We start from the raw sequence: 57671 nt of genomic DNA, 5'->3' as shown, positions 1-57671 counted from the left end.
TGCTCTTAAAGGAAGGCCAGCGCATAAATTACCCACAGAATATTGACGATATCTCGGTTAATTTTGATGAAAAAATCCTTGAGCTATCGCTTACCAATCTTATAAACAACGCCATAAAATATTCGCCTGCGCATACCTTGATTGATGTGGAGGTTATAAAGGAAAAGGAGGCGCTCACCATAAAGATTATAGATGAGGGCATGGGCATTCCCGAAAAGGAGCAGAAATATATTTTCAACAGATATTTTAGGGCTGAAAATGCGCTGCTGGACCAAGGCACCGGCATTGGCCTGAACATTGTGAAAAGCCACTTGGAAAGTCTCGGCGGCACCATTATCTTTGAAAGCGAGGAGGGCAAGGGCAGCACGTTTACCATTACTTTCCCCAACAAAAACACTACCGAATAGTATGAAGACAATACTTCTTATTGAAGACGATACCGCATTAAGAGAAAACACCGCCGAACTTTTGGAGCTTTCCGGATACAAGGTTTTTACGGCGCCAAACGGCAAAATTGGCATTCAAAAGGCTAAAAGCGAAAACCCGAACATTATTATTTGCGACATAATGATGCCGGAAATTGATGGCTACGGCGTACTTGAGAGTGTTGCTTTGGAAGAAAAAACGAAACATATTCCCTTTATCTTTCTATCCGCAAAAACGGAGCATAAGGAAATACGCAAGGGCATGGACATGGGCGCGGACGATTACCTCACCAAACCCTTTGACGAGCAGGAATTGCTGAGCGCCATTGAAAGCAGGTTGGCCAAGGCAAGTATTCTGGCCATGCGCGAAAGCAATAAGCAAAGGGACAATGCCGAGGACGACGAAAACCCCCAAAACCTGAATCAGCTAAAGAACTTTTTTTGTGATGAAGGCGAAGTGTCCAACTATAAAAAAGGCGAAACAATTTACCGAAAAGGCGACCACTCAAACAGTATGTTCCTAATTTTGAAAGGCGTAGTAAAAACACATACGATGGATGCCAATGCAAAGGAACTTATTACGGGACTCTACAAAGCCGATGACTTTTTAGGCTTCACTTCCTTTGACGATAACATTCCCTATAACGAGACCGCCACAGCCGTGGAAGAAACGGAGGTTGTGGGAATTTCAAAAACCTATGTGCGCGATATTCTCAAGAAAAGTCAAGATGTTTCCTTGGAATTGATGAACCTTTTAACCGATAACCTTTCCGAGATAAAGCAGCAATTGGTTAAAATGGCCTACAGTTCAGTCCGGAAAAAGACGGCGAGCACCATTCTTCAATTTGTGGAGATTATGGATAAAAAGCCCGAGGCGCCGCTCCGAATTTCAAGGAACGACCTCGCTACTACTGCCGGGATTGCTACGGAAAGCCTTATCAGGACCCTTTCAGATTTTAAGAAAGATGGCATCATTGAAATTGAGGGCCGCGACATCCGCATTGTAGATTTGGAAAGTCTGCGCGATATAGATTGAGACTCCGAGCTCTTTTTTCCCAAAGCTGATTTTTATCATTTTCTGTCCCGACCCATAAAGATATTTTTGTCGGTAAGATTATGATGCTATGATAAATATACTAATCCCGACGGATTTTTCAGAAAATGCACAGAACGCCATTGCGTATGCACTTGCATATTTTTCCGATGTTGCGGTGAATTTTTATATCCTTCATGTTTCGCACACACATACAAGTACTAAGGAAGAGGAACAGGAGCTCTTTTCTGACTTTGATGCTGAAATGCAGACGGTTCAAAGCACTTCTGCCACGTTGCGGGAAGAAATAAGGAAATTCCAAATCCGTTCCCAAAATCCAGCCCATAGCTTTTTCCCCCTTCACGAAAGCCTTAACTTGGTAGAGGCCATTAGAAAAAATGTAATTGAAAAGGAAATCGATTATATTTTGATGGGCACCAAGGGAACTACTAAAATTAATGGCGGGGAAATGGGCAGCAATACCTGCGATGTGATTACCAAAGTGAAATGTCCCATTCTCGTTATTCCCGAAAACGCCAAGTTTAACGGCGTTAAGAACATCGCCTTTTTAACCGATTACAACTGCATTTATCGCAACAAAATAATCACCAGACTTTCGGAGACGTTGGACCTGCATCGTTCGCCGCTTAGGGTGCTTCATATAAAAGCCCAAAATACGGGGCTTACCGCCGCACAGACCGACAACAAGGGGTTTTTACATTATTTTTTTAAGGATAAAAAGCACAGTTTCCATTTTGTGGAAAATAAAGACTTGGAAATAGGCATACAGGATTTTGTGGAGACTTGGGACATCAGTCTTGTTTCCATCGTGGCAAAAAACTTAAACCTTATCCAGCGGTTACTATTGCGGCCTGCCGTAAAATCGATGAACTATTCGGTGAATGTGCCTTTTTTGGTGCTCCATGAGTGAGTTGAAATTCAAAATTCAAAATACTGAATACCAAATCATTCCTCTTGGCCAATAGGATGGTCTTCATAAAAATCCTTAAAGGTCTTATCGGTGGTATAGCTGTCTCTTAAAACCTTAAAGACCGAGAATATTAAAAGCGCTTGGCCCAAAACGGTCAAATAAAATACCCACCCGAACGGAAAATCCATAGCCGCAAAAATTGCGACCGTAACGAGCACGAATGTGGTTAGTACGAGATATGTGATAGCGGAAAGTTTCATAGCCTTTTAGTTTTAAATTACGAAATAAATGGCTTGCGCCCTCTTAAGGATTCCTTAAAAATCAGGCTGTTGATTGATATTTATCATAGTTTTACTGTACTGTAATGGTTATATTTACGTAATCATTCAAAAACAGACCACCATGCGAAAAATATTGATTCCCACAGACTTTTCGGACAATGCAATGAACGCCATTAAATACGCTACTGAGCTATTTAAGCACGGCCCCACCGAGATATATTTGCTCCACGCTTTTTCCGATTCGGTGTATGAGGACAAAGCCCGCTTGGCCGATGCTGTTTTTGAGGAATTGCAGGAAAAGGCGCTTCAAAAAGCAAAGGAAAATCTTGAGGAAACCCGAAAACAGATTCTCAGCTTTTCCCCAAATCCAAAACATACCTTGCATACCATAGCCGAATTTGGCCTGTTGGTGGATTCGGTAAACGATTGGGTAGAAAAGGAGAATATAGACGTGGTGGTTATGGGCACCAAAGGTGAAACCGCCGATAAAAAAATAACCTTCGGTAGCAACACGCTGCAGGTAATAAAATATGTGAAATGCCCCGTGCTCGCCATTCCTGCCGTTTATGGCGATGTGCATCCTAAAAACTTGTTGTTTCCCACAGATTATTTGTTGCCCTACAAACGCCGCGAACTGAAACTGGTGAGCACCATTGCCAAATGCTTCGCTACCAAAGTAGATTTTCTCTACGTTTCAAAATTTCCAACCCTTTCCTTGCGACAGCAGGATAACAGGAATTTTTTGGAAGCGGCTTTCTGCGACAACCAAATAAATTTCCATCAAAAAGGCGGGACAAATGTTACCAAGGCCATTAACACTTTCATAATTGAAAACCCCATAGATATGCTGGTGATGGTCAATACGCGCCATTCCTATCTGGAAAACATACTCTACCAGTCAACCATTGAAAAGATTGGGTTGAAAATTGACATTCCCTTTTTAGTACTTCAAAATTTACCGAGATAAACCTTTTAATTACATATTGAAAATGAAAAAAATCCTCGTTCCAACCGATTTCTCCAAAAACGCCTATGCGGCCTTGTTTTATGCCACAAAACTTTTTAGCGATGAAGCACTGCAAATAACCATTCTCCATTCTTTTGGGGAAGAAGTGGGGAAGCTAACGAGCCGTGTGGATATTGGCCGTTCAGAAAATATAATTGAAAAATTGTACCGACAATCTGATGAGGACGGCCAGCAATTGGTGCATCAAATAACACTGGATTCTTCCAAGGTTGCACACAAATTTGAAGTGATTTCCACGCCGGCAACCCTGTCAAAAACCATCAATAAATTGGTTGCCACCGAAGGAATAGACCTCGTGGTTATGGGCAGCAAGGGCCGCACGGGTGCCGAGGACGTACTTGTGGGGAGCACGACGGTTAAAATCACTAAATCGTTGGAAGGTTGCCCGTTGCTCATTGTTCCGCGCGAAGTTGATTACGTAATTCCCACAAACATTGCGTTTGCAACGGATTTTAACGATTTCTACCAACTTTCAAAACTGCGGCCCATCGTTCGGTTGGTGCGACAGTACAATTCAAATTTGCACGTGGTCCACGTAGGTGCGGAAGGCGATTTGGACGTGCTGCAACAGCAAAATCTGGAACATTATAAAAATGACCTTACGGAATATGATACCGAGTTCCATTTTATTCCGAAAAAGGAAAATATCTCAAAAACCCTTCATAACTTTATTGATGGACGAAATATGGATTTACTGGCCCTTGTGTACCACAAGCATGCTTTCCTTAAGCAACTTTTTAGGGAGCCCGTGGTAAGTAGGGTAGGGAAGCATACCCATACGCCTACTTTGGTAATTCCTATTAAGAATTAAAATTTCAGAAGATGAAAAAGCGAATATTGATTCCCACAGATTTTTCAAGAAACGCCTGGAACGCCATAAAATATGCCATGGAGCTCTATAAAAGGGAACCTACGGAATTTTTTCTGCTGCACACCTATTATCTTTCCGGGTATTCAAAAGAGAACCTTTTGAGCCCAGAGCCTACGGAAGAAGCCCTGCAAAAAGTTCGGGAAGCTTCGGAGAAAAACATGGAGAAACTAAAGGTGCAAATGGGTTTTTACGAAGAAAATGACAGCCATAGCTTTCATTATTTAAGTGAATTCGGTTCCTTTTTCGACGTAATGAAGAAAACGGTTGAAAAGCAGGATATAGAACTTGTAATTATGGGAACCCAGGGCGAAACGGACAATAAAACCGTGATTTTGGGCAGCAATGCAGTAAATGCGATGGAAAAAATCAGGAATTGCCCGGTGCTCGCCATTCCTTCAAATGTTTTGTTCAAGGACCCGAATGAAATTGTTTTCCCCACAAGTTTCAGAACGCACTATAAAGAAAGGGAACTGACCACTTTGGTAGATATTTCGCGCTGTACCAATTCCCCAATCCGTATCTTACATATTCAGAACAATAAAGGCTTGACCAGAGCACAGCAGGAAAATAAGGCGTTGCTGGAGAAAATTTTGGAAGCCGCCAGTTTTACCCACCATACGCTCTACGACGTTGACATAAATGACGGGGTGCGCTGTTTTGTACAGAGCCGACAGAGCGAGATGATTGCCATTGTGAACAAAAAGCACAATTTCTTTGGGAGTGTTTTTTCCAACCCCATGGTCAAAGAACTCGGAAAGCACGCCAATGTACCGTTGCTGGCGATGCACGATTTGAGAAATTGAGTCCTTATAAAAATTTTATGTGAATCAAAACAAAAAAGTTGGTTATGCAAAAGCAAGTTTTAATCCCTACCGATTATTCAAAAAGTGCCTTCAATGCCATTGTTTATGCGTTCGAGCTTTTTGCGGAGGAAGATTGTACGTTTCACATTTTCCATTCCTATTTTTTAGCGCGTTCGGCCAAGGGCAACGTGTTGTTTCCTGAACCCGAACCGGCTGATTATGATAGGGCGGCAAGGCTTTCGGGCGAAAGAATGGAATGGTTGAAAAAGAAGGTGGGCTTACTGGCAGACAATCCGAAACATACCGTTTATTTCGACCACAAATTTGGAACCCTTATCGAGTTGTTGGAAGAAAAGGTAATGCGCGATAAAATAGACCTTATAGTTATGGGAACCCGCGGTATAACAGACGATACGAAGGTAGCCTACGGCCGAAACTCCGTAAACGTAATGGAAAACATCAGAGGCTGTGCCGTACTTGCCGTGCCCGCCAATGTTTCCTATAAAAAGATAGGCAGCATCGTTTTCCCTACCAACTTTAAGACCCATTTTAACGAGCGGGAAATGAAAACCTTTGTGAAGATTGCGCAGCTCGGAAATTCACAAATCCAAATCCTGCACATTGGCAAGGAGAAGGACCTTTCGGAAAGGCAAAGGAACAATCGGAAGGAATTGGAAAACCATTTCAGCGAAGTAAAATATACCTACCACTGGCTTGAACATAAGGGCGTAAAGGAGGGCGTGCTGTCCTTCGCAGACCAGCAAGATAGCGGGATGATAGCTTTTGTGAACAGAAAGCATTGGTTCTTTGGCAGTGTTTTTTCAAATCCGTTGGTTAAAAGTCTCGGCGTCCACTCCAAAGTACCCATCCTAGCACTCCACGATACCAGAAACTAACCCCAATTATGAAGAACAATGCCATTGAAGTATTAAAGCATTCGGGTGAACGGGCCATATTTTCAATTGAAAAACTGAAAAATTCCCTTCGGAAAAGCGGCGCAGAGGAAGCCTTAGTCAACGAAATAGCCAATAACGTCCGCGATGAGCTTTACCAGGGTATTTCAACCAAGGAAATCTACAATCGCGCCTTTGCACTTCTGAAGAAAAAGAAAAAAGGCTATGCTTCAAAATACAAGTTGAAGAAAGCAATTTATGAGTTGGGTCCCACGGGATTTCCATTTGAGAAGTTTGTGGGCGCCATCCTATATTACAGCGGTTATGATGTAAAGACGGGCCAATTTTTGAACGGTAAGTGCGTAACCCACGAGGTAGATGTGGTAGCGCACAAAAACGGCCAATATATAGTAGCCGAATGTAAGTTCCACAGTGATGAAGGGCGAAATTGCAATGTAAAGGTGCCGCTCTATATACATTCCCGTTATGGTGATATCCTCAACAATTACGGTGACGGCAACAAGGAGGAAAAGCCAAATGAAGGCTGGGTGGTCACCAATACCCGATTCACCGAAGACGCTTTGACCTACGGCAAATGTGTGGGCCTTTACCTTTTAAGTTGGGATTTCCCGAAAGATAACGGCATCAAGGACCGCATAGACCGTTTGGGGCTTTATCCAGTAACCGTTTCTACCTTGCTCAGTCAGCGCGAAAAGCAATTTCTCCTCAGTCGCGATGTGGTGCTTTGCAAACAGTTGATAGACGACCAATTTTATCTCGACCATTTGGGAGTTTCGGAAAAGCGGAAAGCACGGATTTTGGAGGAAATAAACATTTTGTGCCAAAAGAGTTGATTATGCAAAAAGTAAAAATACATTTCCTCGGAGCTGCGGGAACCGTAACAGGTTCAAAGTTTCTAATTAAAACTTCGGAAAAGAATTTATTGATAGACTGCGGTATGTTCCAAGGTCTAAAAGAGCTGCGTGAAAAAAACTGGGAACAACTGCCAATTGATGTTTCAGAAATAGATGTAGTACTGCTCACCCACGGCCATTTGGACCATACGGGTTATTTGCCGCGATTGGTAAAGCATGGTTTCCGTGGAAAAATTATAGGGACTGCGCCAACGCTTGCAATTACAAAAATAATCCTGTTGGACAGTGCTAAAATCCACGAGGAGGAAGCCGAAAAAGCCAATGAGGAAGGATATTCAAAGCACAAACCCGCCGAACCGTTTTATAGCGTGCAGGAAGCCGAAGCGACTCTGGGATTTTTTCAAACTAACGCAAGAGATGAATGGTTTGAACTTTCGGAAAACATCAAATATCGTTTCAAGTATAACGGGCATATTATCGGAGCAACTTTTATCGAGCTGGAAATTTTTGGCAAAACTTTCGTCTTTTCCGGAGATATTGGCAGGGAGCACGATTTACTGCTTTATCCACCCGAAAAACCGGAGTGGGCGGATTATCTTTTTATGGAAAGTACCTACGGAAACAAAAATCATCCGCAGGAAAGCGTTTCAGATAAATTGGTGGAGCTCATCACCAAAACCATTCACAACCGTGGCAATTTGATAATTCCTTCTTTTGCCGTGGAACGCTTACAGACGCTTATGTTTTTGCTTTGGAAGCTGTACGATGAAAACCGTATTCCGAACATCCCCATATTTATTGATAGTCCGATGGGCAACAACGTGCTTTCGGTATTTCAAAATTTTCCGGATTGGCACAAACTGCCGATGAAAGATTTCAACGCAATGAACAATCGGATGAACATAATTACTTCCTATAAAGAAACTTGGGAAACCATTGACAATCCGCAGCCAAAAGTGGTGATCGCGGGGAGCGGAATGGTTACTGGCGGAAGGGTTTTAACCTATTTAAAGCAGCTGATTGACAAACCGAACACAACCGTTTTACTGGTAGGCTACCAAGCCGAAGGAACGCGCGGCAGAAAACTTTTGGAAGGTGCCCATGAATTGAAATTCTTTGGAAAATATTATCCGGTAAATGCCGAAATACATCACATAGAAAGCCTTTCCGCACATGCAGACCAGCAGGGTCTTTTGGATTGGGCGAGCAATATAAAGAACATACCCGAGGAAACATTCCTTATTCACGGGGAACCCACGGCCCAGGATGCCCTGCGGGTTAAATTGCGGGATAGTTATGGTTGGAAAGTAACTATTCCGAAGTTGTATGAAATAAGGGAAATTTTGGTTTAAGGCTTTTTAATTCACCTTTCTATAACTCCAAACCGCCAATACGTTCATAAGTATTGCAAAAAGCAGCGTCTTCAACAGTTGTGGCAAAATGTCGCCCAAGCCGGATCCTTTCAGCAGAACCATCCGCACGATCTCGACAAAATATTTTATAGGGTTGAATTCGGTAACGATCTGTGCCCATTTCGGCATGCTTTCTATTGGCGTAAACAAACCACTCATCAAAATAAAGATCACGACAAAAAACCAAGCGATGAACATTGCCTGTTGCTGGGTGTCTGTGAAATTTGAAATGAGCAAGCCCATTCCAAGGATCACTAAAATATATATGGAAGTGTATGCGTAGAGCAAAACAATACTTCCTTCCATTGGGATATTGAAAATTGTCTTTGCAAGTATCAAGCCTATGGTCAGCAGCCCCATTCCAATAATCCAAAACGGAAAAAGTTTACCGATAATAAACTGACTTTTGCGAATGGGCGTTACATTTATTTGCTCCAAAGTGCCTATCTCCTTTTCGCGAACGATGTTCATTCCGGAGAGAAACAGGGTTATCATCGTTACCAACAAAACCAAAATCCCCGGTACCATAAAAGTTTTATAATTCAAAGTGGTATTATACCAAAAGGAAGGGATACTCTCAATGGTGACGGGCTGTGCAATTTTTTTTGATGTATTCCTAAAATTCATTTTTACATCTTTATTAAAACTTTGCACAATTTGGTTTACATAAGCACTTTCCACACCGGCCGCCGCGCCATCGATGGCGTTTATGGTTATAGAGAGATTGGCGTTTTTTTCCTTTAACAGATTTCTTTCAAAATGGTTCGGAATTACCATTACCACATCCACTTCGCCCGAAAGCATTGCGGCACTGGCTTTTTCCTGCGAGGGAAAATCGGTCAGAACGTTGAAAAAGGTAGAGGCGTTAAATTTCTCAATCAGCGCGCGGGAGGTTGAGGTGCGGTCGTAATCTATGTACGCAAACTTGATGTTTTTCACCTCGTAGGTGGCCGCATTGGAGAGAATAACGAGCTGCAAAATCGGAAGGATAAATATGATAGGCAACATCCCTTTATTTCTAAAAATCTGCTTGAATTCCTTTTGTATTATGTAGCCGATGGTCTTCATTATTCCAGCCGTATTTTATATTTCTTTACACTCAAGCCAATAAAGAAAAGCGTCATCCCCATCAAGATCAGCGTTTCCTTCCAAATAAAGGCCATTCCCACCCCTTTTAGCATAATGCCTTTAATGATGATGATAAACCATTTAGCGGGAATGATGTTGCTGATTACCTGAAGGGCCACCGGCATGCTCGAAATGGGGAAAATAAACCCGGAAAGTAATATCACGGGCAGCATCAAGCCCATCAGCGAAATCATCATGGCCGATTGCTGCGTTTCCGCGATGGTGGAGATTAATATTCCCAAAGCAAGGGAAGTGATAATAAACAGCACACTCTCCAGGCCGAGTAAAATCAAACTGCCCTGCAATGGCATCTTAAAGATGAAAATGCTCAAAAGCACGATGACCGCTGCATTTATAACCGATAGGAAAATGTACGGCACCACTTTCCCGATAATAACCTGAAAAGGTTTTAAGGGTGAAACCAAAAGAATCTCCATGGTGCCCAATTCCTTTTCACGGGTGATGGAGATGGAGGTCATCATAGCCGAAACCAACATCAAAATAATTGTCATCACGCCGGGGACGAACATAAACACACTTTTGAGTTCCGGGTTGTAAACCATCCGTGTCTGCGGAATTATCTGATACTCCACAACTATCGCCCCATTTTTTTCCTGCTGATAATTTTGAAGTATCGCATTGATGTAATTGGTGATGGAATTGGCCGTATTAGGGTCGGTGGCGTCAGTTATTATTTGAATGGTAGCTTTCTGTTCTTTGATTAAATTTTTACTGAAATTTTTTTCAAAATTCAATACCGCTTTTATTTTTCCTTTTTTGAAAGCGGTCTCTATATCGGCTTCCCGGGTCAGGATCTGTTTTACGGTGAAATATTTTGAAGCTGAAATCTTATTGATGATCTCTTCGGTTGAAGCATCTTTTGAATGGTCCAAAATGGCGATATCCACATTGTTTATTTCATTGGTAATGGCGAAGCCAAAAAGCAAAATCTGCGCAATGGGCATCCCGAAAAGTATAAACAACGACCGCCTATCCCGAAAGATGTGGTAAAATTCCTTTTTTATAAAACCTATAAATCGTTTCATTTTCCCCTCTAACTCCCCAAAGGGGAGAACTTATTTCGTTGTTAATTTTTAATTGCAATCGGCATTTTCTCCCTTCCCTTTGGGAAGGGTCGGGGATGGGATTCTCGCTAATTTCAAAAACACATCGTTCATCGAATCAACTTTAAATTGTTCCTTTAGTTTCTTCGGCGTGTCCAGGGCTTCAATTTTTCCTTCCACCATTATTGAAACGCGGTCGCAGTATTCGGCCTCGTCCATGTAATGCGTGGTTACGAAAATGGTCGTGCCTTGGTCGGCGGCTTTATAGATCATTTCCCAAAACTGTCTTCGGGTAATGGGGTCCACACCGCCCGTGGGCTCATCCAAAAAAACAATCTTGGGGTCGTGCAAAAGCGAAACCGAAAACGACAGCTTTTGTTTCCAACCCAAGGGTAGGGAGCCCACCAATTTGTTGCTGATGTTTTCCAAGCCCAATTCCGAAATCAAATGCTCCCTTTTCTCCCTTATTTTTTTTCTCGGCAACCCATAGATGCCTCCAAAGAATGTGATGTTTTCCTTTACGGTTAAATCGTCGTAAAGAGCAAATTTCTGGCTCATGTAGCCAATGTTCTTCTTGATGGATTCCGGCTGGGAATACACATCAAAACCCGCAACAGTAGCTTCACCCGAGCAAGGCTTTGAGATTCCTATAAGCATTTTCATAGCCGTGGTTTTTCCTGCGCCGTTCGCTCCCAAAAACCCAAAGATTTCACCTTTTTTGACTTCAAAACTGATTGTGTTTACAGCTGTGAAATCACCAAATGTTTTGGTTAATTGATTGACTTCTATTACATTTTCTTCTTTCATTACCGCGCTAACTCCATAAAGGCATCCTCTATATTTGCTTTGGTAGATTCTATGTGAATAGCTGTTAGGCCTTCTTTTTCCAGATAGGATTGCAAATCGGCCATTTCAAATGAATCCCTCTTGTCGGTGTAGTGTACAAATTCGCCAAACGGAAAGACGCTATATACGTGCTCGTATTGTTGCAGCGACTGTATCAATTTGTACATATTATCTGCGCCAACATTGTAAATGGTTTTTGGGAATTGGCTTACAATGGCTTCGGGGGTGTCGATTTCCAAAATCTCGCCGTCCTGTATCAAGGCAATTCTATCGCATAATGCCGCTTCGTCCATATATGGGGTTGAAACCAATATGGTAATTCCCTTTTTTTGCAAGCGTTTCAACATTTCCCAAAATTCCTTTCGCGAAACCGGGTCAACGCCGGTCGTGGGTTCGTCCAAAAAAAGCACCGTCGGTTTGTGGATCAAGGCGCAGGAAAGGGCGAGTTTTTGCTTCATCCCGCCGGAGAGTTTTCCTGCGCGCCTATCTTTAAATGGTTCTATTTGAACGTAAATATCCTCGATTAGATCGTAGTTCTCCTCAATCGTCGTCCCGAAAATAGTGGCGAAAAACGTCAGGTTTTCCTCCACCGTCAAATCTTGGTACAATGAAAAGCGCCCGGGCATATAGCCTACGGCCTTGCGAATAGCCTTAAAATCTTTTACAACATCAAATCCAGCAACTGTGGCAGTACCTTTATCGGGAATCAACAGCGTGGTCAAAATCCTGAAAATGGTGGTTTTCCCGGCGCCATCGGGCCCGATTAGGCCAAAGAGTTCGCCGGGATTCACATCAAACGAAATGTCCTGAACCGCTTTTACCTTTTTATAGGATTTGCTGATATTGCTGAGGGAAATACCCATTTTTTTGTGTTATTTAGTTATTAGGTTATTGAGTTACTGAGTTACTGAGTAACTGAGTAACTGAGTAACTGAGTTAATGGGTTATTTTGAATATTCACTAACTTAGTAAACTAATAACTCAGTAACTTTTCCCTCTTAACCTTCAAATTTGATGGTCACTTCCATCGTAACCTTCGACTTTATTGAATTTGAAATCAAACAGGCTGCCTCCGATTTTTGGAGGATACGCTCCGCGCGTTCGCGGTCCTTTTACTCTTTAATGGTTACGGTGGGTTCAAGAATTACTTCCGTCATTAAATACTTGCCGTCTACGCGTTCCAAGATACCTTTCGATTTGCAACTAAAGCCCGAAAATTCGAGTTTTGAGTTTTCGGCAATTGCCAAGAAAGTGGTCATCAAGCAACTGCTTACAGAGGCCGTATAAAGATGTTCGGGCGACCAGATATTGGGCATTCCCTTTGGGAATTCGGGTGGAGTGGCCACCTCGATGCAATTGTCCGGGTGCGAATTGCCCTCGGCCAATTCGGGCGAGCACATCATTCCTTTCCGGTCCTCGCGCCAGGTAATATCTACGTTATAATGATGTTTTTCCATTGTTTATAAATTTTATTTATTGAAAATAATTGTAATAACCTTCCAGGTTTTCTTTGATGCTTGCTGTAACTTCAGCCCCTTCATCTGTGCTTGAAACCTTTCCTAAAGCCTCAATTTTTTCGATAAGTGGATGCAGAAAAACGTGCAGGTTGTCGTGCGACGGACCTTCCATGGTACATTTTTTTACCACATAATTTTTATCCTCGTTCAGTTTTGACGCAAGTGTATGGTAATCTTCCACGGTTTTTGGATCGCTGGTTTTAACCAAATTGAGCATTTTGTCCACCCCTTCAGTTGTTTCCAGATTGGCTTCCCATTTGTTGCCATTGTCCAATTTTATTTCGTTAACCCAAGAATTGTGCATGGTGTGGGTTTCGGCAGCCATTTCTTCCATTTCATGTTCGTGGACTCCTTCAGTGGTTTCAACGGTGTCAGTACTTTCGTGCTTGTGTTTTGTTTCGTTACAGCTTACTAATAAAGCTGAAAGAATTGCTAATGATAAGATTGTTTTTTTCATAATGTAAATGTTTAGTGTTTATAGTTTAGAATTTATTGTTGTTTTGGCGAAAGCAATTATATGACCATCCAAATCGGCTAAATATCCTACGGTGTCGCCCCAATCGCGCGCCTGCAGGCCACTGATGTTTTTTCCGCCCAATTGGATGGCCCGTTGTATATATTCAGCGGGGTTTTTAACCTTTAAATACAATTCGCACCGCGGGATGCCGTTGGCGGTTTTGGGATGCGGCATTGCCGGGCAAATAATATTCGAAATACCGCTCTCCGGCATCAACCCCAGTTTCACGGTTTCCGAGAGGTTGAATTCCGTCATCCCCGGCACGTTCAAACTCGGACTTGTTTTGAGGAGTCCTTCGTAAAATTCCGCGCTCCGGGCCTGATCAGCGACATAAAGAATAAATTCAATTGTTTCCATAATTTTACATTTTACTACCGACTACCGACTACCGACTACCGACTATTAATCCACATCTCTGCCGGCATGCCGATTTTTAGACTACCGTCGTTTTTTACCGTTACCTTTACCGCATAAACCAAATTTACTCGTTCCTCTTTGGTTTGGATTATTTTGGGGGTGAACTCTGCCGAAGCCGAAATCCAACTTATGGTTCCTTGGTAATCTTTCATTTCTTCACCGGAATCAATTTTTACGGTTACTTCTTGTCCAATTTTAATGTTTGGGAGCTGCGTTTCGCTTACGTAAACACGCAGGGTCATTTCTTCCAAATCGGCGATTTTGTACAGTGGTTTTCCAAAGGAGACCATCTCTCCCGGCTCGGCATATTTGGTCAGGACCGTGCCCTTTATCGGGTTTGTGATTTTGCTTTTGGCAATCTGCTCTTCAATTTGCGCCACTTTGGCGTCTATTGATTTCACCTCGTTTACGATGGGCGCATTTTGGGTCTCCACGTTTTTTATCTGTTTTTTCAATACGTCCACCTGGCTGTTGGCCTGGTCCAATTGGCGCTGGGTGGCAGCGTTTTCGGCAAACATATTTTGGATGCGTTCCTGCTCGGTTTTTGCGGTCTGCAATTGCTCGTTCAAAACGCTTACTTGCGACCAAACGCCTCCCGATTTTGATGCCACCGTTTCTTTTTGGGCAAGCAGTTGTTGCTTGTTCAAATAAAGTTGAAGGGTATCAACAAGGCCTACCGCGGTTCCTTTTTCGAGAACCTGTCCTTCCTCCACGTTCAGATATTCCAGTTTTCCGTTTGCTTCGGAAGAGATTGTGATTTCAGTTGCTTCAAAATTGCCGTAGCCATCGGCTTTTTCACCGTTGGAGCAGGAGAGAAGCGTTCCTAAAAGGAATGTTGATAGTAGAAAATATTGCTTTTTCATTGTGTTTTATTTTTACCACGAACCTGCCTGTACTTCGACTACGCTCAGTAACCTCCGGGCAGGCAGGTTCACGAATATTTTTTTGTGTTTCGCATCAATCTATTTATTGTAATTTAACCTATCCGCAGGTTTATAAAATGATTTCATTTTCTTAGGAAGTCCTGTTTCCCTTCAGTCCTGTTTCCATAGAATATTCGTGAATTCGTGGTCATCTTATTATCCCCCTTTAATTACTTTATAATTTGCCTTCGCCAGCGCCAGTTGTAACTCGTGCAATTGTTGGTCAATTTTTGCTTCATAAAGATTGTTCAATTCTGTAATGTATTCTGAAGAAGTGATGGCGCCATTTTGTAATTGCGAAGTGGTGGCCTCCAATACTTTTTCGCGCAGCCCAATAATTTCGGAGTCTTTCAGCAGCATGGCCGCGTATTTATCGATATCGTTCTCAGCCTCTTTCTGCTGCATTTCGTTGTTCAGCAAAAAGGTTTCTTTTTCAGTGAAAACTATTTCCTTTGAAATATCGACGGCTTTTTTTTGTTCCTTGGTTTTTCCCCAATCAAAAATGTTCCAGTTCAGTTTCAACCCGATCATATAAAAATCCTGAAAGGAATTGTCCAACATATTCAGTCCCGGATTGCCGTAGCCAGCCTGTGCAAACCCCAACAATTTTGGGAAGTTGCTTTTAGAAATAACTTCTTTTGAAGTTTCCAGTTGCTTTTCCTGCAGATTGAAAAGCTCCAGTTCGGGTCGCTGCGACTCCATTTCGGGGGCAATGAAAATAGAGGGCTTGGCCAAAGTGGTGTTGCTGTCCAAATCCTGAAAGACCAATAACGATAGGTTTTTCAAGGCTTTTTGTTTATCGAAATTAATCTGCGAAAGTTGTTGCTCTAACTTGAGCTGTTCCGCTTTCAACAGTTGTTCGGAAGCGGGAAGGACCGCGCCGTATTTCACGCCGGCGCTTACTTCCTTTAACCGTGCATCAAGCTGTTCCATCTTTGAAAGGAGCAATTTTTCCTGTTCCTGAAAGAGCAAAACGCTGAAATAATTTTGGTTGATACGCGACTTTAAGGTATAAAGATTTACAACGACCTGCTGTTGCTGTGCCGCAAGTTCTGCGGTTTTTAATTTTGTGTTTGCCGCGATATTTCCGCCGTTATAAATTAATTGGTTGGCGTCCAGCGTGGCGCGATATTGGTCTTTGTTTGGAGGCTCAACGGTTGAATTTGGAATTTGAAAGGGAAATTCAATCACATCAGATTGATAGGTTGCCTGCGCGTTAAAATCCAATTTGGGAAGTTTTCCTTTCTCCAAGATTGCAATTTCAGACTGTGTTTTTTCTTCCAATAAAGCGGTTTGCCTGGCCAGAGGATAATTTTTTCTGGCAAGGGCGTAGCATTCCTCCAAAGTCAATACTTGCTGGGCCGAAACAAGTAGCGGGCCGAAACTGAGAAGTATGAACAAAAGCCTTTTCATTTTTACTTTTTTATTGAATTGATAATAAACCCAGCAACCTCGGTCTTGCGCCGTTCCATCAACTGTTTAAAGCCCTTGTCGTCAATTTTTAAAAACCCTTTTATTAAAGGAGTTGCCACGAAAGGAAAGATATTCAGGGAAATAATATTGATAAAAAGTTGCTCGCCATCGATGGGTTTCAGGATGCCTTTTTCAACTTCTTCATCAACCTGACTTTTGAATTTTTCAAGTGTAGGAAAGGCTGCACTTTTTTGGATTTTTTCAAAAAACTTGGGGTTGCGGTTCAGTTCCTGGATGATGAAATTGGGCAGGTAGGGATGCTTCGAAATAAACGAAATATAGTTGCTTGTGAAGTTTTTTACCTTCTCTTCAATCGAGGAATCATCGTTCAGAATTTTGTTGAGCTGTGGTGCCAAAAGGGAAAAGGCATTGCTGAAAACCGCTTCAAAAAGCAATTGTTTGCTTCGGTAATAATAGTGCAGCATTGCTTTATTGATGCCTGCCGCATCAGCAATTTCCTGCATACGGGCGCCGTCCATTCCCTTTTTCTGAAAAACGTTTTTGGCGGCATTTAAGATTTGCCCTTCGGTGTCCTGATTTTTATTTGTCTTTGCCATATTTCAACTTTATGGTTTAACCATTTGGTTAACAAAGATAGAAAATTTATCTTTATACCCATCTTTTTAGTTGGAATTCATAAATCCTTCCTCGAAAGAGTGACATTTATCATATTTGGCAGGATGGAATTGGGTAGTTTTATTTCATCTTTTAAAAACTGACGGAATTTGAAAAGTAGAAATGTATCTTTACATACGGTTTGCTTAAGTGCTAGCCTCGATTAATTAATATATATGACAAGACTATTTGCCTTTTTGGTTATCATCTTTTTATTTGCCAATTGCTCCAGTAGCCGTTTGGTGGATGAATATATTAATGCGGAAACTCCCAATTTTCAGGCAAACAAGGTTTTGGTTGTGGGATTGACCCCACATGGCGGGCTGCAGCGCCAGTTTGAGTACAGCTTGCAACAAGCGCTTGAGGCCGAAGATGTTATTGCCATAAAGAGTGTGGATTATTTTGAGGAACCTGTGCATGAAATTAACCAGTCTGAGGAAAACTTGGCCAATCTAGAGAAACAGCTTATAGATGCAGGCTTCGATGCGGTGCTTTTTTCAAAGGTTACGGGGCAGGAGAGCAAGGTTACTATGGCGCAATCGTACCGAAATATTGCAAGATCTTTTGAATCTTTCAGCGATTACTACAGCGAGAACAAACCGGTGTCGGCCAGCGAGCAACTAGAAGAATATCCTGTTTATAATACCGAAACTTCGTTGTATTGCCTTTGTCCGGGGAAAGAGCGCGATTTAATTTGGCGCGGAAAAATTGACATAGTTGATCCTCCAGCAGCCACTGCCTCCATTCGCGATTATGTTCGGACGTTGATACAAGCATTAAAAAGAAACAACCTTTTGATTATAAAATAGCCCAGAGGTTTTTTAATGATGAAGTACTAGTAGCGGAATGGGCGACCCATAACTGATTTTTGAGGTTTCGGAACCAAAGATAAACCGATCCAAAAAACTTTTGCGTTCCACGATCATAGCGTGCAGCTGCACTGGAATTAACTGTTCAAAGGCGTTGATGGCCACTGAGGCCGGAATATTCTTAATGCTATATTGTTCTAAGTTTAACCCTTTAAATGAGCGCTCTGGTTGGTTCGTTTGGGCGGCAAGTTGAATATCCTCCTCTTCAATTTCAAGGATTTTAAGTGAAGCTCCATTCTTTTTGACTATTTCCGTAATTAAAGAAACCGATTCTTTTGAAACTTCATTTTGATAATTTAATGACAGCAGGACAGCTTCAATATTTTCAAAAGTATAGTCTTCGGGAACTATAAGAACGGGACAATCTACGTTCCGGATAACTTTTAGCGTATTGCTTCCAAAGAGAACCTCTGCGGCGCCGGTAGCGCCGTTAGACCCCATGACAATTAATTCAATATTATTTAGCGCCACTGCCTGATTGATGGCATCCACAATATTGTCAAAATCCAGTTTTGGAATAAAAGTGAAATTTTCCTTTTCGGAATTTGATTCACAGAACTGAACCATATTTTCCAGCGCCTTTTTATTGTCGTTTAAAATACCTTCATAAATAGAAGTGCCCGGAGCGCCATAAAGCACATCGGCGGTTATATAACCGGTGGGTTTTTGAGAATTGAGAATGTGAAAGGTACAATTTTCACCTTCAAAAAATTTCAAGGCATACTGAATGGCATTTTTGGAATTACCAGAAAAATCCGTCGGTAGGAGTATATTTTTCATCTTATTGAATTTCATCAAAACTACTTATTATGAATTGAGAGTAAAATGATTTTCCTCATAATCTAAGGAATTAAAAGCGCGCATCTTTGTGCTCGGAAAGCGTTTATTTGACAAGCTATTTCAATTGAAAAAATAAGAGATAAAAACATCTCGTTTATGATAAAAGTCATATTCTATCTGTCATCTGAATGGTAATTTTGTCCCATAAATTAATTCAAACAACTATGAAAATTATAATGAAATCACTAGCCGCAATTGCAATCGTAACCTTGATAAGCTGTGGCGGAAAAGAAGAAAAGAAAAGCAATGATATCCAAATTGGACAGAAACCAGCGGCAACCGAAGCTTCTACTGAAACTACCAATGCCGCATCTGATGTAAAACCATCAGAAACGGTGGATCTTACCAACAAGGGAATTGGGCCTATTAAGAATTTAGAACTTCCCGCTGAAATTGATCAAGCGATGGCAGCAAAGGGAATGGAGGTTTACAAGACAAAATGTATGGCCTGCCATAAACCGGACAAAAAATTCATTGGTCCTGCCCCAACAGGCATTTTGGAAAGACGTACCCCAGAGTGGATTATGAACATGATCCTAAATCCTGAGGAAATGACCAAAAATGACCCACTGGCAAAAGCACTTTTGATAGAATTCAACGGATCCCCAATGGCCAACCAAAATTTGACGGAGGAAGAGGCAAGACAAGTATTGGAATATTTTAGAACTCTTTAATATATATACTTAAACAACCGACCCCCTTGCAGGGCTTACGGTCCTGCAAGGGTTAAAAACCAAGATCAAAATGAAAACAACAATTAAACTGCTATTTGTTTCAGCTGCAATGCTCGTGTTTTCAGCTTGCAAAAACGAAACTAAAACCGAAGGGGATGCAACCGTTGTAGAAAATTCCGCAACTGCCAATTCCACTTCTGAACGACAAGGTCAGGCCTTTATAGAAGATGATGAATCTACGCCCAATATTCTTCAGATAGCCATTGACTCTCCAGACCACACCACACTTGTGGCAGCGGTACAGGCAGCCAACTTGGAAAATGCTTTGGTAAACGCAGGTCCGTTAATGGTCTTTGCACCTACAAATGCTGCTTTTGAGGCACTTCCTGCGGGAACTGTTGAGAATTTGCTTAAGCCTGAAAATAAGGATCAACTTGCCGCTATCTTGAAAAATCACGTTACGCCAGGCAACTACTCCAAAGACTTTTTGAAAAAGTTTAAAAAATTGGGGCAAGCTGGAGGTCAGGACGTAACCGTGGAGACAAAAGGAGATGACGTATATGTGGGAGGCGCTAAGATTATAGCGAGCGTGCCCGCCGGTAACGGAATTATACACGTAGTTGATAAGGTAATCTTGCCTGCAAACTAAACAATCGAAAAACTTAAATTAAAACAATAGAAAAATGAAAAAAGCAATTAATATTTTAGTTTCCCTTGTTATGGTTGCCGGTTTGGTGAGCTGTAATAATGGTGAAAACAAAAAAGGCAGTAAGGGGCAAGGCGGTCTGGCCACCAATGCCGCTGAAAAAGTTTACGTAGCCCCGGGCGAGCACGATGAGTACTACGCGTTCTTCTCTGGAGGGTATAGCGGTAACTTAACGGTTTATGGACTTCCTTCTGGACGTATGTTCAAGGAGATTCCGGTATTCTCGCAATTCCCAACCAGTGGTTACGGATATTCTGAGGAAACAAAGCCTATGTTTAATACATCATTCGGGTTTGTGCCTTGGGACGATTCCCACCACCCCGATATTTCACAGACTGGTGGTAAACTGGACGGCCGATGGATTTTTATCAACGGTAACAATACTCCACGTATCGCCCGTATTGATTTGGAAACTTTTGAAACCGTAGAAATTATTGAGTTGCCAAACAGTGCAGGTAACCACAGTTCTTCCTTCATTACTGAAAATACAGAATACGTTGTAGCCGGAACCCGTTTCTCAGTGCCGGTACCACAACGCGATATGCCGATTAAAGATTACAAAGGAAACTTTAAGGGAGCGCTATCTTTCATTAGCGTTGATCAGGAAACTGGCCGTATGGGTATTAAGTTCCAATTGATGATGCCCGGTTTTAACTATGACCTTTCGCACCCTGGACGTGATAAATCCCACGGTTGGTTCTTCTTTACTACCTATAACACTGAAGAAGCGAATACATTGATGGAGGTAAATTCATCACAAAATGATAAAGATTTCATTGCCGCCGTAAACTGGAAGGTAATTGAAGACTATGTGAATAACGGAGGAGGAACTAAAATGCCTGCCAACTACGCTCACAACGTTTACGATCACGACACACACTTGGCCACAAGCACTTTGGAAAAAGAGGTGTTGACCGTAGATCCTACCAAGGTTCCCGGTGCGGTATTCTTTTTGCCAACACCAAAATCTCCACACGGTTGCGACGTAGATCCAACAGGAGAATATATAATTGGTAACGGTAAACTTTCTGCCGACCTTACAGTACACTCTTTCACCAAAATGCTTGATGCTATCGAAAACAAGAAATTTGACGGCGAAGCTTACGGCATTCCAATCTTGAAATTTGAGGACGTACTTGCAGGTACCGTGAAGCAGCCAGGCTTAGGCCCATTGCACACTGAGTTTGACGGCAAAGGAAATGCTTATACCACTTTCTTTATCTCTTCTGAAGTTGTAAAATGGAAACTCGGAACTTGGGAGGTATTGGACCGCCAGCCAGTTTTCTACTCCGTAGGTCACGGGATGATCCCCGGTGGAAACTCGCGGGAGCCATTTGGAAAGTATTTTGTTGCAATGAACAAGATTACAAAAGACCGTTACTTGCCTACAGGACCAGAATTAGAGCACTCCGCACAGTTGTTTGATATTTCAGGCGACAAAATGGAACTGTTGCTGGATTTCCCAACGCACGGAGAGCCACACTACGCTGCCGGTATTCCAGCAGACATCCTGAAGAAAAACTCTAAACAGTTTTACAAATTGGCAGACAATAAAAACCCATACGCCACACTTTCTGAAGCTGATGCTCGTGTAGAGCGCAAGGGCAACGAGGTTCACGTTTATATGACTACCATCCGTAGCCACTTTACCCCAGACAACATTGAGGGCGTAAAAGTAGGGGACAAGGTATTCTTCCACATAACAAACCACGAACAGGATTTTGATGTACCTCACGGGTTTGCAATGATAGGCGCAAATAACGCTGAATTGTTGATAATGCCTGGACAGACCAAAACCTTGGTTTGGGAACCAAAACAGGTGGGAGTATGGCCGTTCTATTGTACAGATTTCTGTTCTGCACTTCACCAGGAAATGCAAGGATATGTTCGCGTAAGCCCGGCAAATTCCAATATGGAACTGAGTTGGTCCTTAGGTGAAGATTAATTAAGAAGTTTTTAGTTGTGGAAATACTAGATTAGTGATTGATAGTATTTTCAAAGGAAAGACGGGGGTTGTTGATTTCCCCCGTCTTTTAAAAAAAATTGACGAAGCAGTCTTACTTCCATTCAATATAAAATCAGCATCGCACTATCTGCACAAATGCTTAAACCGAAAAACCAACCGCACGGACGTTTAAGATTTAAAATTCAAAAAAATGAAAAAAGCAGGAATAATAATGATAATTGGCTCCTTGCTGCTATTGGGTCTCTTTAAATTTCCATTGTGGAATATTATGCTGGGCGCCCCCCAATATCCCGAACCGCTGGGAATGGATATTTATATTGAAGGAATAGAAGGTGTAAAGGAATTTGACATTCAGAACATTGATGGCCTAAACCATTATATCGGAATGAAGACCATCCCAAAAGCAGAGGATATGTGGGAATTTGAAGTCTTTCCTATCGTAATAGGCGCGATGGTCGCTCTGGGTGTAATTATAGGAATACTGGGTTTCTTCGGAAAAATCAGTTATAAATGGTTCCTTGGCTGGTTCGTTTTAATGTCTGTATTGGGCATTTTAGGAATGTACGATTTTAACCAATGGCTTTTGGAATACGGAACCGATCTAGATCCAAAAGCAATCATGAAACTTTTGAATCCCGATGGCACACCAATGACCTACAAACCACCCTTATTAGGGTATCAAAAAATGCTGAATTTTGATGTGGATTCGTGGCCAGGAACAGGTGCCTATATGATCTTTGCGGGAATGATGCTTACCGTAGTAGCCTTTTTTGTTGGAAAAAAGGAATATAAAAAAGCTTAAAAAATTCAGCACTAAAACAATAGTATTATGAAATATTTCATTTTCTTGGGTATAATCTTTTCTTCAATCTTGGTTTCGTGCAATATAAGCCCGCAACAGATAGAGTACGGAACAGATGCCTGCCATTACTGTAATATGACAATCGTGGATAGGCAACATTCCGCTCAGTTGGTAACCACAAAAGGCAAGGCCTATAAATATGACGCCATAGAGTGTATGGTCCATTCCTTACAGGATGAGATGAAAGACACCGAAATGGCACTGTATCTGGTTGCAGATTTCAACCAACCCGGACAATTGATGGACGCCACAATGGCTTCCTACCTTGTGAGCGATCAGATTGCGAGCCCGATGGGTGCGAACCTTTCGGCTTTTGAAAATGAAAATTCTGGACAAAAAGCACAGGAAAAATTCACGGGAGAACTTTTCTCTTGGGAAGAAATCCAAATTCACTTAAAGCAATAACAATTAGTAAAGTTAGGATGTCAGCGAGTTTCTTCAAAACTTGATTCCCCGAAGAAACTTGCTGGAATCTAACAGTCCGTCTATTGCGCGGAACTTTTTTCAACTTGTTCCGTTTCCTTTAAATTCAGTATCTTCCGTTATTTTTATAAAACCCGTTCACGGCAAATGCTCCGGTATTGCCAAATTTTGAAACTATTTTGAAAAAAACACTTCACATATTTACGCTGGTTATTTTGCTTTTTGCAACCGCTGCCGCTATGGGCAAGACCATAACCGTTTGCAGTACCTGTGAGGCTAAAACAATTCAGGAAGGTATAAACCAAGCCTCAGATGGCGACACCGTTTTGGTGAAAAAGGGAATTTACAAGGAAGTAAATATTATAGTGGACAAAAGCATTATTCTACTCGGCGAAAACCTGCCAACCATCGACGGAGAGGACAAAGGTGAAATCATTAAGATAGTGGCCGACAACGTTACGGTGGACGGTTTCAAAATTATAAATGTCGGCACCAGCTACACTTCAGATTACGCCGCCATTCGCGTAATTAAAAAGAATGGGTATCTCATCCAAAATCTTCAGCTCGAGAAACTTTTCTTCGGAATTTATCTCGAAAGGTCCAACAACGGAAAAGTGTTAAACAACACCATAAAAGGTGATGCCATTAACGAATACAATTCCGGCAACGGCATCCAGCTTTGGTATTGCAATGACGTTGAGGTGCGCGGTAACGACGTGCAGAACGTCCGCGACGGAATTTATTTGGAATTTTCAGACAATATAAGAATCAGCCACAATCTCAGTCGGAACAACCTGCGATATGGGCTGCACTTTATGTTCAGCAACAACGATATTTACGAGTACAATACTTTTGAGAACAATGGAGCGGGCGTGGCCGTGATGTTTTCGAAGTTTATAGAAATGAAGAACAACGTCTTTAAGGAGAACTGGGGCACCGCAGCATTCGGTCTTTTGCTAAAAGAAATAAACGATGCCACTATCTCCAACAATGTTTTTAAGGAAAATACCGTAGGTATCAATCTTGAGGGCAGCAACAGGGTAACCTATCACAACAACGATTTTATAAGCAACGGTTGGGCCATAAAGGTGCGTGGTGCTTGTTATGCCAATTCCTTTAAAGAGAACAACTTTCTTTACAACTCTTTCGATATTTCCTATAATAGCAATATAAACGACAATGAGTTCGACAATAATTATTGGAGCAATTATACGGGTTACGACCTTAATAAGGACGGAATTGGCGATGTGCCTTACCGTCCCGTAAAACTGTTTTACTATATTGTTAACCGTACTCCGGAAACCATCATTCTATTGCGAAGCCTTTTTATAGACATTATTGATTTTTCAGAAAAAGTTTCCCCCGTTTTCACGCCCGATAATTTGGTGGATGAAAACCCAAAAATGAAGCCCATAAAACATGATAGAAGTTAAGGATTTACATAAAAAATTTGGCAAGAACGAAGTGCTCAAGGGCATAGACCTCAATATTGAGCGTGGTGGAATTTTCTCTGTCCTGGGGCCAAACGGCTCGGGAAAGACCACCCTCATCAAATGTATTTTGGGAATGGTACTGCCAGATTCCGGAGCGATTTCCGTAGATGGAAAACCGTTGAAAAACAATTTCAAATACCGAAATGAAATTGACTATTTACCGCAAATAGCCAATTTCCCCGGCAACCTGAAAGTGAATGAGCTTATCGCGATGATCAAGGATCTGCGCGATTCAAAAGCTACCAAGGATGAAGAGTTGATTGAGCTTTTCAAGTTGCAACCCTTTCTCAATAAAAAATTGGCAAACCTTTCGGGCGGCACAAAACAGAAAGTGAATTTGGTGCTTACGTTTATGTTTGACAGTCCTCTGATAATTCTCGATGAACCAACGAGCGGCCTCGATCCCATCTCGCATCTGCGGTTGAAGAACTTGATTTTTTCGGAAAGGGAAAAGGGAAAAACCATTTTGGTTACCTCGCACATTTTGAGTTTTGTGGAAGAAATTGCCGACGAGATAGTTTTTCTTTTGGAAGGAAAAATCTACTTTAAGGGAACCATTACGGAACTGAAAACCAAGACCGAACAGCCCGATTTTGAACACGCCATAGCCTCCATTTTATCCTCAAGTTATGCTTAAGATACTAAAATACAGTTTTTACGATTTAATGCGAAGCCGCTGGAGCTACGTATATTTTCTGTTCTATTTACTGCTGGGCGTGGTGCTCTTGTTTTTGAACAATGACCTCTCAAAAGCGGTGATAACTCTGATGAACGTAATCATTATTTTGGTACCGTTAATCGGCACTATTTTCGGGGTGATGTATTATTACAATTCCCGCGAATTTACGGAGCTGCTCTTGGCACAGCCCGTAAAACGGAGCTCCATCTTTTTGGGGCAATATTTTGGAGTCGCCACCTCGTTGGCGATGAGCTTGGTAATTGGTTTGGGCCTCCCTTTTGTTTTCTATGGAATTTTTAACAGCAATGCCATCTGGGATTTTACACTTCTGCTAGTTACAGGCGGATTTCTAACCTTTATTTTCACCGCACTGGCTTTCGTTATAGCTCTTTCCAATGAAAACAAAATCAAAGGTTTTGGCTATGCCATTCTGCTTTGGTTGTTCATGGCCGTAATTTATGACGGTATCTTTTTGATGTCGCTTTTATATTTTGAGGATTATCCGCTGGATAAGTTTTCACTCATCGCAACCATGCTGAACCCAGTAGATCTGTCGCGGGTTTTGATACTTTTAAAACTCGACATTTCGGCATTATTGGGCTATACCGGTGCGGTATTCCAAAAATTCTTCGGCACCAGTTTTGGACTGTTGCTTTCCTTTGCGATGCTAATTGTTTGGGTAGTAGTGCCAACCTTCTTTATTTGGCGCATTGCGAAGCGGAAGGATTTTTAAGGTAAAACATCATAAAAATTTCATATAAAAATATCACTCTACCGGGGTGATATTTTTTTTGAAATCATTTCTCGCCCTATTAAAGAGTAATATGTATTATTTATGATTTTTGTCATACTATGGCAATTTTGGATTAATCATCTTTACCAAATTTTCAATCCAAATCCATTCTCAAATGCAAATTACCAGTCCGCATACCTTTCACATTCCCGTCATGGGCATTGCCTACACCATTGATTCCCCAATAAAAGTTGCCTGTTTTGGCATCAACTCGGCCATTTCGGTTATTGAGGATAACATTTTGGAAGTAATGCGGAAATATTACTATGGCCAAAATAACGAACCATACGTTCCCATTACCGTAAAAGAGGAGGATTACAGAGCCAGGCGTATAACCGATTACCTAAACCTGATGCAGCGCATCGTCACTTCAAAAATGGAACAGTTGAAGGCCTCCACATTTGAAGCGGGATCGGATCTTGTAAAATATTTCGAAATGCTTCCCGATACAAGCCTGCTAAAGGAAAAGTATAACGAATGGCTTTTTACCCTCAATCCCGAAAAGAAGGGATTATTGGAAAAATTGCTGCTAAAACTGGTGGTGCCGGGAGCGGTGGAAGTGAATATTATGACCAAGGTAGATAAAGAGAATTTGGACAAAAACAAGGATATAATTGAAAACGGATCGGATGCGCTGACCGCCCTAAAAGGTTACGCCAAGAGCGAACTTACCAACTCGTCCCTTATTTTTTCTGCGGGAATGAACCCGCGACTTTATAATTATATGGAAAATTTTTCGGCCTTTGATGCCTATGAATGGGGCTGTTTTCACAAAAAGGTGGTGATCAAGGTAAGCGATTACCGTTCGGCGCTGATACAGGGGAAATATTTGGCGAAAAAGGGAATCTGGGTCAGTGAGTTTCGCATTGAATCCGGACTTAATTGCGGTGGCCACGTTTTTGCCACCCAGGGCCTATTGATGGGGCCGATTCTCCAGGAATTTAAAAAGAAAAGACAGGAATTGCGGGAAAGCCTTTTTGAGCTTTACAATCCTGCACTCACGGCCAAGGGAAAACTTACCTTTTATGAACCGCATCCCATAAAAATTACGGTACAGGGCGGTATTGGCACCAGTGAGGAAGATAACTTGCTGCGCAATTACTACCAAGTGGACGGCACGGGTTGGGGCACGCCCTTTCTGTTATGCCCTGAGGCTACTACGGTTGATGAGGATACGTTGGAGTTGCTCCGCCAGTCGAAAGAAAGGGATGTAGTTCGGAGCAATGCGTCGCCTTTGGGGGTACAGTTCAATTATTTAAAGGGAACCACCGCCGAAAAGGAACGTTTGGAACGTATAGCAAAGGAAAAGCCTGGCAGTCCGTGTACCGAAAAACTATTGGTATCCAATACCGAGTTTACCAAAGAGCCGATATGTACCGCGTCGAGCAAGTACCAAAAGATGAAATTGGAGCAATTGGAAACCTTAAATCTTTCCGAGGAAGAACTGGAGCTGCAGCGCGAAGAGGTGTTGGGCAAAGAATGTCTGTGCATCGGCCTGAGCAATGCGGCGGCTATTCGGTATGAAGTGTCCTTTCTAAAAAAGCTTACGGCGGTAACCATTTGCCCGGGGCCGAATATCGTCAATTTCTCAAAGGTTGCCAGTCTGCGCGAGATGACTGATCATATTTACGGTCGCCAAAATATAATGCAACACCCCAACAGACCTTTAATGTTTGTTGCCGAGTTAAGGCTTTATATAGATTTTTTAAAGAAGGAAATGAAGCACACCTTAGCGCCAACTGCCCGCGATTTCAAAACTTGGGAAAAATTCAGTGAAAACCTTCTCGATGGGATTGCGCATTATTATGACTTGGTGGCAAATTATATTTTAGACAATAAAGCCCAATTTGAAAAGGATTTAGCCGATGCCAAAAAGGAGATTTTGCAGTTGCAGGAATTGCAGTTGCAGGTTGGGTAATGGGTCAGAGATTCAAATCTTGAAAATACGCCACAATATTTAGTATAAAGGAATGTGGTAGCAAATAAGCAGTTGCCTTTCAGATTATCCCCAAGCCAAACATTAGTGCTTTTGAGAGCCCTCGCGGCTTTTCGTGCTCCGGGTAACTTGCTCAATAATCTTGTATCAAAATTTCTGTCGGGATATTTAAATCAGCGTTCAGTTTTCTAATCATTTCCAAAGTCAGTTTTCGTTTTTTGTTCATTATTTCGCTCACTCGACTTTTAAAACCAATCATTTTTACCAAATCTTTCTGTTTTAGGCCCATTTGTTCCATTCGAAAATTAATTGCGGCAATCGGGTCGGGCAGGTCAATGGGAAAATTCTCATTTTCATAATTGTCTATTACCATTGCCAGAATTTCCAACTCGTCGCCTTCCTCGGTTCCTCTTTTGGCATCAAAAATAACCTCCAAGCGCTCCAAGGCTTTTTGGTAATCCGCTTCGTTTCTAATAGGTTTTATTTTCATCTTAAATTTCGTTTGCGTTAATTTTATCATATTCTCCTTGTGTTCCTATAAAACGTATCCAAGCCAGTTGATATTCAAAATTAAACTTAACAATCAGTCGATAATCGTTTCCTTTAATATTGAAGACCATTCGGTTATCTTTTAAAATACTTGCACTCGGGTATTCGGATTTAAGATCGTTGATTGATGACCAATTTGATTTTTCAGTTTCACGATACCAAGTTTTCAATTGAAGTTCGCAGTCGCCGTACTTTTCCCAAAAATCCCGCAATGTTCCTCTCGAAAATATTTTCACGTAAAATAATTTGTAGCAAAGTTAACACAAAAGTTACCAAAATGATAACTTTATTTTTTACTTTTTTCAGTAAAGGCAACTGGTGCATACAAGCTATTTAAAAGCATAACATTTTAGCCTTCGTAAGAATAAGAACATAAGGCAGTACATAATTATTTTTAAATTGAAATCTCGATATATAAATTCTAAACCACCTTTCCCAGCTCGGCCGAGGTCCGCTCTCATCAATTCTTAGAAAAATCCTAAAAATTCTAATTTATATGATAATGGTCATATTACATTTTTGTCATTCTTATTTATTTTGCTATTAAGATATATAAGTCTTAAATATAATTTTAAACCTAACCAATATGCTATCCAAACAACAAGCACGGGCATTTTTCCTTGGGGGAACACTCGTAACCTTTCTGATCTTTATTGGCCTTACCATCTATTCCTTCAGCGACGGCCAGGACCAAACCAATTATGAAAACATTACCGCCCAAGTGGTGCGCGGTAAGGTAATCTGGGAAGAGAACAACTGTATGGGCTGCCACACCATTCTGGGCGAGGGCGCCTATTATGCGCCGGAACTCACAAAAGTAATTGAACGCCGTGGCGAAGGCTACGTAAAAGCCGTTCTTATGACGCCCGTACCCTGGGCTCCCAACGAGCGAAAAATGGTAGCCTACGGTTTTTCCGAGGAAGAGGCCATGGACGTTATCGCCTTTTTTAACTGGATAGGCGAGATAGACCTAAACGGTTTTGACCGCATTGTTTCGCCGCTGGCAAAAGACAAGCAACTCACCAACAACTAACCACCAATTAAATTTTATACCGATGAAATATAAATCTCAAAAAGTAGCGTACTGGTTTTTTGCACTTTCCATGCTTTTACTGGTACTTCAAATAACCTATGGCTTTGTTATGGGTTTTGCCCGTATCGGGATGGACGGTCTACACGACTTTATTCCCTTTAACACCGCGCGCGCCGTCCATACCAATTTGCTTGTGGTCTGGTTGCTCTCCGGGTTTATGGGCGCTGCCTATTACATTATTCCCGAAGAGGCCCAACGCGAACTCGTTAGCGTGAAACTGGCGTATGTACAGCTCATTTCGCTTGCAGCGGTTGGCGTTGCAGCCATTGTCGGCTATCACTTTAACTGGTGGGAAGGCCGTAAATTTTTGGAAATTCCACACCAGCTTGACTATTTGGTAGTTTTAAACGTACTGCTGTTTTTGGCACTCATACTTTTGACGCTCTTTAAAGGAAAACGAAAAACCACGACGGCATTGGTGCTTAGCATGGGGCTGCTGTTTGCGGCGCTGCTGTACATTCCCGGAATGTTCCCCTTTGACAGTCAGGTAACCGACAGCTTTTTTCGCTGGTGGGTAGTGCACCTTTGGGTTGAAGGCGTGTGGGAACTCATTATGGGCGGTATCCTCGCCTTCCTTTTAATAAAGTTAACAGGCGTGGACCGCGAGGTTATTGAAAAATGGCTGTATGTAATCGTAGGTCTTACTTTTCTTTCCGGCGTACTGGGCACGGGCCACCACTACTATTATATTGGTGTGAATAAAATCTGGCTCATCGTTGGTGGCATTTTCTCTGCCCTGGAGCCTTTGGCCTTCCTTGCTATGGCACTTTTCGCGGTAAATATGTACCGAAAGGGAGAAAAAAAGCACCCAAACAAGATTGCTTTGTTTTGGACGCTCGGCGCTGCCATTGTTTCCTTTGTGGGGGCCGGTCTTTTAGGTTTTGCGCACACTTTGCCGCAAACCAACCTTTACACCCACGGCACCTTGGTTACCGCAATGCACGGCCACTTGGCATTTTGGGGTGCGTACGCGATGATTGTTTTGGCAATTATAAGCTACAGCCTGCCCAATATGACGGGACGTAAATTTTACGACGGCGTTCGCGGGCGTGTGGCTTTTTGGACCACAAATATTGGAATGATCGGGATGACGATGGCCTTTGGTGTCGCTGGCGTTGCGCAGGTTTATTTGGAACGAAAATTCGGAATGGAATTTATGGCCGTCCAAAAGGAAATCAGCATTCACTTTGTGGTGCTTATACTCTGCGCCAGTCTGTTCGCCATTGGGGTCCTAACCTATATCTATGATTTTTACAAGCACGGACGCCCCACGGATGAAGCCCTGGAAACCGTGGAAAGTAGCTATCTCTAATTCTATAAAGGCCTGAAGCTGGTTACGCTCTTATACCTGAAAGCCCGGGAATATTTTCATATAAAACAGTTTTAAGTCATTCCCGACCAGAACTATGTTTCGGGCCTTTTAATAATAGTTTTCCGCTGTACAATTTCGGTACAGTTGAAACGACACTAAAAATCTTGAATTATGTCAATCACAGAAACAATCACCATAAAGGAAAGCCTAAAATTCTCTTCGGAAATACCCTTTTATAAACCCATAGACCGCGAGGTTGAGGTTTTTCGGCATGCTTTTAAAAACAAACTGCCCATTTTGCTGAAAGGACCAACGGGCACTGGCAAAACACGGTTTGTGGATTTTATGGCGCATCAGTTGGAGCAATCGCTCATCACCGTTTCCTGCCATGAGGAAACCTCTTCCACAGACCTTATTGGGCGCTACATTATCAAGGGCGCCGAGACCATTTGGGTGGACGGGCCGTTGACGACAGCCGTAAAAGAGGGCGCCATTCTTTATTTGGATGAAATTGCCGAAGCCCGCCCAGATGTGGTGGTTGCCATACATTCCCTAACTGACCACAGAAAGGAGCTTTATATTGACAAATTGGGCATTACCGTAAAAGCACATCCCGATTTTATGCTCGTGGCCTCTTTCAATCCCGGCTACCAAAAAGGTTTTAAAGAGCTGAAACCATCTACCCGCCAGCGTTTTGTGGCGCTTTCGTTTCAATATCCGACCGCTAAGGACGAAACCGAAATCGTTGCAACTGAAACTGGCTTGGACAAAGACACTTCAAAAAAACTGGTGAACATCGCCAATAAAATCCGCAATCTCACCGAGTTGGGGCTTACCGAAACCGTTTCCACCCGTTTGTTGGTTGACGCGGCAATGCTTATAAACAGCGGCCTTCCGAAGCGGCTTTCCGTAAAAGTAGCCATTGTGGAACCGTTGACCGACGACGCGGAAATTACCCAAGCACTCACCGACCTCTGCGATTTGATGATTTAAGCCAAAAGCCATGTTTGAACCCGATGAGTTTATCTTTGCGAAGGTCGCCAAATTCCTAAAACACCGAAAAAAAAGTGCGAGGGAAGCCATTGCGCACACCGTAAAGCTTTGCGAAATAAAGCCACGGCTTACGTTGGTGGCACGAGCCGTAACGGGCCATTCCATCGAAATTTTTGAGGCAGAGCAGGAGGGCGGTTATAAGAACAATGCCTTCTTTTTGCCCGAACGGTTTTCGGGTTTTGATACTTCGGAAAAAAATCTTGCTTTTTACATTTTTAGGACGCTTTATCTTTCCATCCAAAAAAGTTTTCATCTAAATTATGAATTGGGCGAGGAGCACACTTTGGAAGAGGCGCGGAAAATTTCCGAGGAAAATTCTGAAAAAGTCTTAAAGGAGATTTTCAGCCAATTCCCGGGAACGGAAACCATTTATACCGAACTGAAATTGCTTTTTGAAGAAAATGCTTCGGAAAAAAATCCGCCCGATTATTCGTTTATTTATGGGAAATGGATGGAGAATTCCCCGGAAACTGTGAAGAAAAAGGTGCTTGAGAATATTTCGGAAAAAGTAAAAACCGCCATTGAGGAAGAGATAAACACCATTTTGAAGGCCAATGCGGTGGAAGAGATAAAATCCATTGAGGTTGACAAAAAAGCGCAGGAAGATTATGTGCTTACCCACAATTTTGAAAAGGCCGAAACCGCGGAAGAGTGGGAGGGCGGTTGGCGCGATTTTGACGGCGATGACGAACTGGACGACCACGCCAATGCGCTAGAGGACTTGAATATGAAACAGACCGTGCGGGTGGACGACCCTACGCATTCCATCTATCAGGCGGAGTTTATTGAAAATACCACCATTTCGGAGAGTGCCGAATTGGAAACTTCGGGCCATCACATTTTGTACGACGAATGGGATTATTCCAAACGCACTTACAAACCGGATTTCTGCAAGGTTTTCCCCCAAACGCAAACCGAAACCGATTTTGATTATTATAAAAATACGCTTCGCGAGCACGCTTCCACTTTGATGGGGCTGCGGAAGATGCTCACTTCGGTAAACAATAAATACCAGCAGCAGCGCAGGCAATTGCAGGGCGAGGAATTTGATCTCGATGCGCTCACGGACCTTTACGTTGACGTGCATTCGGGCCACACGCCGTCGGAAAATATCTATCTCTCAAAACGCAAAAAGGAAAAAGACCTTTCCATTTTGATGCTTTTGGACAGCAGCCTTTCCAGCGATGGCTATGCCGCAGACAACAGGGTGATTGATGTGGAAAAGCAGGTCTCCATCATTTTTGGGGAAATTTTGGAGGAATTCAATGTGGATTTTTCCATCGCCGGTTTCTATTCAAAAACCCGAAACCACAGCACCTATCTAACTTTAAAGGATTTTGACGAACCGTGGCAAAAGGCAAAAAACAAGGTGGGCGCCCTGCAGCCAAGTGGTTATACGCGTATTGGTACGGCATTGCGGCATTCCGGAGCCTTGCTCGATAATCGCGATACCAAAAATAAATGGGTCATCCTGATTTCTGACGGAAAACCCAATGATTACGACAAGTACGAGGGCAAATACGGCATCAACGATGTAAAGCAAGCACTTCGGGAATTGAACCAGCGGAACATCAATTCGTATGCCTTGGCTATTGAAGCGCAGGCAAAATATTACTTGCCACAGATGTTTGGGCAGAACCATTTCCAGATTTTGACCACTCCCGTGGAATTGCTGCAATCGCTGGTAAAACTGTACGATAAAATAAAACACCAAAGCTAAAATGGACACTACGGCCAAAATAGATTACAAAAACATTTTTTACCCACCGGGCGGCATCCTGCTGTGGATTATTATTTATTTGGAATTGGTAACCTTCGGGATTGCCCTGGTTTTTATGGCGCTGAATGCAAGGGCAGAGCCCGAACTTTTTCACGAATCCCGCCTGTTGCTAAACACGGCTTATGGCGCTATAAATACCGTTTTTCTGCTCAGCAGCGGTTGGTGCATGGCGCAGTCGGTGCATTTTCTGAAATTGGGGAATTTTAGCAAAAGCAAGTGGTTTCTTCGGTTGACCATTCTCGGCGGAATGTTGTTTTTGATTTTGAAAGCCGTGGAATACGCCGATAAGATTGAAGCAGGATTAACGGTGGGTTACAATGCATTTTTTGGATATTATTGGATGCTCACCCTTTTTCACGTAATACACGTGGTGGTGGGGATCATTATTTTGCTGGTTTTGGGAAGAACCCTCAGCAAAAAACCCCAAACTCTCAAAATTGCCGATTACGAATCGGGTGCAGCCTTTTGGCATATGTGCGATTTGATTTGGCTGTTGCTATTCCCTATAATCTATTTACTCTTTTAAAAATGGAACGCACTTTTAACATCACCTGGCTTGTTTTGATTGGCCTGACCCTGCTTTCCGCGGTGTTTGCCAATCTGGATTTTACCTATGTTGCAATAATCATTTTAGTGCTTTCCTTTTTGAAGTTTATAGGCGTGGCATTCTTTTTTATGGAACTTAAAAAGGCGAATGCTTTTTGGAAGGTACTGCTCGTGGCGTTTTTGACGCTATTGCTTGTTGTGGTTTGGGCGGTTTAAAAGACTGAATAGAGAATATTATATTCGAAGAAAGGGATTAGTGCTTTTCATAGGATACAGTGTTGCAAACAGTTTTTCCTCACAGTTTATAACTCAGGCCGAATTGTAAAACAGAACTTTTATTATTATCACGTTCAGTAATTCCATAATTATATCTTAGTCCAATTCGATAATTTTCTGAAAAAGTAAATCCCGCTCCAACATTCAGAGCAACTTCAAATTTATCATAATCGTCATTTCCAAAACTGAAATCATTATTATTATCAGTTATATCTTGATTGATTACAAATCCGAATTGTGGTCCAAATTCTAAATCGAAATTTTCACTGAAATAATAATCAGCCATAATTGGAAGTAAAATTAAATTCTGCTTAATATCTGCTTTAAATCTTTTGCCGAAAACAGGGTCGTTAGGGTCACCCATATTTATGTTTTCTGAGAATTCAATTTCTGCATTTTGTGTTGAAAACAGCAATTCAGGTTTTATTCTAAAATTGTCAGTTAATTTAAAACTTAAAAATCCTCCAAGATGAAATCCAATTTTGGCATTTGTTTCTGCAGGAATATTGTCATCAATAATTAGGTTGGAATAATTTAGACCTGCTTTTAATCCAAATTCGATTGGTTCATTTTGAGCTAAAACGCTAAAATTCATTAGCAGAGTAGTTATTCCGATTATCAATGTAGTTTTTTTCATTCCTGATTTTGTTTTTAAATCGTTTGCAACATGTAGATAAATACAATAGTTGCATTTATACCCATTGTATCTCTAATTGATTATTTTCAAATATAACACAAATACCCACTGTTTCCGAACCATCGCAGTCAGCATTTCCGCAGTAGTATAAACAGTTACCCAACCCGCACCCGAGCATCCACGGCAACAATATTTTTCCGGGTGCCAATCAACGGATTGATGTCCATTTCGGTAATTTCCGGGGCGGCCTCCACCAAAGCCGAAAGCCGTTGGATGATTTCCACAAACTCGTTTTCGTCAACGCCCTCTCGGCCCCTCGCACCCTGAATGAGTTTATACCCGCGAAGCGATTGTACCATTTGCTGGGCTTCGTTTTTTGAAATAGGGCTTAAACCCGCCGAAACATCGTTTAGCACTTCGATGAAAATCCCGCCCAAACCGCATAGAATGGTGTGGTTGAAACCCGGCTCCTTCATTACGCCCACAAACAGTTCCAGTCCCGCCAGTTGCGGCTGCACCATCACCGCCGTTGCGGAATCTATTTGCATCAGCCTATCAAAAGTTTCCGAAACTTCTTCCTTTGAAGTGATATTCAGCACCACGCCTTTTGCGTCGCTTTTGTGGAGCGGGCCCACAACTTTCATCACCACCGGAAATTCCAGGGAATCCATCGCGGCGAGCAGTTTTTCCTTTGAATTTTCAACCACTTCCGTAACCCGTGGAATTCCCGCAGCATCCAACAGCTTCTGCGTTTGGGCGGCATCCAAATAACCCTCGGAGGCCGTATCGATAACGCCTCGGATTTTTTCGATGTCAATTTTCGGGAGTGAAATTGCTTCGGAAACAGGTTCCGGCGTATTGAAAACCTGGGAGAGGGCTTTGCCCAAAACCACTTCATCGGGGAAGTTGATGTGCCCTTTTTTCAAAAAGGATTGGATTTCGCGCTGCGCGTTTATCACGGAAGGCAGCACGGGAAAAATGGGCTTGTTGCAGATTTCGAGCTTCACGCTCAATACATTATAGACATTTTCCACATCAAAAAGTCCCGGACTGCCGAAAACCACGGCCATCGCGTCTATGTTGTCAAATTTGTGTTCGCAGTAATCGATAATGATGCCCAATTGTTCGGCAGTGCCCGTGGCCAGAAAATCGATGGGGTTGGCTACGGAAGAGCCGGGGTAGAGGAAGGTTTTCAGCTTTTCGGCATCGGGCCCGGATATTTCGGGAACTTTTAGGCCGCCTTTTGAAAGCTCATCGGCCAGCATCACCGCCGAACCGCCGGCGTGGGTAATGATGGCAATGTTTTTCCCCTCCAGTTTTTTGTAGTTGAAAATGGAGGCCACGCTCAGCAGTTCCTCGCGGCTGCTGCAATACACAATCCCCGCTTTGTGGAACAGCGCGCGCACCGTCATATCGCTACTGGCAATCGCGCCCGTGTGCGAAGTGGCGGCACGGCTGCCTTCGGCGGTGCTTCCTGCTTTAATGGCCGCTATTTTCGCACCTTTTTTTATAAGGGAGGAAGCGTGTTTCAACAGCTTTTGCGGATTGGAAATGGTTTCGAGATACAACAGTTTTATCAACGGGTCTTTTTCGGCATCGAAGTTTTCGTCCATATATTCCAAAATATCCTCAATGCCCGTCTGGGCTGCATTTCCAACGGAAAATACGTTCGCGAAGGAAACGCCCAGCGCCATTCCGGCTTCCATAATAAAGACTGCCGTGGCGCCCGACCCCGAAATGAGGTCGCATCCCTCTGGGTTGAACTGCGGCACGGGAGCGGTAAAAACGCCTTTGTAATTTTCGGTGATTACGCCGATGCAGTTTGGGCCAATCAGGCAACCATCAACCGAATTGACCGTCAAAACTATCTGCTGTTCCCATTGTTTTCCCTGTTCGCCCGCTTCGCCAAAACCTGCGGAAATGATTATAAAAGCCTTCGTATTTTTTTCTTCGGCTAAAATTTTTACCGTTTCGGGACAATATTTTGCCGGAATGGCAAGAATGGCGAGGTCGGTTTGGGGAATTTCCATTACTTCAGAAAAACTTTTTATGCCCTGAACTCTTTCTTCCTTTGGATTCACCACGTAAAGATTTCCCGCAAACCCTCCGGCAAGAATATTTTTAAGCATATTTCCACCGGGCTTTTTGGTATCATTGGAAGCACCGATTATGGCGATACTTTTCGGATTTAGTAGTTGGTTGTTGACCATATTTTTTTAGAAATGAAGTTGAAATGCAAAGTAAATTCGAGGGATTTTTGGGAAGTACGAAATTAAAAGATGTTTAAGTCCTAAAAACTGATAAATATCATATTTCGCACAGCAGTGAAAAGGTATTTTTATGCCCAAATAATTCAAATTGAAATGGTCTCCAATCCAAGGCCTTATATTTGTATTATGGCGATTTTGCTCGCCCTTTTCGGCTTTTATAACTATGTAATCTATAATACCGATGGCTACGTGGCCGTCGAAAAGTTATCCCCAGTGGCAGTGAAAGGCCAGCAGCTGTTCCAAAGCAACCGTTGTTGGTCCTGTCACCAATTGTACGGTTTGGGCGGTTATTTGGGCCCCGATTTAACCAACGTGTATTCTACAGAAGGCAAAGGCCCAAACTATATAAAGGCATTTTTGAACAGTGGCGTGAAGAGTATGCCGCAATTCCATTTTACCGAAGAAGAAAAAGATGCTCTGGTGGAATACTTGAAACAGGTGGATGAAACGGGCATTTATCCAAATTATGACGCCGAGATTGAGGCCACGGGCTGGGTTAAAATAAAGTATCGAAATGAAGAATAAAGTGCCGCTCTATTTCTTGTTGTTTGCGCTCACCGCCCTGTTTTTGGGGATGCTTTTTGGGTTAACCGCGTCGTTTCAATACCTCTTGCCCGATTTTTTAAAGGAAACGGTTCCCTTCTCCAAACTGCGGCCCTTTCACGTTACTTCGCAAACTTCGTGGATCGTGCTCGCAGCCACGGGCAGCATCTATTTCTTTATCGCTTCGGTTGAAAAATTTGAGCTTTTTTCGCCCAAATTACAATCGCTGCATTTCATACTTTTCCTGTTGACGGGCGTCGCCATTTATTTCTCTTTCGCTTTCGATTATACCGAGGGGCGCGAATATTTCGCCTTTAAACCCATTTTGATGATTCCGATTTTACTGGGCTGGGTACTTTTCGGCATCAATTATTTCAAGACGCTTTACACCAATATGAAAGGGTGGCCCGTCTATTTTTGGATGTGGGGCACGGGCATCGCCTTTATGTGCTACCATTTGATGGAGGCGCATTTTTGGCTTTTCGATTTTTTTAGGTTGCATTTTATAAAGGATTTCGCCGTACAATGGAAATCCACCGGCTCGTTTACGGGCTCGTGGAATATGCTGGTTTACGGTATTTCAATTTATCTGATGTCCAAAATCAAAAAGGATACCGACGTGGCTACCAATAAAATGGCGTTTTTCTTCTACTTTTTGGGACTCACCAATTTGATGTTCGGCTGGGCGCACCACACCTATTTACTGCCCACACAGCCGTGGATCCGCTACGTTGCCTATGCGATAAGTATGACTGAGTGGATTGTTTTGGCGTCGATTATTTACAATTGGAAACGTTCCGTTTTAAAGGTGGAAAAAGAAAACCACCCCATGGCATATCGGTTTTTGCTGGCAACCGATTTCTGGATTTTTATAAACATTATTTTGGCGCTGTTGTTCTCCATTCCTGCCATCAATTTCTTTACCCACGGCACCCATATTACGGTGGCGCATTCAATGGGAACCACGATCGGTATCAACACGACGATCCTATTTTCGGCCCTCTTCTTTATTGCCCATTACGTGCGGCCAACCCTTCAGACCGATACCAAATGGGTCAAACGAGGCTTTGTGGCTTTCAATATTTCGCTGTTTATCTTTTTCGTTTCGTTGATAATTGCCGGGGCCAAGCGCAGCTACTGGATGTACGTTTCAAAGGAAGGATCGTTTGCGGAAATGCAGGATTCAATCGTGCCGTACTATATTTCATTTTTCATCTTTGGAATAGGGATTTTTGTTTCGCTGTTGATCGTTGCAACGCCTATTTTCAAAGCATTACTTCAAAAAATTAAAACTTGATTCCCGATGGATTTACATCAAAAAATAACCGAACTGAAAAAGCAGAAAAACGCCGTAATCCTAGCGCACTACTACCAAGTGCCCGAAATTCAGGAAGTGGCGGATTATGTGGGCGACAGTTTGGGCCTTTCGCAAAAAGCTGCGGAAACGGATGCCGATATGATTGTCTTTGCCGGTGTGCATTTTATGGCCGAGACCGCAAAGATTTTGAACCCCGACAAAAAAGTGTTGTTGCCCGATTTGATGGCGGGCTGCTCGCTGGCAGATTCGTGTCCGCCCGATGCTTTCCGCACATTGGTGGAGGCGCATCCGGACCACGTGGTAATAACCTATGTGAATTGTTCTGCGGAAGTAAAGGCCTTGAGCGATATTATCTGCACCTCTTCCAATGCCGAAAAAATCGTGAATTCCGTGCCGAAGGAGGTTCCAATTATCTTTGCGCCCGATAAAAATCTGGGGAAATATATTCAGAAAAAAACCGGTCGGAAAATGCTGCTTTGGGACGGCGCCTGCATTGTGCACGAAGCGTTTTCGATGGATAAATTGCTGAAACTTTACAAAGAGCACCCCGGTTCAAAAATTATTGCGCACCCCGAAAGTGAGAGCCATATTTTAGAGACCGCGACCTATATCGGTTCCACGGCGGGCATGATTGATTATGTGAAAAAACATCCTGCGGAAAAATTTATAGTCGCTACCGAAGCAGGAATCCTTCATAAAATGCAACAGGAAGTACCGCAAGCCGTGTTGATTCCCACGCCTGCGGAAGAGGACAACACCTGTGCCTGCAGCGAATGCGCGTTTATGAAGATGAATACTTTGCAGAAACTCTACGACTGTCTGTTGCACGAAACCCCGCAGATAGAAGTTTCGGAGGAAATACGGAAAAAAGCCATTCTGCCCATTGAGCGGATGCTGGAACTATCGAAATAATGCTGGAAACCAATTTTTTGATTATCGGTTCGGGCGCTGCGGGTTTAACACTCGCAGTGAAACTTGCGGCGGAATTTCCGAAGAAAAAAGTAACGGTTGTAACCAAAGCGCACCAATCGGAATCGAACACCAAATATGCACAGGGCGGCGTGGCGGCGGTTTTTGACTTGAAGGAAGATTCCTTTCAAAAACACATTGAGGATACGCTGATTGCGGGCGATGGACTTTGCGACGCCTCCGTAGTGGAAATGGTCATAAAAGAAGGCCCAAAAAGATTGCGCGAACTGATGGCGTGGGGCGCCAAATTTGACACCGATGCCGACGGCGAACTGACGCTCGGTAGGGAAGGGGGCCATTCTGAATTTAGGGTAATACACCATAAGGACACCACGGGCAATGAGATTGAGCGTACACTTTTGGAACGCGCCAATCAACTGCCGAATATAACTTTGCTGCCGCATCATTTTGCGATAGATTTGATTACGGAACACCATTTTTCTGAAAACAAAACTGAGAATCTTTCGTGTTACGGCGCCTATGTTTTGGACCAGATTTCCGGGAATATTTTTACGATAAAGGCTGACTGCACCACGCTGGCTTCCGGGGGAATGGGACGTGTTTACGGGCACACAACCAATCCCGCCGTTGCCACGGGCGATGGCATTGCGATGGCCTATCGCGCAAAGGCGCGCATTCAAAATATGGAGTTTATACAGTTTCACCCCACAGCACTTTACGACGGAAACAACGGCGCTTCCTTTTTGATTTCGGAAGCGGTGCGTGGCTTTGGAGCATTTCTTCGGAATAAAAAGGGCGAACGGTTTATGTTGAAATATGACGAACGCGGCGAATTGGCTTCCCGCGATATCGTTTCGCGCGCCATAGATTCCGAGATGAAAAAATCGGGCGACGAGTGTGTTTTTCTGGATTGTACGCATTTGGATATTGACGATTTCAAAAAACACTTCCCAACTATTTACGAAACCTGTTTGAAACGAAACATCAATGTGGCAAATGATTGGATTCCCGTAGTGCCCGCATCGCATTATTTGTGCGGCGGAGTGGTTGTGGATATGGATGGAAAGACTTCGGTGAAAAATCTTTTTGCCTGTGGCGAATGTTCGTACACAGGTTTGCACGGCGCCAACCGGTTGGCATCCAATTCGTTGCTGGAAGCATTGGTCTATGCGGACCGCATTTTTCAGTATCTCTGTAAACATAAGCCTTCCCACACGACCAAAGCCATTCCGGAATGGAATGACGAAGGCACGGTTTTATTGAAAGGCTCTGAAATCCTTCAGCAAAAAACGGAGCAATTGCAACGGTTGATGCGAAGATATGCAGGCGTGGTTCGGAACAATAGCGATTTAGAAAAAGCTTCAGCACAGTTGGAGGTTTTATATTTTGAAATGGAAGCCCTCTACCAAAAACACAAATTGAATACGGCCCTCTCAGAACTTCGCAATATGGTAAATGTGGCGCATTTGATTATCCAGCAATCCCTGAAACGAAAAGAAAACCGTGGCGGATATTTTAATGAAGATTATAAAAAAGTAAAAAAATAAGATGAAAAATTTAATAGAAAACTCCGTAAAAAAAGCAATGGATTATTCCGAATACAACTTGCTTTTCAAACAATTGGTTGCCGAAGGCCGGACCACTGCAGAAGAAACCCAAGAAAAGATTGATTATACAAAGCTGAATTTTAGCCGTACCAAGCGACTGGACAAAACCGCTGAAATTCCGGAAGAAAGCATGGAGGTTTTCAAAAACATTTCTGAAAAACAGACTTGGTTGGTAATCAGCGAACCGTGGTGCGGGGATGCGGCGCAAACGCTTCCATTCCTAAACAAGATTGCGCAACTTTCGGAAAACATCGAGTTGAAGATTGTGCTTCGCGATGAAAATCCGGAATTGATGGATGAATTTTTGACCAATGGTTCGCGTTCCATTCCCGTGGTTATTATCCTTGATGAAGATTTCAACGTAATTAATACTTTTGGTCCGCGCTCGAGGGCTGCGACAAAATTGGTTGCTGATTACAAGGAACATCATGGAAAAATTGACGACGCCTTTAAGGAAATGCTGCAAGTGTGGTACAATAATGATAAAGGAATTTCAATAGTAAATGACCTTACCGAGTGCATCAAGGTTTCGGTCTGATTTTACAAGAACAGTTGGGTGTTCTCCGTGCCTCCCTCTGTGAACTTTGTGGTTAAAGTATCGACGTAAAAAAACCACAAAGAACGCTAAGAATTGCACAGAGGGCAGAGAGTGATATTGCGTTTTAAATCGTTAAAATCTGACTAAAATCATTTTAGAAGCAGATAAGATTACCAACCTTTGCATAAAAATAAAATTATGCAAATCGTTTCCGCCCAAGAGGCCGTATCCATAGTAAAATCAAATAATCGCGTATTTTTTCAGGGCGCGGCAATGACGCCTAATTTGTTGATAGACACTTTGTGTGAGCGTTATCGCGAGCTGAAAAATGTTGAAATAATCCAAATCCACACCCACGGCGAGGCCAAATACACCCAAGCGCCTTACACTGAGGCATTTAAGCTTTCCAGTTGTTTTGTGGGCGATAATGTTCGGAAAGGTGTCAACACGATTCACGGCGATTATATTCCGGTCTTTTTAAGTGAAATCCATTGGCTTTTCAGAAGAAACATCCTACCGTTGGATGTAGCTTTCATTCAAGTTTCCCCGCCGGATAAGCACGGGTATTGCTCGCTTGGCGTTTCAGTTGATGTTACCCTGCCCGCCATCCAGACTGCAAAACGTGTGGTTGCCCTCATCAATCCGAACGTTCCGAGAACCCACGGCGATGGCATTATTCACATAAACAACGTAGATTTTGGAGTAGAAATAGATACGCCAATTTATGCTTCAATTTTGGGAGAAACTTCTGAAATCGAGGCTACCATAGGCCGAAACGTTGCCGAATTGGTCGAGGATGGCGCCACCCTTCAAATGGGCATTGGCAATATTCCAAATGCGGTACTCCACAACCTGGGAAACCATAAACGATTGGGAATCCACACCGAGATGTTCAGCGACGGCATCCTTCCATTGGTTGAAAAAGGAATTATAACTGGCGAGGATAAAGAGATAAAAACGGGTAAGATAGTTACCTGTTTCGCAATGGGAACCAAAAAATTATACGACTTTATTGACGACAACCCGATCGTGCATTTCAAGGAAGCAGGTTATACCAATGATACTGCCATTATTCGCCGAAACCCGAAAGTTACGGCCATAAACAGCGCCATTGAGATTGATTTGACTGGCCAGGTCTGTGCCGATAGCATCGGGATGTACCAATATTCTGGGGTGGGCGGACAGATGGATTTTATCCGTGGCGCCTCGCTTTCGGAAGGCGGAAAACCTATAATTGCGATGCCTTCGATTACCAATAAAGGCATTTCCAAAATCACCCCCTTTTTAAAAGAAGGCGCCAGCGTTACAACCACGAGGGCACACGTGCATTATGTGGTTACGGAGTACGGAGTGGTGAATCTCTTTGGAAAAGGATTGGAGCAACGTGCCAAAGCGCTTATTTCCATTGCCCATCCCGACCATCGGGAAGCCTTGGAGCGCGAGGCTAAAAAGCGTTTTCACAATTAGAAAATTCAACCTGCTTGCCAAAACGAAAGAGGGGGTTGGTATTTTTTAAGATAGATTTATCCTTGAATAAAATTGTTATTACTTACTTTTGAAAAAAATAAATCTGTATGTTTTCAAAAGCGTGTGAATATGGCATAAGGGCGGTGCTCTTTATCGCAAAACAATCACAAAAGGATTTGCGCCCCAATATTACGGAAATAGCCAAAGCAGTTGATTCACCCGAACCTTTTACGGCTAAAGTTTGCCAACAGTTGGCGCGGGCCGGAATAATCCTATCCAAGAAGGGGCCGAATGGAGGATTTTATTTGGAAAAGGATTCAACTTTAAGATTGGCCGATATCGTTTCTGAAATAGACGGTGACCAAATCTTTACCGGGTGCAGCCTCGGCCTCCGCGAATGCTCATCGGAACATCCCTGCCCGGTTCACGATCAATTTATGGACGTGCGGAATGGTTTGAAGCAAATGTGCGAAAATACCTTGGTGATGAACCTTGCGGCTAATTTGGAAGAAGGCGAAACATTTTTGAAAATTTAGAATTATACAATGACGAAGGATATACTGAAATTAGATGACGTAAAGCATTTGGTAGATTCCTTTTATGGAAAAATACGAGAGGATAAGCTACTGAAAGAAATTTTCAACAGTAATATCCAAGACCGCTGGCCGCAACATTTGCAAAAGATGTACACTTTTTGGCAGACTGTTTTATTGAGTGAGCATACTTACTATGGCAGTCCATTTCCACCGCACGCAAAAATGCCCATTGATAAAGAACACTTTGACCGGTGGCTGCAATTATGGTTTGACACCATAGACGAAAATTTTACGGGTGAAATAGCCGACGAGGCAAAATGGCGGGCATCAAAGATGGCTGAAATGTTTCAGTTTAAAATTAATTATATCCGTGAGAAATCGGGCTCTAAATACGTTCAATAATGGAAAAGAAAAAACCGATTAAAAGACACAAAGCCTTGCAGCCCTTGAGCCGCCAGCATCATTTTGGCCTACTTTTTAGTTGGAAATTGCGCAAAGGTTTCAGCAAGAATGTTGCTCCCGAAAGACTTCAAAAATATGCCGCCTGGTTTTTTGAGGAAGAAATAAAGCCACATTTTGAAGCCGAGGAAAAGTATGTCTTTCCCGTTTTGGATGAAAACAATGAGTTGATCGTGCGCGCCTTGAAGGAACACAGGCGCTTGGAACGGCTTTTTAAAGAAGCAGACAATCCCGAGAAATCCCTGAGCCAACTGGAAGAAGAACTGGATGCGCACATTCGTTTTGAGGAACGTATCCTCTTCAATGAAATCCAAAAAGTGGCTACCGAAAGCCAACTTGAAAAAATTGCGGAAATCCATTCCGAAACCGAAACGCCCCCGGAATATTCCGATCCATTTTGGGAGAATTGATCTTTTTTCAAATATTTTAAGATAAAAATATCCTTTTATGATTTAGGTCATATTTTGGGTGTTATTTTATGCTGAAATTTGCCCCATACTATTCATAAAAAGATAAATACCATGACAACACTTCAAGAAAAAACCGTAGCCGATGTGGTTACAGAGAACATAAAGGCAGCCCACATTTTCAAAAAGCACGGCATCGATTTTTGCTGTGGTGGTGGCATTAGCATTAAAAGAGCCTGTGAAAAGGCAAAAATAGATCCCGCTATTCTGGAAGCTGAGCTTTTGAGCCTTGATGCGGTACAGGACCGGGCCAAAGACTACAACAGTTGGAAACTGGATTTCTTAACAGACCATATTATAAATGTACACCATACTTACGTGGAGGAAAACAGCCCAATGCTGTTACAATACGCGCAACGAGTAAACCATGTTCACGGCCATCATTATACCGAACTTGGAGAAATCGAGGCTTTGGTAAAACAAGTTGTGCAAGAATTGGCTTCGCATATGAAAAAGGAAGAATTGATTCTTTTCCCCTTTATCAAAAAGCTGGTCAAGGCTGAACGCGAAGGTGGAGACATTCCTGCAATCCATTTCGGAACCGTTGAAAATCCTATAAAAATGATGGAGGGGGAACACGAGGAAGCCGGTGAAATACTTAGACATATAGCAAAGTTAAGTAACAATTTCACCCCGCCCCAAGGCGCTTGCAATACCTATCGTGCCTTTTACGCGAAACTTGATGAATTTGAACAGGATCTGCACCAGCACGTGCATTTGGAAAACAACATTCTGTTTCCAAAAGCCTTGAATTTGGAGAAAAAGCTTAAAAAAAATTAACCTGCTTTTAAAATTATCCCCCGGCCCCAAATCGTAGATTTTTTTATTTGATTGGTTTTTAGGACAGTTCGGAAAATTGGCAACTTTGAATGTTTGCTGCCAAAAATCCGGACTGTTTTTTTAATTTTGAAGCTTGATGGATTTAAGAAAACACATAGCCGCAGCGCTCCTATATTTTTTGCTCGTGGCGCTTATGGGCGTATTGCTGCGTTTTTTCTTTGTAACACCCATTTCGCTTAACTATAAATATATACTCCACGCACATTCCCACACGGCTTTGTTGGGCTGGATTTATTTAGGGCTGACCACTTTAGTCTATAAAATCTTACTTTCCGAAGCGCAGAAGCCGAAACTTTATAAACGCATTTTTTTATTTACAAATCTTTGTATTGTGGGAATGCTTGTAACCTTTCCAATTCAGGGGTATGCGTTGTATTCCATCATTTTTTCCACGTTGTTTTTGTTCGCTTCCTATTGGTTTGCCTGGTTTACAATGAAATATATTCCGAAGCATTTTAAACAGCGATTTTCTTGGAAACTCATAAAAACCGCGCTGTGGTATTTGGTCATTTCCAGTATTGGCCCGTGGGCAATCGGGGGCGTGATGGCAACTTTGGGCCCGGAATCCATTTGGTACAAATCCTCTATTTATTTTTATCTGCATTTTCAGTATAACGGTTGGTTCCTAATTGCTTTGTTGAGCGTTTTGTTCTATTTTTTTGAGGAAAAGGGAATCCACTTCAACCCCGAAAAATTGAAATCGTTTTTTCTGCTTTTGAATTTTGGAGTGATACTTACGGTCTTTCTTTCCTTTCTTTGGTTTGTGCCGCCCACGGTTATTTACCTTTTGGGACTGGCCGGCGCCGTGGCCCAGCTTTTGGCATTTTTTGAACTTTATTCATTGTTGAAAAACCATTTTTCGGTTTTGAGAACTGAATTTGGCCCAGCCTGTTTTTTTCTTTTGAAATTTGCCGGAGCCTTACTCGCTTTAAAGATTTTGATGCAGCTTTTCTCTGCCTTTCCCTACGTTGCTGAATTGGCATTTCGATTGAAGGATTTTGTAATCGGTTATCTGCATATGGTTTTCCTCGGCATCGTAATCATGGCAATGCTCGCCTTTTTGGAATATTTCAAATTGATAAAACTGTCCAAAAACTTTTTGTGGATTTTCTTTTTCGCTTTCATCAGCACCGAGCTGCTTATTTTCTATAAAGCCTTTGCGCTTTGGCTGGGCCTGCCTTTTTTCGCTGAATATTATTGGCTGTTGGCCATTTTAAGCTTTGCCTTTCCGCTGGCGGTGGGAATTTTATTTTTCAGAAACATTAAAAGTTCATATCTTTCTGCTTAAGGCAAAATAATCGTGCGAACGGTTATTACAGAATAAGATAAAAGCTGATAATTGTCATTTCTCGAAACCAAATCTCTTGCAACCTTTGCAACAGGTATAACGAGCAATTTTTTAGATTGATGGTAAACTGTTTCCATTGTGGTGATGCGTGTTTGGACGTTGAAATCAAACATGAGGATAAATCCTTCTGCTGTCACGGCTGCAAGACGGTTTTTGATATTCTGCACGACAACGATTTAAGCTATTATTACGATCTGGAAAATACGCCCGGCATTTCCCCAAAGGAAATTGCGGGGAAATATGATTTTCTCGACAATGAGGCAATTGTGGAAAAATTGCTGGAATTTAACGACGGAAATATGCAGATTGTTTCTTTTTTGATTCCTTCCATCCATTGCAGTAGTTGCATTTGGATATTGGAAAATCTCAATAAACTAAATCCTTCCGTTAAATCCTCACAGGTTAACTTTCCCGAAAAAACGGTACGGATTACTTTTTCTGCTGAAGAGAATTCGCTCAAAAATTTAGTGGTTCTTTTAAGCCGAATAGGTTACGAACCCTATATTTCGCTGGACGATTCCGAAAAAAAGGAAAAATATATCAACCGAAGCCTGATCTACAAACTGGGCATTGCGGGCTTTGCCTTTGGAAATATTATGTTCCTCTCATTTCCCGAATATTTTGAGCATTCCGAATTCTGGCTGGACCAATTCAAGCCGTTTTTCCGCTGGTTGATGTTCGCGTTTTCGCTGCCCGTGGTCTTTTACTCAGGAAGCGGGTATTTTACCTCTGCATATAAAGGACTTCGTTCTAAAATCCTAAACATAGACGTTCCCATCGCTTTGGGCATCGCGGTGCTTTTTATACGAAGCACGATAGACATAGTATTCGACTTGGGCACCGGCTTTTTTGACAGTCTCTCGGGCTTGGTTTTCTTTTTATTGCTTGGGAAATTTTTTCAGCAGAAAACCTACAGCTACCTTTCCTTTGAGCGGGATTACAAATCGTATTTCCCAATTGCCGTTACAAGACTTTTTAAGAATGCTGAAGGAAATACCATCGAGGAACAAGCAGAAGTTTATACCGTACAGAAAGGCGACCGCTTGTTGATTCGCAACAACGAAATAATTCCCGTAGATGCTATTTTAATTAAGGGAAATGCACTCATTGATTACAGTTTTGTTACCGGTGAAGCGGAGCCTATTTCAAAACAGAGTGGCGATAAACTTTTTGCGGGCGGCAAGCAACAAGCCGGTATTTTGGAAGTGGAAGTTCTGAAACCCGTAGCCCAGAGCTACCTTACCCAACTGTGGAGCAACGACGTTTTCAGCAAGGATAAATCCGGCATTTTTGAATCGATTACGGATAGTATCAGCAAACGATTCACTGTCGTTCTGCTTACCATAGCATTTATTTCTACCATTTTTTGGCTTGTGGTCGATCCTTCCAAAGCCTTTAATGTGTTTACCTCGGTTTTGATCGTGGCCTGTCCGTGCGCTATTGCCCTTGCTGCGCCATTCACTTTGGGCAATGTGCTGCGCATCTTCGGAAGGGAAAAACTCTATTTGAAGGAAGCCTCAGTAATCGAACAAATGGCGAAGCTGGACACCGTGGTATTTGACAAGACGGGAACCCTCACTACCAATCAAAAAAATATGATTAGCTATGAAGGTATTGCGCTTTCAGAGGAAGAAAAGCAATTGCTCACGAGTACACTACGGGCATCGAGCCATCCCTTGAGCCGCTCGCTTTACAATATGCTAGACAAAAATAACATCCAAACCTTGGATGAATTTGAAGAAGAAGTAGGGAAGGGGATTTCCGCAACTGCTAAAAACAATTCCATAAAAGTGGGATCCTATGAATTTGTGGGATATTATGATGAATTGACTTCCGAAGTAAAAAATAGAACTACCGTCCATATTAGCGCCAACCAGGTTTACAAGGGTTGTTACATATTCAACAGCGAATACAGACATGGTGTTGCCGAAATTTTTGAACAATTGGGTGCCGATAAAGATGTGGTTGTCCTTTCGGGCGACAACGAAGGCGAGCGTGAACGGCTTGAAGAATTACTGCCCAAAGGCACAAAACTATATTTCAACCAAAAACCGGACGACAAGTTGAATTTTATAAAAACACATCAGCAAAAAGGAAAGCAGGTACTTATGATTGGTGACGGTTTGAACGATGCAGGTGCCTTAAAACAGAGCAATGTAGGTTTTGTTATTTCGGAAAACACAAACGTTTTTTCCCCGGCTTGCGATGGGATCTTGGACGCTACCCGATTTAATAAAATAGGGGATTTTTTGAATTTTTCGAAAAAGGGCATAAAGATTATCAAATGGGCGTTTTTATTTTCCCTATTTTACAATCTCATAGGGTTGACATTTGCGGTTACGGGACATTTAAAACCAGTGGTTGCTGCTATTTTGATGCCCCTAAGTTCAATAAGTATTGTTATTTTTACAACAATAGCTACCCAATATGCGGGAAAGAAATTAAGAACGAATATAAATAAGTAAAATTGACGAATGTCATATTTTAAGGGCGTTTGCAATAATATTTTTGAATCATAATTTTCAGGTATGACCATAATTTATATGCTATTGGCAATCAGCGTTTTTGTGGCGCTCATTTTTTTTGCGCTATTTATCTATTCCGTAAAAAAAGGCCAGTATGACGATACCTATACCCCTTCCATCCGTATGCTTTTTGAGGATGAACTGGTAAAGGAAGGCAGCGCGAACATAAAAAACACTTCAAAAAAAACCATAACCAAACCAGAAACCGAGCCTGCCACCTGGCAGGAATAATTCTATTAAAACTATGCAAACAGAACAGTTTTACTACGACAACCAGATTGTCAAAAAATTCATCAATGCAACCATTTTTTGGGGCCTCATTGGTATGAGCGTGGGCTTATTGCTCGCTTTTATGTTTTTGTTCCCAAACCTGACCGATGGTATTTCGTGGCTCAGTTTCGGGCGTTTACGTCCGCTGCATACAAACGCGGTGATCTTCGCCTTTGTGGGTAACGCCATTTTTGCAGGGGTTTATTATTCCACCCAGCGTTTGCTAAAAGCGCGAATGTGGAGTGATTTTCTAAGTAACCTAAACTTTTGGGGTTGGCAGGCGATCATTGTTGGCGCTGCGATAACGCTTCCATTGGGCTACACAACTTCAAAGGAATATGCGGAGCTTGAGTGGCCATTTGATATTGCCATCGCAATAATCTGGGTTGCTTTTGGTATCAACCTAATTATGACTATGGTGAAAAGGCGCCAACGCCATTTATACGTTGCCTTGTGGTTCTATCTGGGAACTTGGGTAACCGTAGCTGTTTTGCATATCGTGAACAGTATGGCCATTCCGGTGAACGCTCTGAAGAGTTATTCCATGTATTCCGGTGTACAGGATGCGCTGGTGCAATGGTGGTACGGGCATAATGCGGTTGCGTTCTTCCTTACCACGCCTTTCCTTGGTTTAATGTATTATTTTGTGCCGAAAGCGGCCAATAGGCCGGTATATTCCTACCGACTATCCATTGTACACTTTTGGTCGTTGATTTTTATTTATATCTGGGCCGGACCACACCACTTGTTGTATTCCGCACTGCCGGAATGGGCCCAAAACCTGGGCGTTGCGTTTTCCGTAATGCTTATTGCTCCTTCTTGGGGAGGTATGATAAACGGGCTTTTAACCCTACGGGGCGCTTGGGATAAAGTAAGGGTTGACCCCGTATTGAAATTTATGGTAGTGGCAATTACCGGTTACGGGATGGCAACTTTTGAAGGTCCAATGCTTTCGCTTAAAAACGTAAATGCAATTGCCCACTTTAGCGATTGGATTATTGCCCACGTTCACGTTGGGGCACTGGCCTGGAACGGATTCCTGACCTTTGGTATGATCTATTGGTTGGTACCGCGACTTTTCAAAACAAAATTATATTCCGTGAAATTGGCAAACGCCCATTTCTGGATTGGAACATTAGGTATTATAATGTATGCCCTTCCTATGTATGTAGCAGGTTTTATGCAAGCTTCTATGTGGAACCAATTCAACCCAGACGGTACGCTTACCTACGGAAACTTCCTGGAAACCGTTACCCAAATTATCCCAATGTACTGGATGCGCGCCATAGGTGGAACGCTCTATATTACGGGAGCCTTCATTTTACTTTATAACGTTGTAATGACGGCAAGAAAAGGTAGCAAGGTTACTGATGAATTGGCCGAAGCTGCGCCACTTGCGCCGGTAACGAAAAGGCAGACTGCCGGCGAAGGTTGGCACACTTGGCTTGAGCGTCGCCCTGTTAAATTAACTATTTACGCAACCATCGCCATTTTAATTGGAGGTATGGTGCAAATTATACCTTCGCTAATGGTAGATGATTATGTGCCGAAAATTTCAAGTGTGAAACCATACACACCTTTGGAATTGGAAGGTAGGGATATCTATATCCGTGAAGGTTGCGTAGGCTGCCATTCGCAGATGATTAGACCATTTAGAAGTGAAGTGGAACGTTATGGCGAGTATTCAAAATCTGGGGAATATGTATACGATCACCCATTCCTATGGGGAAGTAAGCGTACCGGTCCTGATTTGCATCGCGTGGGTGGAAAGTATTCAGATAACTGGCACTTGAACCATATGTACGATCCGCAGAGTACTTCCTCAGGTTCAATTATGCCTTCCTATAAATGGTTGATAAATTCAGAATTGGATAAATCAGACACCGAAACAAAAATGCGCACGATGGTAACCTTGGGAGTTCCCTATACCGAAGAGGAAATAGCGAATGCGCAACAATGGATGGATGAGCAAGGTGCAAAAATTGAACAGAATCTATACAGCGATCCAGATTTTGTGGCTACGTATGAAGCCAGCAAGAAATACGCTGAGGAAAATGGGGAAGCATTTGTAGAAATGAAAAACCGTGAGATAGTTGCCGTTATTGCTTATCTGCAACGTTTGGGAACCGATATTAAAGTACAGAACACCGAAGATGCTTCGGCTAAAAACGAATAGTTATGTTGAAATTTGTAAAAGGAAACCTCGAGAACATAGACAACGTTCAAATATATCCATTGATTTCGCTATTGATATTCTTCATCTTTTTTGTGGTACTCTTTTATTGGGTAATTACTGCCAAAAAAGAACATATAAAGGAAGTAAGCAATATTCCATTGGACTTAGATACTAACAACCAAAACGAAGAACTACTATGAAAACCACAGCATCATATTTAAGAGTTATCGGCTTTATCATCCTCGCCTTTTTTCTCTTGGAATTAATCATTGACTCCGGTGACCAATGGGCCATCGTAAAATATCCTATTATTTGGGCTGTTCTGGGCATGTTGTTCTTCTTCGCAATTGCATTGGAAATTATTGTTGCTGCCCTACAACGTGTATTATTTGACGGCTTGACCGGTGAAGCCCAAGAACGGTATCTTTTAGCCGAGAAAATGCGGGAAGATAGCCGTTTCGGTTGGTTCAAAAGAAAATACAAGGAAATGCTCGATGCCAAACCTGTGGCAAAAGAGCAGGAAATTGTATTGGACCATAACTATGACGGCATTCGTGAATTGGACAATAACCTTCCGCCGTGGTGGGTGTATATGTTTTATGCGACCATCATCTTCGCAGCTGTCTATTTAGTTCGGTACCACATTTTTGATGGCACAAACCAAACCGAGGAATATGAAATAGAAATCGCGCAGGCTAAGGCGGAGGTAGATGAATATAAAAAGAACAATAAAGACTTAATCGATGCCAATACCGTAGAATTACTTACCGATGCGGGCGATATTGAGGCAGGAAAAAGCATATATATTGCCAATTGTGTAGCTTGTCATAAGGATACCGGGGGAGGAGGTATAGGTCCAAACCTTACCGATGACTATTGGATTTTAGGTGGTGGTATAAAGAATATTTTCCATACCATAAGCGAAGGTGGTCGTGCCGGAAAAGGGATGATTGCTTGGAAGACCGACCTTAAACCAAGCGAAATGGCCCAAGTGGCAAGTTATGTTATGACGCTTCACGGCACCAATCCGGTGGATGCCAAGGAGCCTGAAGGAGACATTTGGGTAGATGAAAATGCCCCTGTTGATAACGTAGATGTAAAAGTTATAGACTCTACTACCATTAAAATTGAAATGACCAACGATCCGGTTATTGATGATTTACAGGCAGATGGAAAGTAACTTTATATATATAGGAACCATTAAAAATTAAATTTTGGATACCCCCGAAAACGAACGTTTCCGCGATAGTATAGGCACCATCGATGAAGAAGGCAAGAGAGCATGGGTTTACCCAAAAAAGCCTTCCGGAAAACTGTATCAATACAGAAAATATGTAAGCTATATCTTGCTTGCGTTTCTGTTCGTAGCACCGTTTGTGAAGATTAACGGGAACCAATTTCTGCTCTTCAACGTTTTGGAGCGCCGTTTCAATATTTTTGGATTTCCATTCTGGCCGCAGGATTTTTATCTTTTTGTGATCATGATGATTATAATGGTCGTATTCATTATTTTCTTTACGGCCGCCTTTGGAAGAATTTTCTGCGGATGGATCTGTCCCCAGACCATTTTCATGGAAATGGTTTTTCGAAGAATTGAATATTGGATAGATGGGGATCGCGGGGCACAGATCCGCTTGGATAAGCAACCCTGGAATGCCGATAAAATAAAAAAGCGTGCCCTTAAATGGTTTATCTTTTTTATCATTTCATTCCTCATTGCCAATATTTTTCTTGCCTATTTGATAGGTAGCGATCGGTTGATTCAGTACATTGTTGATGGACCGTTGGAGCACATTAGTACCTTAATATCATTGTTGATATTCACGGCGGTGTTCTATTTCATCTTTGCTTGGTTCCGAGAGCAAGTCTGTATTATAGCTTGTCCCTATGGAAGATTACAGGGCGTGTTGCTGGACAATAAGTCAATAATTGTGGCGTATGACCACAAACGTGGGGAAAAGGAAGTAGGCCGCGCAAAGTTTAAAAAGAACGAAGATCGCGAAGCTTCCGGAAAGGGAGATTGTATAGATTGCTTTCAATGCGTTCACGTTTGTCCTACCGGCATCGACATACGGAACGGTACACAACTGGAGTGCGTAAACTGTACGGCTTGTATTGATGCTTGCGATAGTATAATGGAAGCGGTAAACCTTCCAAAAGGATTAATACGCTATGCAAGTGAGGAAAATATTGAAAAGAAAGCACCTTTCAAATTTACTCCCAGATTGAAGGGATACACCGCAGTTTTGGTTATCCTAATTGGCGTGCTTACCGGGATGTTATTTTTAAGAAGTGATGTGGAAGCAAATATTCTGAGACTGCCAGGACAGCTTTACGAACACAAGGATAACAACATTATCAGCAATGTTTTCACCTATAAATTGCTCAACAAAACCACGAAAAATATTGATAACATCCACTTTAAGTTGAAGTCGCCAAAGGGAACCATCCACAGCGTAAAACAAGGGGAAATAGTAGTTCCCGCACAGGGATTGGCTGAGGGAACACTTTTTATTGAAATTAACAATGCAGCTTTGAGCGGCGATAAAAACCGTGCGGTAATCGAGGTTTATAGTGGTGAGGATCTAATAGAGACCACAAGCGTCACTTTCCTTGGGCCTAGAAGTTATAATTAATTAAGAACGAGCTATGAAAATAAATTGGGGAACAGGATTGGTGATTGGGATGGTACTTTTTATAGGCTTTATCCTATTTTTCGTAATAAAAATAAGTACCGATAAGCAGTACGATTACGATCTGGTTACCGAAGAATATTATAAGAAGGAATTGGTCTATCAAAAGGAAATTGATGATAGAGCCAATTCAAACTCCCTAACGGTCAATATTACAGGTGAAAAAACGGACCAAGGCTGGATGCTCACGTTTCCGGGAAACTTGGATTATTCCAAAATTACAGGTACTGTTTTTCTGTATAGACCGTCCAATAAAAAGCTTGATTTTCAAGAGCCTTTAAAGCTTTCGTCTAACAGACTATTGATCCCCGATGAACGATTGGTAGCCGGACGATGGAACACAATTGTACAATGGAGTTATGAAGGAAAGGATTATTTATATAAAAAGGAAATAGTTTATTAGTGGATGAGTTGAGAAGTTTAAAAGTCTAGGTTTCATTCAAATTTTGAAAATGTATTAAATTAACCCTTAACCCTTAACCCTTAACGCTTAACACAGAAACCAGAAACAAAAAAATGCTATACACCGCCCTCATATTCGGATTACTGGGAAGCTTCCACTGCGTGGGAATGTGTGGTCCCATAGCATTTCTGTTGCCGGTGGACAGAAGTAATAATGTGAAGAAAGTTGGGCAGATTTTTCTCTATCATTTCGGAAGAATTTTCGCTTACAGTATTATTGGGCTCGTTTTCGGATTGGTGGGAAAAAGTTTGAATCTCTTCGGTTTTCAGCAACAACTTTCTATTTTCATAGGAGTTTTGATGCTTGCGGTAATATTTATTCCGCAGAAAACTTTCAACAATTACAATTTTTCTAAACCAATTTATCGTATCATTTCCAAAGTAAAGTCGGCGCTGGGAAAGGAACTCAAAAAGAAAACTCCAGATACTTTTTTGACTATCGGTTTCTTAAACGGTTTCCTACCGTGTGGGTTGGTATATATGGCAGTTTTTGGAGCTATCGCTTCTGGCAATGCCCTACAGGGAAGTTTGTATATGGCCGTCTTCGGACTGGGAACCATTCCTTTAATGACTTCCGCCATATATTTGGGTAATTTTTTAAACGCTCAGGTAAGGCAGCGCATCCGTCGTGCCATTCCTGTGTTGATGGTAATTATAGGCTGTCTTTTTATAGTTCGAGGCTTGGGGCTGGGGATTCCCTATGTATCACCCAAACCAATGACCGAAAACGTTGAGGCCAATTATGACTGTAAGACCGTAGCCTCAGAAAACAAAACAAATCAGTAACCAATAAAATATTCAAATTATGATAAATGCAATGATTCCTTTAGCAAATTGGGGCATAGGTACCGCACTAATAATCGTTTTCGCAGTGGTTTGTGTAGTGCTGAGCGCGATGGTAATAAACTTTGTGATGAAAGGGGAGAAGAATGAGTAATTCTCTTTATTTTTTAGTAACTTAAATTTAAAATTACCGTTATGCAAAATATAGACAGTATCTACTTAGTGGACTATTCCGGAGGGGTAATTGCTACCATTATCTCCATAATTGTAGCTTTTGCTATTATTGGCGGACTGCTTTTTTATGTTAAGAAAAAGCGCAGGAACAAAAAAGGGATGGTTCATAACAAGCCTAAAAAGAACGATCACCCGGAGAATTTGAAGTAAAAAAAAGTCTGCTTCATAATGGAAACAGACTTTTTTGACGGATTGCCAAAAATTTTTATTTTGCCAATTCAATAATTGCTGCAATGGTTTCTTTGTTGTCCACGCCCAGCCCTTCTTGCTGATGAACCATTTCGCCGCGCTGGTCAAAAACACTTATTATGTTTGAGTGCGAAAAATCCATTGGCGAAATCTCTTTGTAATTAACCGCTAAGACAGCCGCAAATTCACGCGTGTCGGCTTCTGTGCCTCGCAGGAAGAGCCATTTATCATCTTCCATTTCATTTTCTTTACTAAAAGCTTTGAGTCTTTCAGGCGTATCGGTTTCTGGATCTATACTTACAAAAACATATTGTACGTCGTCCTTTTTTTCCTCAGGCACTTGTTTTTCAATATTTCGCATATCTGCAACCAAACGCGGGCAAGCGGCCTTACAGGTGGTATAGATCATAACCATAACCACAACTTTTCCCTGCAAATCCTTTAGTTCAATTTCTTCACCATTCTTTGTAGTCCAGTG

At 42.3% G+C, this 57671-nt stretch carries 61 protein-coding genes and 1 pseudogene (2 of these 62 running past the window's edge); 45 read left to right on the top strand and 17 right to left on the bottom strand.

Features of this window, described 5'->3' with window-relative positions:
* The 3 genes and pseudogenes from MB09_RS06285 to MB09_RS06275 form a co-directional block, all read left to right on the top strand.
* Positions 1-407, top strand: a pseudogene (locus tag MB09_RS06285) (ATP-binding protein); it begins 829 nt to the left of the window's first position.
* A gap of 1 nt (position 408) precedes the next feature.
* Complete coding sequence (locus tag MB09_RS06280) at positions 409-1461, top strand: response regulator (protein ID WP_045080033.1); 1053 nt, start codon at positions 409-411, stop codon at positions 1459-1461.
* Between the two features lie 88 nt (positions 1462-1549).
* The gene (locus MB09_RS06275; RefSeq protein WP_045080032.1) at positions 1550-2389 is read left to right on the top strand and encodes a universal stress protein; all 840 of its coding nucleotides are present in this window, start codon (positions 1550-1552) and stop codon (positions 2387-2389) included.
* A 35-nt stretch (positions 2390-2424) separates the two neighbouring features.
* Here MB09_RS06275 and MB09_RS06270 read toward each other — a convergent pair whose 3' ends face one another.
* Complete coding sequence (locus MB09_RS06270) at positions 2425-2649, bottom strand: hypothetical protein (RefSeq protein WP_045080031.1); 225 nt, start codon at positions 2647-2649, stop codon at positions 2425-2427.
* Positions 2650-2791: 142 nt separating this feature from the next.
* Here MB09_RS06270 and MB09_RS06265 point away from each other — a divergent pair, with 142 nt between their 5' ends.
* The 6 genes from MB09_RS06265 to MB09_RS06240 are packed head-to-tail and all read left to right on the top strand — an operon-like array spanning position 2792 to position 8491.
* Positions 2792-3637: a universal stress protein gene (locus MB09_RS06265; RefSeq protein ID WP_045080030.1), complete on the top strand. Its 846-nt coding sequence runs from the start codon at positions 2792-2794 to the stop codon at positions 3635-3637.
* 22 nt (positions 3638-3659) lie between these two features.
* Positions 3660-4508 (top strand): universal stress protein, encoded by an 849-nt coding sequence (locus MB09_RS06260; protein ID WP_045080029.1) that lies wholly within the window; start codon positions 3660-3662, stop codon positions 4506-4508.
* Between the two features lie 11 nt (positions 4509-4519).
* On the top strand, positions 4520-5371 hold the full coding sequence (locus MB09_RS06255) for a universal stress protein (RefSeq protein ID WP_045080028.1): 852 nt from the start codon (positions 4520-4522) through the stop codon (positions 5369-5371).
* A 44-nt stretch (positions 5372-5415) separates the two neighbouring features.
* Positions 5416-6267, top strand: coding sequence for a universal stress protein (locus MB09_RS06250; RefSeq protein WP_045080027.1), 852 nt, complete (start codon positions 5416-5418; stop codon positions 6265-6267).
* A gap of 8 nt (positions 6268-6275) precedes the next feature.
* Positions 6276-7118 carry an ATP cone domain-containing protein gene (locus MB09_RS06245; protein WP_045080026.1) on the top strand — a complete coding sequence of 281 codons (843 nt, stop codon included), beginning with the start codon at positions 6276-6278 and terminating at the stop codon, positions 7116-7118.
* 2 nt (positions 7119-7120) lie between these two features.
* Positions 7121-8491, top strand: a complete 1371-nt coding sequence (locus MB09_RS06240) for an MBL fold metallo-hydrolase RNA specificity domain-containing protein (protein WP_045080025.1) — start codon at positions 7121-7123, stop codon at positions 8489-8491.
* Between the two features lie 6 nt (positions 8492-8497).
* Here MB09_RS06240 and MB09_RS06235 read toward each other — a convergent pair whose 3' ends face one another.
* The 10 genes from MB09_RS06235 to MB09_RS06190 form a co-directional block, all read right to left on the bottom strand.
* Positions 8498-9619, bottom strand: a complete 1122-nt coding sequence (locus tag MB09_RS06235; RefSeq protein ID WP_045080024.1) for an ABC transporter permease — start codon at positions 9617-9619, stop codon at positions 8498-8500.
* Positions 9619-10725, bottom strand: a complete 1107-nt coding sequence (locus MB09_RS06230) for an ABC transporter permease (protein ID WP_045080023.1) — start codon at positions 10723-10725, stop codon at positions 9619-9621. Before MB09_RS06230 ends, MB09_RS06235 begins: the two co-directional genes overlap by 1 nt.
* A gap of 48 nt (positions 10726-10773) precedes the next feature.
* The gene (locus tag MB09_RS06225; RefSeq protein WP_084709048.1) at positions 10774-11550 is read right to left on the bottom strand and encodes an ABC transporter ATP-binding protein; all 777 of its coding nucleotides are present in this window, start codon (positions 11548-11550) and stop codon (positions 10774-10776) included.
* Complete coding sequence (locus MB09_RS06220) at positions 11550-12452, bottom strand: ABC transporter ATP-binding protein (protein ID WP_045080022.1); 903 nt, start codon at positions 12450-12452, stop codon at positions 11550-11552. Before MB09_RS06220 ends, MB09_RS06225 begins: the two co-directional genes overlap by 1 nt.
* A 249-nt stretch (positions 12453-12701) precedes the next feature.
* Positions 12702-13046, bottom strand: coding sequence for an OsmC family protein (locus tag MB09_RS06215; protein ID WP_240484812.1), 345 nt, complete (start codon positions 13044-13046; stop codon positions 12702-12704).
* Between the two features lie 16 nt (positions 13047-13062).
* Complete coding sequence (locus MB09_RS06210) at positions 13063-13563, bottom strand: hypothetical protein (RefSeq protein WP_045080021.1); 501 nt, start codon at positions 13561-13563, stop codon at positions 13063-13065.
* Between the two features lie 18 nt (positions 13564-13581).
* The gene (locus MB09_RS06205) at positions 13582-13980 is read right to left on the bottom strand and encodes a VOC family protein (protein ID WP_045080020.1); all 399 of its coding nucleotides are present in this window, start codon (positions 13978-13980) and stop codon (positions 13582-13584) included.
* Between the two features lie 35 nt (positions 13981-14015).
* Positions 14016-14903, bottom strand: a complete 888-nt coding sequence (locus tag MB09_RS06200) for an HlyD family secretion protein (RefSeq protein ID WP_045080019.1) — start codon at positions 14901-14903, stop codon at positions 14016-14018.
* 216 nt (positions 14904-15119) lie between these two features.
* On the bottom strand, positions 15120-16376 hold the full coding sequence (locus MB09_RS06195; RefSeq protein ID WP_045080018.1) for a TolC family protein: 1257 nt from the start codon (positions 16374-16376) through the stop codon (positions 15120-15122).
* A gap of 2 nt (positions 16377-16378) precedes the next feature.
* On the bottom strand, positions 16379-16993 hold the full coding sequence (locus MB09_RS06190; protein WP_045080017.1) for a TetR/AcrR family transcriptional regulator: 615 nt from the start codon (positions 16991-16993) through the stop codon (positions 16379-16381).
* Positions 16994-17227: 234 nt separating this feature from the next.
* Here MB09_RS06190 and MB09_RS06185 point away from each other — a divergent pair, with 234 nt between their 5' ends.
* Positions 17228-17860 carry a putative periplasmic lipoprotein gene (locus tag MB09_RS06185; protein ID WP_131459843.1) on the top strand — a complete coding sequence of 211 codons (633 nt, stop codon included), beginning with the start codon at positions 17228-17230 and terminating at the stop codon, positions 17858-17860.
* A 12-nt stretch (positions 17861-17872) separates the two neighbouring features.
* Here the strand turns inward: MB09_RS06185 and MB09_RS06180 are convergent, their stop codons facing one another.
* Positions 17873-18700: a universal stress protein gene (locus tag MB09_RS06180; RefSeq protein ID WP_165586681.1), complete on the bottom strand. Its 828-nt coding sequence runs from the start codon at positions 18698-18700 to the stop codon at positions 17873-17875.
* Between the two features lie 224 nt (positions 18701-18924).
* On the opposite strand from MB09_RS06180, the gene MB09_RS06175 reads away from it, so the two are divergent.
* From MB09_RS06175 to MB09_RS06135, 9 genes are all read left to right on the top strand, one after another.
* Complete coding sequence (locus MB09_RS06175) at positions 18925-19434, top strand: c-type cytochrome (protein ID WP_045080014.1); 510 nt, start codon at positions 18925-18927, stop codon at positions 19432-19434.
* A 70-nt stretch (positions 19435-19504) separates the two neighbouring features.
* Entirely contained in the window at positions 19505-20083 is a 579-nt protein-coding gene (locus tag MB09_RS06170; RefSeq protein WP_045080013.1) for a fasciclin domain-containing protein, read from the top strand.
* Between the two features lie 34 nt (positions 20084-20117).
* Complete coding sequence (gene nosZ / locus MB09_RS06165) at positions 20118-22085, top strand: Sec-dependent nitrous-oxide reductase (protein WP_045080012.1); 1968 nt, start codon at positions 20118-20120, stop codon at positions 22083-22085.
* 211 nt (positions 22086-22296) lie between these two features.
* Positions 22297-22908 (top strand): hypothetical protein, encoded by a 612-nt coding sequence (locus MB09_RS06160; RefSeq protein ID WP_045080011.1) that lies wholly within the window; start codon positions 22297-22299, stop codon positions 22906-22908.
* Positions 22909-22935: 27 nt separating this feature from the next.
* Positions 22936-23373, top strand: coding sequence for a nitrous oxide reductase accessory protein NosL (locus MB09_RS06155; protein ID WP_045080010.1), 438 nt, complete (start codon positions 22936-22938; stop codon positions 23371-23373).
* A gap of 257 nt (positions 23374-23630) precedes the next feature.
* Positions 23631-24824, top strand: coding sequence for a nitrous oxide reductase family maturation protein NosD (locus MB09_RS06150; protein ID WP_045080182.1), 1194 nt, complete (start codon positions 23631-23633; stop codon positions 24822-24824).
* Complete coding sequence (locus MB09_RS06145; protein WP_045080009.1) at positions 24811-25521, top strand: ABC transporter ATP-binding protein; 711 nt, start codon at positions 24811-24813, stop codon at positions 25519-25521. The genes MB09_RS06150 and MB09_RS06145 overlap by 14 nt, the downstream gene beginning before the upstream one ends.
* Positions 25514-26296: an ABC transporter permease gene (locus MB09_RS06140; protein WP_045080008.1), complete on the top strand. Its 783-nt coding sequence runs from the start codon at positions 25514-25516 to the stop codon at positions 26294-26296. Before MB09_RS06145 ends, MB09_RS06140 begins: the two co-directional genes overlap by 8 nt.
* A gap of 175 nt (positions 26297-26471) precedes the next feature.
* Positions 26472-28274, top strand: a complete 1803-nt coding sequence (locus MB09_RS06135) for a hypothetical protein (RefSeq protein WP_045080007.1) — start codon at positions 26472-26474, stop codon at positions 28272-28274.
* Between the two features lie 151 nt (positions 28275-28425).
* On the opposite strand, the gene MB09_RS06130 is transcribed toward MB09_RS06135, so the two are convergent.
* Positions 28426-28782, bottom strand: a complete 357-nt coding sequence (locus MB09_RS06130; RefSeq protein WP_045080181.1) for a helix-turn-helix domain-containing protein — start codon at positions 28780-28782, stop codon at positions 28426-28428.
* Position 28783: 1 nt separating this feature from the next.
* Positions 28784-29077, bottom strand: a complete 294-nt coding sequence (locus MB09_RS06125; RefSeq protein ID WP_045080006.1) for a type II toxin-antitoxin system HigB family toxin — start codon at positions 29075-29077, stop codon at positions 28784-28786.
* Positions 29078-29427: 350 nt separating this feature from the next.
* Between MB09_RS06125 and MB09_RS06120 the strand changes: the two genes are divergently transcribed.
* The 6 genes from MB09_RS06120 to MB09_RS06095 all read left to right on the top strand — a co-directional run bounded on the left by MB09_RS06120 (position 29428) and on the right by MB09_RS06095 (position 34841).
* Entirely contained in the window at positions 29428-29874 is a 447-nt protein-coding gene (locus MB09_RS06120; RefSeq protein WP_045080005.1) for a c-type cytochrome, read from the top strand.
* Positions 29875-29896: 22 nt separating this feature from the next.
* Positions 29897-31246, top strand: a complete 1350-nt coding sequence (locus MB09_RS06115) for a cbb3-type cytochrome c oxidase subunit I (RefSeq protein ID WP_045080004.1) — start codon at positions 29897-29899, stop codon at positions 31244-31246.
* A 171-nt stretch (positions 31247-31417) separates the two neighbouring features.
* Positions 31418-32239 carry a CbbQ/NirQ/NorQ/GpvN family protein gene (locus MB09_RS06110; RefSeq protein WP_045080003.1) on the top strand — a complete coding sequence of 274 codons (822 nt, stop codon included), beginning with the start codon at positions 31418-31420 and terminating at the stop codon, positions 32237-32239.
* A gap of 10 nt (positions 32240-32249) precedes the next feature.
* Positions 32250-34019, top strand: coding sequence for a nitric oxide reductase activation protein NorD (locus MB09_RS06105; RefSeq protein ID WP_045080002.1), 1770 nt, complete (start codon positions 32250-32252; stop codon positions 34017-34019).
* A gap of 1 nt (position 34020) precedes the next feature.
* A complete protein-coding gene (locus MB09_RS06100) occupies positions 34021-34605 on the top strand; it encodes a cytochrome c oxidase subunit 3 (RefSeq protein WP_045080001.1) in 585 nt (194 codons plus the stop codon).
* 2 nt (positions 34606-34607) lie between these two features.
* Positions 34608-34841, top strand: coding sequence for a cytochrome C oxidase subunit IV family protein (locus MB09_RS06095; protein WP_045080000.1), 234 nt, complete (start codon positions 34608-34610; stop codon positions 34839-34841).
* 79 nt (positions 34842-34920) lie between these two features.
* Here MB09_RS06095 and MB09_RS06090 read toward each other — a convergent pair whose 3' ends face one another.
* Positions 34921-35538 carry a porin family protein gene (locus tag MB09_RS06090; RefSeq protein ID WP_045079999.1) on the bottom strand — a complete coding sequence of 206 codons (618 nt, stop codon included), beginning with the start codon at positions 35536-35538 and terminating at the stop codon, positions 34921-34923.
* A 155-nt stretch (positions 35539-35693) separates the two neighbouring features.
* Complete coding sequence (locus tag MB09_RS06085; protein ID WP_045079998.1) at positions 35694-37748, bottom strand: acetate--CoA ligase family protein; 2055 nt, start codon at positions 37746-37748, stop codon at positions 35694-35696.
* A gap of 186 nt (positions 37749-37934) precedes the next feature.
* On the opposite strand from MB09_RS06085, the gene MB09_RS06080 reads away from it, so the two are divergent.
* The 20 genes from MB09_RS06080 to MB09_RS05985 all read left to right on the top strand — a co-directional run bounded on the left by MB09_RS06080 (position 37935) and on the right by MB09_RS05985 (position 57154).
* Positions 37935-38333 (top strand): c-type cytochrome, encoded by a 399-nt coding sequence (locus MB09_RS06080; RefSeq protein WP_052671304.1) that lies wholly within the window; start codon positions 37935-37937, stop codon positions 38331-38333.
* Positions 38323-39648 (top strand): cbb3-type cytochrome c oxidase subunit I, encoded by a 1326-nt coding sequence (locus MB09_RS06075; protein ID WP_045079996.1) that lies wholly within the window; start codon positions 38323-38325, stop codon positions 39646-39648. Before MB09_RS06080 ends, MB09_RS06075 begins: the two co-directional genes overlap by 11 nt.
* 6 nt (positions 39649-39654) lie before the next feature.
* Positions 39655-40581, top strand: a complete 927-nt coding sequence (nadA, locus tag MB09_RS06070) for a quinolinate synthase NadA (protein WP_045079995.1) — start codon at positions 39655-39657, stop codon at positions 40579-40581.
* Positions 40581-42146, top strand: coding sequence for an L-aspartate oxidase (gene nadB / locus MB09_RS06065; RefSeq protein ID WP_045079994.1), 1566 nt, complete (start codon positions 40581-40583; stop codon positions 42144-42146). Before nadA ends, nadB begins: the two co-directional genes overlap by 1 nt.
* A gap of 1 nt (position 42147) precedes the next feature.
* Positions 42148-42744, top strand: coding sequence for a thioredoxin family protein (locus tag MB09_RS06060; RefSeq protein ID WP_045079993.1), 597 nt, complete (start codon positions 42148-42150; stop codon positions 42742-42744).
* A 198-nt stretch (positions 42745-42942) separates the two neighbouring features.
* Positions 42943-44211 carry an acetyl-CoA hydrolase/transferase family protein gene (locus MB09_RS06055; protein ID WP_045079992.1) on the top strand — a complete coding sequence of 423 codons (1269 nt, stop codon included), beginning with the start codon at positions 42943-42945 and terminating at the stop codon, positions 44209-44211.
* Between the two features lie 107 nt (positions 44212-44318).
* The gene (locus MB09_RS06050; RefSeq protein ID WP_045079991.1) at positions 44319-44747 is read left to right on the top strand and encodes an RrF2 family transcriptional regulator; all 429 of its coding nucleotides are present in this window, start codon (positions 44319-44321) and stop codon (positions 44745-44747) included.
* Between the two features lie 9 nt (positions 44748-44756).
* Positions 44757-45149 carry a group III truncated hemoglobin gene (locus MB09_RS06045; protein ID WP_045079990.1) on the top strand — a complete coding sequence of 131 codons (393 nt, stop codon included), beginning with the start codon at positions 44757-44759 and terminating at the stop codon, positions 45147-45149.
* Positions 45149-45616, top strand: coding sequence for a hemerythrin domain-containing protein (locus MB09_RS06040; RefSeq protein ID WP_045079989.1), 468 nt, complete (start codon positions 45149-45151; stop codon positions 45614-45616). The genes MB09_RS06045 and MB09_RS06040 overlap by 1 nt, the downstream gene beginning before the upstream one ends.
* A 111-nt stretch (positions 45617-45727) precedes the next feature.
* Complete coding sequence (ric, locus tag MB09_RS06035) at positions 45728-46453, top strand: iron-sulfur cluster repair di-iron protein (protein ID WP_045079988.1); 726 nt, start codon at positions 45728-45730, stop codon at positions 46451-46453.
* Between the two features lie 136 nt (positions 46454-46589).
* A complete protein-coding gene (locus tag MB09_RS06030) occupies positions 46590-47801 on the top strand; it encodes a hypothetical protein (RefSeq protein ID WP_045079987.1) in 1212 nt (403 codons plus the stop codon).
* A 119-nt stretch (positions 47802-47920) separates the two neighbouring features.
* Complete coding sequence (locus tag MB09_RS06025) at positions 47921-50326, top strand: heavy metal translocating P-type ATPase (RefSeq protein ID WP_045079986.1); 2406 nt, start codon at positions 47921-47923, stop codon at positions 50324-50326.
* A 63-nt stretch (positions 50327-50389) separates the two neighbouring features.
* Positions 50390-50617, top strand: coding sequence for a cbb3-type cytochrome oxidase assembly protein CcoS (ccoS, locus tag MB09_RS06020; protein ID WP_045079985.1), 228 nt, complete (start codon positions 50390-50392; stop codon positions 50615-50617).
* A 13-nt stretch (positions 50618-50630) separates the two neighbouring features.
* Positions 50631-52832: a cytochrome-c oxidase, cbb3-type subunit I gene (ccoN, locus tag MB09_RS06015; RefSeq protein WP_045079984.1), complete on the top strand. Its 2202-nt coding sequence runs from the start codon at positions 50631-50633 to the stop codon at positions 52830-52832.
* A 2-nt stretch (positions 52833-52834) separates the two neighbouring features.
* Positions 52835-53032, top strand: a complete 198-nt coding sequence (locus MB09_RS06010) for a cytochrome c oxidase subunit IV (RefSeq protein ID WP_045079983.1) — start codon at positions 52835-52837, stop codon at positions 53030-53032.
* On the top strand, positions 53029-54012 hold the full coding sequence (locus MB09_RS06005) for a cbb3-type cytochrome c oxidase N-terminal domain-containing protein (protein WP_045079982.1): 984 nt from the start codon (positions 53029-53031) through the stop codon (positions 54010-54012). Before MB09_RS06010 ends, MB09_RS06005 begins: the two co-directional genes overlap by 4 nt.
* Positions 54013-54046: 34 nt before the next feature.
* Positions 54047-55468, top strand: a complete 1422-nt coding sequence (gene ccoG, locus MB09_RS06000) for a cytochrome c oxidase accessory protein CcoG (protein ID WP_045079981.1) — start codon at positions 54047-54049, stop codon at positions 55466-55468.
* Positions 55469-55481: 13 nt separating this feature from the next.
* Positions 55482-55928: a FixH family protein gene (locus MB09_RS05995; RefSeq protein ID WP_045079980.1), complete on the top strand. Its 447-nt coding sequence runs from the start codon at positions 55482-55484 to the stop codon at positions 55926-55928.
* A 113-nt stretch (positions 55929-56041) separates the two neighbouring features.
* Positions 56042-56773, top strand: coding sequence for a sulfite exporter TauE/SafE family protein (locus tag MB09_RS05990; protein ID WP_045079979.1), 732 nt, complete (start codon positions 56042-56044; stop codon positions 56771-56773).
* Between the two features lie 192 nt (positions 56774-56965).
* Positions 56966-57154: an LPXTG cell wall anchor domain-containing protein gene (locus MB09_RS05985; RefSeq protein WP_045079978.1), complete on the top strand. Its 189-nt coding sequence runs from the start codon at positions 56966-56968 to the stop codon at positions 57152-57154.
* A gap of 55 nt (positions 57155-57209) precedes the next feature.
* Here the strand turns inward: MB09_RS05985 and MB09_RS05980 are convergent, their stop codons facing one another.
* Positions 57210-57671: the 3' portion of an SCO family protein gene (locus MB09_RS05980; protein ID WP_045079977.1), read on the bottom strand. Its footprint extends 159 nt past the window's final position; only the last 462 of its 621 coding nucleotides appear in the window; its start codon lies beyond the right edge, outside the window; it ends in the stop codon at positions 57210-57212.

It is taken from the genome of Aequorivita vladivostokensis (genome assembly GCF_000952855.1).
In the GTDB taxonomy this organism is placed as follows: Bacteria; Bacteroidota; Bacteroidia; order Flavobacteriales; family Flavobacteriaceae; genus Aequorivita; species Aequorivita vladivostokensis.
This window is presented reverse-complemented; position numbering and strand designations above follow the sequence as displayed.

Excerpts from the sequence above, each read along its gene's own strand:
- MB09_RS06280 (WP_045080033.1), top strand. The coding sequence starts at position 409 with ATGAAGACAATACTTCTTATTGAAGACGATACCGCATTAAGAGAAAAC.
- MB09_RS06275 (WP_045080032.1), top strand. The coding sequence starts at position 1,550 with ATGATAAATATACTAATCCCGACGGATTTTTCAGAAAATGCACAGAAC.
- MB09_RS06270 (WP_045080031.1), bottom strand. The coding sequence starts at position 2,649 with ATGAAACTTTCCGCTATCACATATCTCGTACTAACCACATTCGTGCTC.
- MB09_RS06265 (WP_045080030.1), top strand. The coding sequence starts at position 2,792 with ATGCGAAAAATATTGATTCCCACAGACTTTTCGGACAATGCAATGAAC.
- MB09_RS06260 (WP_045080029.1), top strand. The coding sequence starts at position 3,660 with ATGAAAAAAATCCTCGTTCCAACCGATTTCTCCAAAAACGCCTATGCG.
- MB09_RS06255 (WP_045080028.1), top strand. The coding sequence starts at position 4,520 with ATGAAAAAGCGAATATTGATTCCCACAGATTTTTCAAGAAACGCCTGG.
- MB09_RS06250 (WP_045080027.1), top strand. The coding sequence starts at position 5,416 with ATGCAAAAGCAAGTTTTAATCCCTACCGATTATTCAAAAAGTGCCTTC.
- MB09_RS06245 (WP_045080026.1), top strand. The coding sequence starts at position 6,276 with ATGAAGAACAATGCCATTGAAGTATTAAAGCATTCGGGTGAACGGGCC.
- MB09_RS06240 (WP_045080025.1), top strand. The coding sequence starts at position 7,121 with ATGCAAAAAGTAAAAATACATTTCCTCGGAGCTGCGGGAACCGTAACA.
- MB09_RS06235 (WP_045080024.1), bottom strand. The coding sequence starts at position 9,619 with ATGAAGACCATCGGCTACATAATACAAAAGGAATTCAAGCAGATTTTT.
- MB09_RS06230 (WP_045080023.1), bottom strand. The coding sequence starts at position 10,725 with ATGAAACGATTTATAGGTTTTATAAAAAAGGAATTTTACCACATCTTT.
- MB09_RS06225 (WP_084709048.1), bottom strand. The coding sequence starts at position 11,550 with ATGAAAGAAGAAAATGTAATAGAAGTCAATCAATTAACCAAAACATTT.
- MB09_RS06220 (WP_045080022.1), bottom strand. The coding sequence starts at position 12,452 with ATGGGTATTTCCCTCAGCAATATCAGCAAATCCTATAAAAAGGTAAAA.
- MB09_RS06215 (WP_240484812.1), bottom strand. The coding sequence starts at position 13,046 with ATGGAAAAACATCATTATAACGTAGATATTACCTGGCGCGAGGACCGG.
- MB09_RS06210 (WP_045080021.1), bottom strand. The coding sequence starts at position 13,563 with ATGAAAAAAACAATCTTATCATTAGCAATTCTTTCAGCTTTATTAGTA.
- MB09_RS06205 (WP_045080020.1), bottom strand. The coding sequence starts at position 13,980 with ATGGAAACAATTGAATTTATTCTTTATGTCGCTGATCAGGCCCGGAGC.
- MB09_RS06200 (WP_045080019.1), bottom strand. The coding sequence starts at position 14,903 with ATGAAAAAGCAATATTTTCTACTATCAACATTCCTTTTAGGAACGCTT.
- MB09_RS06195 (WP_045080018.1), bottom strand. The coding sequence starts at position 16,376 with ATGAAAAGGCTTTTGTTCATACTTCTCAGTTTCGGCCCGCTACTTGTT.
- MB09_RS06190 (WP_045080017.1), bottom strand. The coding sequence starts at position 16,993 with ATGGCAAAGACAAATAAAAATCAGGACACCGAAGGGCAAATCTTAAAT.
- MB09_RS06185 (WP_131459843.1), top strand. The coding sequence starts at position 17,228 with ATGACAAGACTATTTGCCTTTTTGGTTATCATCTTTTTATTTGCCAAT.
- MB09_RS06180 (WP_165586681.1), bottom strand. The coding sequence starts at position 18,700 with ATGAAAAATATACTCCTACCGACGGATTTTTCTGGTAATTCCAAAAAT.
- MB09_RS06175 (WP_045080014.1), top strand. The coding sequence starts at position 18,925 with ATGAAAATTATAATGAAATCACTAGCCGCAATTGCAATCGTAACCTTG.
- MB09_RS06170 (WP_045080013.1), top strand. The coding sequence starts at position 19,505 with ATGAAAACAACAATTAAACTGCTATTTGTTTCAGCTGCAATGCTCGTG.
- nosZ (WP_045080012.1), top strand. The coding sequence starts at position 20,118 with ATGAAAAAAGCAATTAATATTTTAGTTTCCCTTGTTATGGTTGCCGGT.
- MB09_RS06160 (WP_045080011.1), top strand. The coding sequence starts at position 22,297 with ATGAAAAAAGCAGGAATAATAATGATAATTGGCTCCTTGCTGCTATTG.
- MB09_RS06155 (WP_045080010.1), top strand. The coding sequence starts at position 22,936 with ATGAAATATTTCATTTTCTTGGGTATAATCTTTTCTTCAATCTTGGTT.
- MB09_RS06150 (WP_045080182.1), top strand. The coding sequence starts at position 23,631 with ATGGGCAAGACCATAACCGTTTGCAGTACCTGTGAGGCTAAAACAATT.
- MB09_RS06145 (WP_045080009.1), top strand. The coding sequence starts at position 24,811 with ATGATAGAAGTTAAGGATTTACATAAAAAATTTGGCAAGAACGAAGTG.
- MB09_RS06140 (WP_045080008.1), top strand. The coding sequence starts at position 25,514 with ATGCTTAAGATACTAAAATACAGTTTTTACGATTTAATGCGAAGCCGC.
- MB09_RS06135 (WP_045080007.1), top strand. The coding sequence starts at position 26,472 with ATGCAAATTACCAGTCCGCATACCTTTCACATTCCCGTCATGGGCATT.
- MB09_RS06130 (WP_045080181.1), bottom strand. The coding sequence starts at position 28,782 with ATGAAAATAAAACCTATTAGAAACGAAGCGGATTACCAAAAAGCCTTG.
- MB09_RS06120 (WP_045080005.1), top strand. The coding sequence starts at position 29,428 with ATGCTATCCAAACAACAAGCACGGGCATTTTTCCTTGGGGGAACACTC.
- MB09_RS06115 (WP_045080004.1), top strand. The coding sequence starts at position 29,897 with ATGAAATATAAATCTCAAAAAGTAGCGTACTGGTTTTTTGCACTTTCC.
- MB09_RS06110 (WP_045080003.1), top strand. The coding sequence starts at position 31,418 with ATGTCAATCACAGAAACAATCACCATAAAGGAAAGCCTAAAATTCTCT.
- MB09_RS06105 (WP_045080002.1), top strand. The coding sequence starts at position 32,250 with ATGTTTGAACCCGATGAGTTTATCTTTGCGAAGGTCGCCAAATTCCTA.
- MB09_RS06100 (WP_045080001.1), top strand. The coding sequence starts at position 34,021 with ATGGACACTACGGCCAAAATAGATTACAAAAACATTTTTTACCCACCG.
- MB09_RS06095 (WP_045080000.1), top strand. The coding sequence starts at position 34,608 with ATGGAACGCACTTTTAACATCACCTGGCTTGTTTTGATTGGCCTGACC.
- MB09_RS06090 (WP_045079999.1), bottom strand. The coding sequence starts at position 35,538 with ATGAAAAAAACTACATTGATAATCGGAATAACTACTCTGCTAATGAAT.
- MB09_RS06085 (WP_045079998.1), bottom strand. The coding sequence starts at position 37,748 with ATGGTCAACAACCAACTACTAAATCCGAAAAGTATCGCCATAATCGGT.
- MB09_RS06080 (WP_052671304.1), top strand. The coding sequence starts at position 37,935 with ATGGCGATTTTGCTCGCCCTTTTCGGCTTTTATAACTATGTAATCTAT.
- MB09_RS06075 (WP_045079996.1), top strand. The coding sequence starts at position 38,323 with ATGAAGAATAAAGTGCCGCTCTATTTCTTGTTGTTTGCGCTCACCGCC.
- nadA (WP_045079995.1), top strand. The coding sequence starts at position 39,655 with ATGGATTTACATCAAAAAATAACCGAACTGAAAAAGCAGAAAAACGCC.
- nadB (WP_045079994.1), top strand. The coding sequence starts at position 40,581 with ATGCTGGAAACCAATTTTTTGATTATCGGTTCGGGCGCTGCGGGTTTA.
- MB09_RS06060 (WP_045079993.1), top strand. The coding sequence starts at position 42,148 with ATGAAAAATTTAATAGAAAACTCCGTAAAAAAAGCAATGGATTATTCC.
- MB09_RS06055 (WP_045079992.1), top strand. The coding sequence starts at position 42,943 with ATGCAAATCGTTTCCGCCCAAGAGGCCGTATCCATAGTAAAATCAAAT.
- MB09_RS06050 (WP_045079991.1), top strand. The coding sequence starts at position 44,319 with ATGTTTTCAAAAGCGTGTGAATATGGCATAAGGGCGGTGCTCTTTATC.
- MB09_RS06045 (WP_045079990.1), top strand. The coding sequence starts at position 44,757 with ATGACGAAGGATATACTGAAATTAGATGACGTAAAGCATTTGGTAGAT.
- MB09_RS06040 (WP_045079989.1), top strand. The coding sequence starts at position 45,149 with ATGGAAAAGAAAAAACCGATTAAAAGACACAAAGCCTTGCAGCCCTTG.
- ric (WP_045079988.1), top strand. The coding sequence starts at position 45,728 with ATGACAACACTTCAAGAAAAAACCGTAGCCGATGTGGTTACAGAGAAC.
- MB09_RS06030 (WP_045079987.1), top strand. The coding sequence starts at position 46,590 with ATGGATTTAAGAAAACACATAGCCGCAGCGCTCCTATATTTTTTGCTC.
- MB09_RS06025 (WP_045079986.1), top strand. The coding sequence starts at position 47,921 with ATGGTAAACTGTTTCCATTGTGGTGATGCGTGTTTGGACGTTGAAATC.
- ccoS (WP_045079985.1), top strand. The coding sequence starts at position 50,390 with ATGACCATAATTTATATGCTATTGGCAATCAGCGTTTTTGTGGCGCTC.
- ccoN (WP_045079984.1), top strand. The coding sequence starts at position 50,631 with ATGCAAACAGAACAGTTTTACTACGACAACCAGATTGTCAAAAAATTC.
- MB09_RS06010 (WP_045079983.1), top strand. The coding sequence starts at position 52,835 with ATGTTGAAATTTGTAAAAGGAAACCTCGAGAACATAGACAACGTTCAA.
- MB09_RS06005 (WP_045079982.1), top strand. The coding sequence starts at position 53,029 with ATGAAAACCACAGCATCATATTTAAGAGTTATCGGCTTTATCATCCTC.
- MB09_RS05995 (WP_045079980.1), top strand. The coding sequence starts at position 55,482 with ATGAAAATAAATTGGGGAACAGGATTGGTGATTGGGATGGTACTTTTT.
- MB09_RS05990 (WP_045079979.1), top strand. The coding sequence starts at position 56,042 with ATGCTATACACCGCCCTCATATTCGGATTACTGGGAAGCTTCCACTGC.
- MB09_RS05985 (WP_045079978.1), top strand. The coding sequence starts at position 56,966 with ATGCAAAATATAGACAGTATCTACTTAGTGGACTATTCCGGAGGGGTA.